This window comes from Stutzerimonas chloritidismutans, assembly GCF_020783375.1.
GTDB classification, from domain to species: domain Bacteria; phylum Pseudomonadota; class Gammaproteobacteria; order Pseudomonadales; family Pseudomonadaceae; genus Stutzerimonas; species Stutzerimonas kunmingensis.
This window is the reverse complement of sequence record NZ_CP086067.1, coordinates 452,107-509,777: the sequence shown is the minus strand read 5'-3', so window position 1 is coordinate 509,777 and position 57,671 is coordinate 452,107. Positions and strand designations below refer to the sequence as shown.

The 57,671-nt window shown below is 62.0% G+C and carries 49 protein-coding genes and 1 riboswitch (2 of these 50 only partly in view); of the genes, 14 read left to right on the top strand and 35 right to left on the bottom strand.

The annotated features are described in order from the left end of the window. Positions 1 to 64, bottom strand: partial view of a phosphomethylpyrimidine synthase ThiC gene (thiC, locus tag LLJ08_RS02295; RefSeq protein ID WP_023444878.1) — the beginning only. The gene continues 1,817 nt to the left of window position 1, outside the view; only the first 64 of its 1,881 coding nucleotides appear in the window; it begins with the start codon at positions 62 to 64; its stop codon lies off the left edge, out of view. Between the two features lie 100 nt (positions 65 to 164). Beyond that, positions 165 to 271: riboswitch (TPP riboswitch) on the bottom strand. A gap of 175 nt (positions 272 to 446) precedes the next feature. Here thiC and LLJ08_RS02290 point away from each other — a divergent pair. Continuing rightward, positions 447 to 1,901, top strand: coding sequence for a TolC family outer membrane protein (locus LLJ08_RS02290; protein ID WP_228208114.1), 1,455 nt, complete (start codon positions 447 to 449; stop codon positions 1,899 to 1,901). Between the two features lie 172 nt (positions 1,902 to 2,073). Here the strand turns inward: LLJ08_RS02290 and waaA are convergent, their stop codons facing one another. Next, positions 2,074 to 3,342, bottom strand: a complete 1,269-nt coding sequence (gene waaA / locus LLJ08_RS02285; RefSeq protein WP_228208113.1) for a lipid IV(A) 3-deoxy-D-manno-octulosonic acid transferase — start codon at positions 3,340 to 3,342, stop codon at positions 2,074 to 2,076. Between the two features lie 119 nt (positions 3,343 to 3,461). On the opposite strand from waaA, the gene LLJ08_RS02280 reads away from it, so the two are divergent. The 4 genes from LLJ08_RS02280 to LLJ08_RS02265 all read left to right on the top strand — a co-directional run bounded on the left by LLJ08_RS02280 (position 3,462) and on the right by LLJ08_RS02265 (position 6,814). Beyond that, positions 3,462 to 3,794, top strand: coding sequence for a DMT family transporter (locus LLJ08_RS02280; protein WP_046617622.1), 333 nt, complete (start codon positions 3,462 to 3,464; stop codon positions 3,792 to 3,794). A gap of 60 nt (positions 3,795 to 3,854) precedes the next feature. Continuing rightward, the gene (locus LLJ08_RS02275) at positions 3,855 to 5,030 is read left to right on the top strand and encodes an NAD(P)/FAD-dependent oxidoreductase (RefSeq protein ID WP_228208112.1); all 1,176 of its coding nucleotides are present in this window, start codon (positions 3,855 to 3,857) and stop codon (positions 5,028 to 5,030) included. Further along, complete coding sequence (locus LLJ08_RS02270; RefSeq protein WP_228208111.1) at positions 5,027 to 5,836, top strand: aldo/keto reductase; 810 nt, start codon at positions 5,027 to 5,029, stop codon at positions 5,834 to 5,836. The genes LLJ08_RS02275 and LLJ08_RS02270 overlap by 4 nt, the downstream gene beginning before the upstream one ends. A 90-nt stretch (positions 5,837 to 5,926) precedes the next feature. Next, positions 5,927 to 6,814 carry a metal ABC transporter ATPase gene (locus LLJ08_RS02265; protein ID WP_228208110.1) on the top strand — a complete coding sequence of 296 codons (888 nt, stop codon included), beginning with the start codon at positions 5,927 to 5,929 and terminating at the stop codon, positions 6,812 to 6,814. Positions 6,815 to 6,884: 70 nt separating this feature from the next. Here LLJ08_RS02265 and hldE read toward each other — a convergent pair whose 3' ends face one another. The 4 genes from hldE to msbA all read right to left on the bottom strand — a co-directional run bounded on the left by hldE (position 6,885) and on the right by msbA (position 12,496). Continuing rightward, entirely contained in the window at positions 6,885 to 8,306 is a 1,422-nt protein-coding gene (hldE, locus tag LLJ08_RS02260) for a bifunctional D-glycero-beta-D-manno-heptose-7-phosphate kinase/D-glycero-beta-D-manno-heptose 1-phosphate adenylyltransferase HldE (RefSeq protein WP_221103410.1), read from the bottom strand. 79 nt (positions 8,307 to 8,385) lie between these two features. Beyond that, complete coding sequence (locus LLJ08_RS02255) at positions 8,386 to 9,780, bottom strand: PIG-L deacetylase family protein (protein WP_228208109.1); 1,395 nt, start codon at positions 9,778 to 9,780, stop codon at positions 8,386 to 8,388. A gap of 2 nt (positions 9,781 to 9,782) precedes the next feature. After that, positions 9,783 to 10,679 (bottom strand): GNAT family N-acetyltransferase, encoded by an 897-nt coding sequence (locus tag LLJ08_RS02250; RefSeq protein ID WP_042922518.1) that lies wholly within the window; start codon positions 10,677 to 10,679, stop codon positions 9,783 to 9,785. Next, positions 10,679 to 12,496 carry a lipid A export permease/ATP-binding protein MsbA gene (msbA, locus tag LLJ08_RS02245; RefSeq protein ID WP_228208108.1) on the bottom strand — a complete coding sequence of 606 codons (1,818 nt, stop codon included), beginning with the start codon at positions 12,494 to 12,496 and terminating at the stop codon, positions 10,679 to 10,681. The genes LLJ08_RS02250 and msbA overlap by 1 nt, the downstream gene beginning before the upstream one ends. 33 nt (positions 12,497 to 12,529) lie before the next feature. On the opposite strand from msbA, the gene LLJ08_RS02240 reads away from it, so the two are divergent. Beyond that, the gene (locus LLJ08_RS02240; protein WP_228208891.1) at positions 12,530 to 13,132 is read left to right on the top strand and encodes a serine/threonine-protein kinase; all 603 of its coding nucleotides are present in this window, start codon (positions 12,530 to 12,532) and stop codon (positions 13,130 to 13,132) included. On the opposite strand, the gene LLJ08_RS02235 is transcribed toward LLJ08_RS02240, so the two are convergent. The 16 genes from LLJ08_RS02235 to glnE all read right to left on the bottom strand — a co-directional run bounded on the left by LLJ08_RS02235 (position 13,114) and on the right by glnE (position 31,434). Further along, positions 13,114 to 14,274: a cation-translocating P-type ATPase gene (locus tag LLJ08_RS02235; RefSeq protein ID WP_228208107.1), complete on the bottom strand. Its 1,161-nt coding sequence runs from the start codon at positions 14,272 to 14,274 to the stop codon at positions 13,114 to 13,116. The two genes, LLJ08_RS02240 and LLJ08_RS02235, sit on opposite strands and share 19 nt — an antisense overlap. Positions 14,275 to 14,472: 198 nt before the next feature. Further along, entirely contained in the window at positions 14,473 to 14,796 is a 324-nt protein-coding gene (locus LLJ08_RS21060; RefSeq protein WP_419585755.1) for an SGNH hydrolase domain-containing protein, read from the bottom strand. A gap of 231 nt (positions 14,797 to 15,027) precedes the next feature. Then, positions 15,028 to 15,957: a polysaccharide pyruvyl transferase family protein gene (locus LLJ08_RS02230; protein WP_228208106.1), complete on the bottom strand. Its 930-nt coding sequence runs from the start codon at positions 15,955 to 15,957 to the stop codon at positions 15,028 to 15,030. Between the two features lie 11 nt (positions 15,958 to 15,968). Next, positions 15,969 to 16,760, bottom strand: a complete 792-nt coding sequence (locus LLJ08_RS02225) for a polysaccharide pyruvyl transferase family protein (protein ID WP_228208105.1) — start codon at positions 16,758 to 16,760, stop codon at positions 15,969 to 15,971. Then, entirely contained in the window at positions 16,750 to 17,721 is a 972-nt protein-coding gene (locus LLJ08_RS02220) for a glycosyltransferase family protein (protein WP_228208104.1), read from the bottom strand. Before LLJ08_RS02220 ends, LLJ08_RS02225 begins: the two co-directional genes overlap by 11 nt. A 1-nt stretch (position 17,722) precedes the next feature. After that, positions 17,723 to 18,631, bottom strand: a complete 909-nt coding sequence (locus tag LLJ08_RS02215; protein ID WP_228208103.1) for a glycosyltransferase family 2 protein — start codon at positions 18,629 to 18,631, stop codon at positions 17,723 to 17,725. Continuing rightward, the gene (locus LLJ08_RS02210) at positions 18,618 to 20,372 is read right to left on the bottom strand and encodes a carbamoyltransferase family protein (RefSeq protein WP_228208102.1); all 1,755 of its coding nucleotides are present in this window, start codon (positions 20,370 to 20,372) and stop codon (positions 18,618 to 18,620) included. The genes LLJ08_RS02215 and LLJ08_RS02210 overlap by 14 nt, the downstream gene beginning before the upstream one ends. A 163-nt stretch (positions 20,373 to 20,535) precedes the next feature. Beyond that, positions 20,536 to 21,960 (bottom strand): lipopolysaccharide kinase InaA family protein, encoded by a 1,425-nt coding sequence (locus LLJ08_RS02205; protein WP_228208101.1) that lies wholly within the window; start codon positions 21,958 to 21,960, stop codon positions 20,536 to 20,538. Continuing rightward, positions 21,957 to 22,703: a lipopolysaccharide kinase InaA family protein gene (locus LLJ08_RS02200; RefSeq protein WP_228208100.1), complete on the bottom strand. Its 747-nt coding sequence runs from the start codon at positions 22,701 to 22,703 to the stop codon at positions 21,957 to 21,959. The genes LLJ08_RS02205 and LLJ08_RS02200 overlap by 4 nt, the downstream gene beginning before the upstream one ends. After that, positions 22,700 to 23,434, bottom strand: a complete 735-nt coding sequence (locus LLJ08_RS02195) for a lipopolysaccharide kinase InaA family protein (RefSeq protein WP_228208099.1) — start codon at positions 23,432 to 23,434, stop codon at positions 22,700 to 22,702. Before LLJ08_RS02195 ends, LLJ08_RS02200 begins: the two co-directional genes overlap by 4 nt. Continuing rightward, the gene (gene rfaP / locus LLJ08_RS02190) at positions 23,434 to 24,240 is read right to left on the bottom strand and encodes a lipopolysaccharide core heptose(I) kinase RfaP (RefSeq protein ID WP_228208098.1); all 807 of its coding nucleotides are present in this window, start codon (positions 24,238 to 24,240) and stop codon (positions 23,434 to 23,436) included. The genes LLJ08_RS02195 and rfaP overlap by 1 nt, the downstream gene beginning before the upstream one ends. A 43-nt stretch (positions 24,241 to 24,283) precedes the next feature. Further along, a complete protein-coding gene (locus LLJ08_RS02185; protein ID WP_023445092.1) occupies positions 24,284 to 25,405 on the bottom strand; it encodes a glycosyltransferase family 4 protein in 1,122 nt (373 codons plus the stop codon). Beyond that, positions 25,405 to 26,406: a lipopolysaccharide heptosyltransferase I gene (gene waaC / locus LLJ08_RS02180; protein ID WP_125897671.1), complete on the bottom strand. Its 1,002-nt coding sequence runs from the start codon at positions 26,404 to 26,406 to the stop codon at positions 25,405 to 25,407. The genes LLJ08_RS02185 and waaC overlap by 1 nt, the downstream gene beginning before the upstream one ends. Beyond that, positions 26,407 to 27,441, bottom strand: coding sequence for a lipopolysaccharide heptosyltransferase II (gene waaF / locus LLJ08_RS02175; RefSeq protein ID WP_125875807.1), 1,035 nt, complete (start codon positions 27,439 to 27,441; stop codon positions 26,407 to 26,409). A 74-nt stretch (positions 27,442 to 27,515) separates the two neighbouring features. After that, the gene (gene ilvE / locus LLJ08_RS02170) at positions 27,516 to 28,439 is read right to left on the bottom strand and encodes a branched-chain-amino-acid transaminase (RefSeq protein WP_228208097.1); all 924 of its coding nucleotides are present in this window, start codon (positions 28,437 to 28,439) and stop codon (positions 27,516 to 27,518) included. Between the two features lie 49 nt (positions 28,440 to 28,488). Next, complete coding sequence (glnE, locus tag LLJ08_RS02165; protein WP_228208096.1) at positions 28,489 to 31,434, bottom strand: bifunctional [glutamate--ammonia ligase]-adenylyl-L-tyrosine phosphorylase/[glutamate--ammonia-ligase] adenylyltransferase; 2,946 nt, start codon at positions 31,432 to 31,434, stop codon at positions 28,489 to 28,491. 266 nt (positions 31,435 to 31,700) lie between these two features. Between glnE and aceE the strand changes: the two genes are divergently transcribed. Together aceE and aceF are read left to right on the top strand one after the other, a co-directional pair. Then, on the top strand, positions 31,701 to 34,346 hold the full coding sequence (gene aceE, locus LLJ08_RS02160) for a pyruvate dehydrogenase (acetyl-transferring), homodimeric type (protein WP_228208095.1): 2,646 nt from the start codon (positions 31,701 to 31,703) through the stop codon (positions 34,344 to 34,346). A 27-nt stretch (positions 34,347 to 34,373) separates the two neighbouring features. Further along, positions 34,374 to 36,380: a dihydrolipoyllysine-residue acetyltransferase gene (gene aceF, locus LLJ08_RS02155; protein WP_228208094.1), complete on the top strand. Its 2,007-nt coding sequence runs from the start codon at positions 34,374 to 34,376 to the stop codon at positions 36,378 to 36,380. An 87-nt stretch (positions 36,381 to 36,467) separates the two neighbouring features. Here the strand turns inward: aceF and LLJ08_RS02150 are convergent, their stop codons facing one another. Continuing rightward, on the bottom strand, positions 36,468 to 36,956 hold the full coding sequence (locus LLJ08_RS02150) for a hypothetical protein (protein WP_014818874.1): 489 nt from the start codon (positions 36,954 to 36,956) through the stop codon (positions 36,468 to 36,470). Positions 36,957 to 37,105: 149 nt separating this feature from the next. On the opposite strand from LLJ08_RS02150, the gene LLJ08_RS02145 reads away from it, so the two are divergent. Both LLJ08_RS02145 and msrA read left to right on the top strand, forming a co-directional pair. Next, positions 37,106 to 39,778 carry a bifunctional diguanylate cyclase/phosphodiesterase gene (locus tag LLJ08_RS02145; protein ID WP_228208093.1) on the top strand — a complete coding sequence of 891 codons (2,673 nt, stop codon included), beginning with the start codon at positions 37,106 to 37,108 and terminating at the stop codon, positions 39,776 to 39,778. A gap of 111 nt (positions 39,779 to 39,889) precedes the next feature. Continuing rightward, the gene (gene msrA, locus LLJ08_RS02140; RefSeq protein WP_101275254.1) at positions 39,890 to 40,537 is read left to right on the top strand and encodes a peptide-methionine (S)-S-oxide reductase MsrA; all 648 of its coding nucleotides are present in this window, start codon (positions 39,890 to 39,892) and stop codon (positions 40,535 to 40,537) included. 412 nt (positions 40,538 to 40,949) lie between these two features. On the opposite strand, the gene LLJ08_RS02135 is transcribed toward msrA, so the two are convergent. The 9 genes from LLJ08_RS02135 to bioB all read right to left on the bottom strand — a co-directional run bounded on the left by LLJ08_RS02135 (position 40,950) and on the right by bioB (position 51,400). Next, positions 40,950 to 42,728, bottom strand: coding sequence for an acyl-CoA dehydrogenase C-terminal domain-containing protein (locus LLJ08_RS02135; RefSeq protein WP_228208092.1), 1,779 nt, complete (start codon positions 42,726 to 42,728; stop codon positions 40,950 to 40,952). Between the two features lie 139 nt (positions 42,729 to 42,867). Next, positions 42,868 to 44,157, bottom strand: a complete 1,290-nt coding sequence (locus LLJ08_RS02130) for a GGDEF domain-containing protein (protein WP_045666831.1) — start codon at positions 44,155 to 44,157, stop codon at positions 42,868 to 42,870. Between the two features lie 161 nt (positions 44,158 to 44,318). Next, complete coding sequence (locus tag LLJ08_RS02125; protein ID WP_023445082.1) at positions 44,319 to 46,124, bottom strand: phenylacyl-CoA dehydrogenase; 1,806 nt, start codon at positions 46,122 to 46,124, stop codon at positions 44,319 to 44,321. Between the two features lie 376 nt (positions 46,125 to 46,500). Beyond that, positions 46,501 to 46,749 (bottom strand): hypothetical protein, encoded by a 249-nt coding sequence (locus tag LLJ08_RS02120; protein WP_045666830.1) that lies wholly within the window; start codon positions 46,747 to 46,749, stop codon positions 46,501 to 46,503. An 87-nt stretch (positions 46,750 to 46,836) separates the two neighbouring features. Continuing rightward, positions 46,837 to 47,523: a dethiobiotin synthase gene (gene bioD / locus LLJ08_RS02115; protein WP_228208091.1), complete on the bottom strand. Its 687-nt coding sequence runs from the start codon at positions 47,521 to 47,523 to the stop codon at positions 46,837 to 46,839. Next, complete coding sequence (gene bioC, locus LLJ08_RS02110) at positions 47,523 to 48,338, bottom strand: malonyl-ACP O-methyltransferase BioC (RefSeq protein WP_003282602.1); 816 nt, start codon at positions 48,336 to 48,338, stop codon at positions 47,523 to 47,525. The genes bioD and bioC overlap by 1 nt, the downstream gene beginning before the upstream one ends. Beyond that, positions 48,331 to 49,056 carry an alpha/beta fold hydrolase gene (locus LLJ08_RS02105; protein ID WP_228208090.1) on the bottom strand — a complete coding sequence of 242 codons (726 nt, stop codon included), beginning with the start codon at positions 49,054 to 49,056 and terminating at the stop codon, positions 48,331 to 48,333. Before LLJ08_RS02105 ends, bioC begins: the two co-directional genes overlap by 8 nt. Continuing rightward, complete coding sequence (bioF, locus tag LLJ08_RS02100; protein WP_228208089.1) at positions 49,049 to 50,227, bottom strand: 8-amino-7-oxononanoate synthase; 1,179 nt, start codon at positions 50,225 to 50,227, stop codon at positions 49,049 to 49,051. Before bioF ends, LLJ08_RS02105 begins: the two co-directional genes overlap by 8 nt. Positions 50,228 to 50,344: 117 nt before the next feature. After that, positions 50,345 to 51,400 (bottom strand): biotin synthase BioB, encoded by a 1,056-nt coding sequence (gene bioB / locus LLJ08_RS02095; protein WP_179485541.1) that lies wholly within the window; start codon positions 51,398 to 51,400, stop codon positions 50,345 to 50,347. A gap of 93 nt (positions 51,401 to 51,493) precedes the next feature. Between bioB and LLJ08_RS02090 the strand changes: the two genes are divergently transcribed. Beyond that, the gene (locus LLJ08_RS02090) at positions 51,494 to 52,195 is read left to right on the top strand and encodes a ComF family protein (protein ID WP_228208088.1); all 702 of its coding nucleotides are present in this window, start codon (positions 51,494 to 51,496) and stop codon (positions 52,193 to 52,195) included. A 71-nt stretch (positions 52,196 to 52,266) separates the two neighbouring features. Then, entirely contained in the window at positions 52,267 to 53,241 is a 975-nt protein-coding gene (locus tag LLJ08_RS02085) for a serine/threonine protein kinase (protein ID WP_228208087.1), read from the top strand. A gap of 91 nt (positions 53,242 to 53,332) precedes the next feature. Here the strand turns inward: LLJ08_RS02085 and LLJ08_RS02080 are convergent, their stop codons facing one another. After that, entirely contained in the window at positions 53,333 to 54,172 is an 840-nt protein-coding gene (locus LLJ08_RS02080) for a 23S rRNA (adenine(2030)-N(6))-methyltransferase RlmJ (protein ID WP_228208086.1), read from the bottom strand. A gap of 135 nt (positions 54,173 to 54,307) precedes the next feature. Here LLJ08_RS02080 and LLJ08_RS02075 point away from each other — a divergent pair, with 135 nt between their 5' ends. Both LLJ08_RS02075 and LLJ08_RS02070 read left to right on the top strand, forming a co-directional pair. Continuing rightward, positions 54,308 to 55,351 (top strand): NAD(P)H-dependent flavin oxidoreductase, encoded by a 1,044-nt coding sequence (locus LLJ08_RS02075; RefSeq protein WP_228208085.1) that lies wholly within the window; start codon positions 54,308 to 54,310, stop codon positions 55,349 to 55,351. A gap of 82 nt (positions 55,352 to 55,433) precedes the next feature. Beyond that, complete coding sequence (locus LLJ08_RS02070; protein ID WP_058064932.1) at positions 55,434 to 55,967, top strand: sterol desaturase family protein; 534 nt, start codon at positions 55,434 to 55,436, stop codon at positions 55,965 to 55,967. Here LLJ08_RS02070 and LLJ08_RS02065 read toward each other — a convergent pair. Next, positions 55,927 to 56,853, bottom strand: coding sequence for a phytoene/squalene synthase family protein (locus LLJ08_RS02065; protein WP_228208084.1), 927 nt, complete (start codon positions 56,851 to 56,853; stop codon positions 55,927 to 55,929). The genes LLJ08_RS02070 and LLJ08_RS02065 overlap by 41 nt on opposite strands. Then, a protein-coding gene (locus LLJ08_RS02060; RefSeq protein ID WP_228208083.1) for a phytoene desaturase crosses the window boundary here: on the bottom strand, positions 56,850 to 57,671 show its 3' portion. 684 nt of this gene lie beyond the right edge of the window; the window shows 822 of its 1,506 coding nt (coding positions 685-1,506); its start codon lies beyond the right edge, outside the window — the gene reads right to left on this strand; it ends in the stop codon at positions 56,850 to 56,852. The genes LLJ08_RS02065 and LLJ08_RS02060 overlap by 4 nt, the downstream gene beginning before the upstream one ends.

Here is a 57,671-nt window from a genome sequence, read left to right as displayed (position 1 = left end):
AGGGTTGGATCGACTGCTGGTCGACCTGGGCGGATTCACTCAGGTTCTGTTGTTCTACACGCATCAGGCTGGCTCCTAGAGAATTGTCGGAGCGAACCTGAAAACACGGATGGCAAGGGCATCGGGTGCGCCGGAACTGGCGCTGAGAGAGCTGGCCGAACGACTGGCGAGCACATCTTGTTCCCTACGCAGGCCTTAACCTGATCAGGTTCAACGGGATCCGGAACTTTCCGATCTCAGCCTTCGCTTCAAGGCACCCCGACAAGAACGCCATGGAGTCTAATCAAGACCCAGTACGAACGCCATGCCAAGGGCGAAACTAGTCGACCGTTCGGTCATTCCGGCCGGCCGCAATCGGCATCTGACCTTGCCTCGCACACGCGCCTTGACCCCCCGTCAGCCGCCGCTTAGCCTTGCCCCTCAGCTCTATTCAGGATGGACCCAACATGCTGCGCAGACTCCCCCTGGCTCTCGCCGTGGCTTCCCTCACCGCCGGAGCAGCCTGGGCACAGGAAACCGTCCCGCTCGCCAGCAAGACCGATCTGGTCAGCGTCTATCAGCAAGCCGTCAACAACAACGCCGACCTGGCTGCAGCGCGTGCGCAGTTTCGCGCACGCCAGGAAATCGTGCCGCAGGCGCGGGCCGGGCTGCTGCCCAACCTCAGCGCCGGCGCCGAGCTGAGCGATACCGAAACGGACGTCGATACCAGCAGGGGCTCCACCTCGCTGTCGCGCAGCGGTACCGTCTACCAGGCAACGCTGAGCCAGCCGATCTTCCGTGCCGATCGCTGGTTCCAGCTCAAGGCCGCGGAGGCTGTCAGCGAGCAGGCTGCGATCGAATACTCGATTGCCGAGCAGGACCTGATTCTGCAGAGCGCCCAGGCCTACTTCGCCGTGCTGCGCGCGCAGGACAACCTTGCGGCAGTGAAGGCCGAGGAGGCTGCATTCAAGCGCCAACTCGACCAGGCCAACGAGCGCTTCGAAGTCGGCCTGTCGGACAAGACCGACGTGCTCGAAGCCCAGGCCGGCTTCGATACCGCCCGGGCCAACCGCTCCATCGCACAACGCCAGGTCGAGGACGCCTTCCAGGCGTTGTACACACTGACCAACCGCGAATACATCGCCCTCGAAGGCATCCGCCACACCCTGCCGGTGCTGGCCCCGGTGCCGAACGAGGCCAAGGCGTGGGTCGATACCGCAACGCGGCAGAACCTCAACCTGCTGGCGGTCAATTACGCGGTGACCGCAGCGGAAGAAACCCTGCGCCAGCGCCGCTCCGGCCATGCACCGACGCTCGATGCGGTGGCGTCCTATCGCAAGGGCGACAACGATGCGCTGGGCTTCAGCAACAGCCAGAGCATCCCGGACTTCGACATGCCGCGCTACACCGGTGACGTCGAGCAGCGCAGCATCGGCCTGCAGCTGAACATTCCGCTCTACAGCGGCGGCCTGACCACTTCGCAGAGTCGCGAGGCCTATTACCAGCTCAGCCAGAGCGAGCAGCAGCGTGAGAGCCTGCGCCGCCAGGTGGTCGAATCCACACGCAATCTGCACCGAGCGGTGAACACCGATATCGAGCAGGTCGAGGCTCGCCGGCAATCGATCATCTCGAATCAGAGCGCGCTGGAGGCGACGGAGATCGGCTATCAGGTCGGCACGCGCAACATCGTCGACGTGCTCGACACCCAGCGCCGCCTGTATGGCGCCGTGCGGGACTACAACAACGCCCGCTACGACTACATCCTCGACAACCTGCGCCTGAAACAGGCCGCGGGCACGCTCAATCCGGACGATCTGCAGCAGCTGGCGGCATACCTGAAGCCCGACTACAACCCGGACACCGACTTCCTGCCGCCGGACCTGCCGCAGACCATCGGCCAGCCGGTGCGGATCGATTACTGAGCGACGGAGGACAGCAGGTGCATGATCGGCCGGGCAGCGTAGCGATACCTTCATGCACCTGTGCGAGAGCCCAACGGCTAAAACTCTAGCGTTGAGCTGCCCGGGACGGGAAAACCATCAAAAGCATCCCGCTGCGAACATGGCGGCCTGACGCCGAATCCGCCCGGCCAAGTTACCTAAGCAGCCGCCCCACCCCCGCCAGCAACCGCGCCAGAGCACCCTGATTGGCCTTGAGCACGCCGAGACCGGCATCGCGCATCGCCTGGGCCCCGGCTGGATCGCCCCAGAGTTCGCTGACCACCTGCGCCAGTTGCGCGGCATCCTGCACTTCACGCAGGGCGCCAGCAGCGCGCAACTGTGCCGATATCTCGAGAAAGTTGAACAGGTGCGGGCCGCTGAGCACCGGCTTGCCCAGCGCTGCGGGCTCGAGGAGGTTGTGCCCGCCGTTGGGCACCAGACTGCCGCCAACGAAGGCGATATCCGCCAGTGCGTAGAGAAACAGCAGCTCGCCCATGGTGTCGCCGACCAGTACCTGGGTGCCGGCGTCGACCACTTCCCCCGTCGAGCGCCGCACGGCGACAAACCCATCCCTGACCGCCGACTCGTACACCGAGGCGAAGCGCTCCGGGTGCCTGGGCACCAAGATCAGCAGCGCCTGCGGGTGTTCGCTGAGCAGCTGGCGATGCGCAGCCAGAATGATCTCGTCTTCACCGGCGTGTGTACTGGCGGCGATCCACAATGGCCGTTCCAGCGCCGCCCACTGCTGGCGCAATTTATTGGCACGCTCCAGCAGTGCCGGGTCGATGGTCAGGTCGAACTTGATCGAGCCAGTCACCTCGACGCACTCATCGCGCGCACCGAGCTGGCGAAAACGTTCGGCTTCAGCCTCTGTCTGCACAGCAATCAGGCTCAGCTTAGCCAGCATCGGCGCAGTCAGACGGGCGAAGCGCGCGTAACCGCGGGTCGAGCGCTCGGACAGGCGCGCATTGGCCAGCGCCACCGGGACGCCGCGACGGGCGCACTGATGGATATGGTTGGGCCAGAGTTCGGTCTCCATTACCACCGCCAGCTTCGGCCGCACGCGGTCAAGAAAGCGCGCCGCCGCCCAAGGCAGGTCATAGGGCAGGTAGCAGTGCTGCACGCTGTCGCCGAACAGTGCCTGGATGCGCTCCGAGCCGGTCGGGGTCATGCAGGTGACGGTGATCGGCAGCTGCGGATAGCGCGCCATCAGTTCGCGGATCATCGGCGCCGCGGCGATGCTCTCGCCGACCGATACCGCATGCACCCAGATGCCACCCGGACGAAGCGGCGGCAAACCAAAGGCGAAACGTTCGCTGACACGACGGGAGTAGGCCGGCGCGCGCCAGGCGCGCCAGAGCAGGCGCAGAAATACCAGCGGCAGGCCGAGGTGGAACAGCAGGGTATAGAGGGTGCGATTCATGGGCGCGGAGCTTAGCAAGCCGCCTGCCGGCGAGCCACAATCGCCACGGCTGGCGAACTAGTTGACGAGGACGCGACCGAACGAAGTTGACCTCCTCCAGCCCACGATCAGGATTTCCCATGTCCGGTTACGTTTACCTGGCCATAGCCATCTGCGCCGAAGTGATCGCCACCACTTCGATGAAAGCCCTGGCCGGCTTCAGCCGCCCGCTGCCCCTGTTGCTGGTGATTTGTGGCTATAGCTTGTCCTTCTGGATGCTGGCGCTGGTGGTGAAGACCATTCCCGTGGGGATCGCCTACGCCATCTGGGCGGGCCTGGGCATCGTGCTGGTCAGCATCGCTGCGGCGCTGATCTATCGCCAGCACCTGGACCTGCCGGCAGTGCTCGGTATGGCCCTGATCATCGCTGGCGTGGTGGTCATTCAGCTGTTCTCCGGCAGCACCGGCCACTAAGCGCCCCGCGAACTGCATACAGTTATACTGCGCGTCCGTTTCCCCGTATGAGGCCTGCACATGCCTGAATCCCTCAGCACCGATGTCCTGATCGTTGGCGGCGGCGTCGCCGGCCTCTGGCTCAACGCGCGCCTGCGCAGGCAAGGTTTTGCCACGTTGCTGGTGGACAAGGGAACGCTGGGTGGCGGGCAGACCGTGAAGTCCCAGGGCATCATTCATGGCGGTACCAAATACGCCTTGAGCGGCGCCCTCACCGGCGCATCCGAAGCCATCGCCGACATGCCACGGCGCTGGCGCGAGGCTCTTGAAGGCAAGGGCGAGCTGGATCTCAGCGGCGTGCGCCTGCTGTCCGATGCGCATTACCTCTGGTCGCCCGGCACGCTGGCCGGCAACCTCACCAGCTTCTTCGCCAGCAAGGCAGTGCGCTCGCGGGTTGGTCAGGTCAAGGGCGACGAACTGCCACCCGCTCTGCAACACCCGAAATTCAAAGGCAAGGTCTACCGCCTCAGCGAACTGGTGCTCGATGTGCCCAGTCTGATCGCCCGCCTGGCCGAGCTGGCCGGCGACAGCCTGCTCGCCGGCCAGCAGGTCGAACCGCTGCTCGATGGCGACGAGCTGGTCGGTCTGCGCGTCGACGGCCGCGAGATCCGCGCTCAGCGCATCGTCTTCAGTGCCGGTGGCGGGACGGCCGAGCTGCTCACGACGCTCGGCCTGCAGCAACCGGCCATGCAGCGCCGTCCGCTGCACATGGTCATCGTCAAGGCGCCGACGCTCAAGCCGCTCTATGCCCATTGTCTGGGCGGCGGCACCAAACCGCGAATCACCGTGACCAGCCATCCGGCGGCAGACGGCGAATGGGTCTGGTACCTGGGCGGCGATCTGGCCGAAGCCGATGGCGTGGCGCGCGACGAAACCAGCCAGATCGCCGCGGCGAAGAAGGAACTGGCCGAGCTGGTACCCTGGATCGACCTGTCCGCAGCGCACTGGGCCACGCTACGCATCGACCGCGCCGAGCCGGCGCAATCGGCCCTCGCCCGTCCGGACAACGCCTTTCTCGCCGAGCAGGGCCGCCTGCTGGTCGGCTGGCCGACCAAGCTGGCGCTGTCACCGGACTTTTCCGACCGCGTCGAAGCTGCTCTCGCCCGCGACGGCATTCGCCCCATCGAGCATCCTGCGCTACCGCAACTGCCGCGACCACCGTTGACCGGGCTGTTCTGGGAAGGGCTGCTGCCATGAACGCAACGCTGCATGAGTTGCAACGCCCGCTGGGCAGCACCGGCCTGAACATCTCGCCGCTGGGTCTGGGAACGGTGAAGCTAGGACGTGACCAGGGCGTGAAATATCCCAACGGTTTCGCCATCCCCGACGATGCCCAGGCTCGCCAGCTTCTGGCTCTGGCCCGCGACCTGGGCATCAACCTGATCGATACCGCCCCGGCCTACGGCGTCAGCGAAGAGCGGCTGGGCCCTCTGCTCGCCGGCAAGCGCGATGAGTGGGTGATCGTCAGCAAGGTTGGCGAGGAGTTCGAGAACGGCCAGTCGCGCTTCGACTTTTCCGCCGCGCACACGCGCTTTTCGGTCGAACGCAGCCTCAGGCGTCTGCGCACCGATCGCATCGAACTGGTGCTGGTGCATTCCGATGGCAACGATCTGGACATCCTGCAGCACGCCGAGGTCTACCAGACCCTCGCCGAGCTCAAGCGCGAGGGCAAGATTCTCGGCTACGGCCTCTCCGGCAAGACCGTGGACGGCGGACTGCTGGCGCTGCAACAGGGCGACTGCGCAATGGTCACCTACAACCTCAACGAGCAGGCCGAGCGGCCAGTGCTCGACTACGCTGCAGCCCACGGCAAGGGCATTCTGATCAAGAAGGCGCTTGCCAGCGGCCACGCCTGCCTCAAGCCAGGTGAAGACCCGGTGCGCCGAAGCTTCGAGTTGCTGTTCGGCCACCCCGGGGTCAGTGGCGCGATCATCGGCACTATCAATCCGCAGCATTTGACGGCTAACGTACGGACTGCTGCTGCCGTTCTGACCCGCAACTGAAACGGTCCTGGCGGCAACGTTCATCCGCTGCGCGGAAGCGCATTACGCTGATGCCGCGCGGTTACTTTCTTCGCCGCAAGGAGAAACCGAATGCCAAGAGTTCTGGTACGCAAGAGCCCTGCCGCATTCAAGACCCTGCCTCTCTACGTCGAGGCCAGCCAGGACAACCTGAGCTACCAGAGTCTGGGCCGGCCGTTGAACTTCAGCGAAGTGATCGAGCGCCGCCGCCCGGTGGAGGTGTCCGATCCGGGCCGTTTTGCCATCGAACTGGCCAATCTCGGCGTTTCAGTGCGTCTGACCATGAGCTGGCAGGGCCGCGAATACTGGGTGCTGGTCCGTCAGCAGCGGCCGGACCGTGGTGACGTTGTGCTCAAGCTGATTTCCGGCTACATCCCGGCGCATGAGCTGAACCTGCCGCTGCTTACCGCCATCCAGGAGATCGCCGAAGAATGCCTGCTGGAAACCCCTGAAGGCTGGCTTGCCGGGCGTTTCGGCGATACCTGGCTGCCCATTCCGTACCAGGCCAGCCTGCACTACCGAGAGGCGGTGCACTTCAAGCTCGCCTCGCAATCCGGCGCCACGCGTCCGGTGCAGTGCGGCAACATGGTGCTGATGGAGCGTCCTCGCGCCTATGTACACCTGCCGACCGCATCGTTGCAGCTGGTCTATGACATGCGCATGGAGCTACCGAAAGAGACGCGACAGCTGAGCCTGTTTCATGTCGATGAACGCTTGGAAGAGGGTCAACTGGTTGCGCGCCTGGAGCGCAGCCGGCCCGACATCTACCTGATACCGCTGCATCAAGGCCAGCCGCAGGATCAGCTACTGCAACTGCGCAATGGCCAGTTCAGCCCGGTGAACGCTCGCGGCCTGTGGCTATCGGAAAGCTTTGCGCCGCAGGAAGGCTGGGTGGTGCGCGACGAGCGCGTTCGCTGGCGGGATTGGTGGGCGGCACGGCCGCTGGCGGCCGCCCGTTAACGCGAAGTGGAAAGCCGCGAAAAGCGGCTATCCACCTACTGACGATACGCGGTAGGCGTATCCAAAGGGCTCAGCGGCTGCGGATCTTCTCGACGATGGCTGTGGTCGAGCTGTTTTCAACCAGCCCCAGCACCTTCACCACGCCACCGTATGCCTTGACCAACTCGGCACCGACCACCTGATCGACGCCGTAGTCGCCGCCCTTGACCAGCACATCGGGGCGGACCTGGGCCAGCAGGTTTTCCGGCGTGTCCTCCGAAAAGCACACCACCCAATCCACCGCTTCCAGACCGGCCAGCACCGCCATGCGGCGATCTACCGAGTTGATCGGCCGCCCCGGCCCCTTCAGGCGGCTGACCGAGCCGTCGTCGTTGACTGCCACGACCAGACGGTCACCTTGCGCCCGGGCCTGTTCCAGATAGGTCACATGGCCAGCGTGCAGGATGTCGAAACAGCCATTGGTGAAGACGATCTTCTCGCCCTCTGCCCGTGCATCCTCGACCGCAGTGAGCAGTTGTTCGACGGTCATTACACCGCGCTCGGAGCCCTCTTCGCGCTGTACGGCTCGGCGCAACTCGGGTGCGCTGATACAGGCGGTACCCAGCTTGCCGACCACGATGCCGGCGGCCAGGTTGGCCAGTGCCACGGCCTGCGGCAGCTGCTCACCGGCAGCGATGGCTGCCGCCAGAGTTGAAATGACGGTATCCCCGGCGCCGGTCACGTCGAATACTTCACGGGCACGAGCCGGCAGGTGCAGCGGCGCCTGATCGGGACGCAGCAGGGTCATGCCGTGCTCGCCGCGGGTGACCAGCAGAGCCTCAAGGTCGAGAGTGGCCATCAGCTCGGCGCCCTTGCTCACCAACTCGGCCTCATCGGCACAATGTCCGACGATCGCCTCGAACTCGCCCAGGTTCGGCGTAATCAACGAAGCGCCGCGGTAGATTTCAAAATCCTTGCCCTTGGGGTCGGCGAGGACCGGAATGCCGCGACGGCGCGCAGCCTGGATCAGTGCCTGATGGTTCTTCAACGCGCCCTTGCCGTAATCCGACAGCACCAGCACCTTGACCCCAGCCAGCAAGCCCTCCACGTCGGCCAGCAGTGCGGCAGGATCGGTATCGAACGGCTCTTCGAAATCCATGCGCAACAGCTGCTGATGGCGACTCATCACCCGCAGCTTGACGATCGTCGGCTGGTCCTCGATGCGCTGGAAGTGCGCCTGCACGCCCGCCGCCGCAAGGCTGTCGGCCAGACTCTGGCGCGCTTCATCTTCACCGGTCACACCCACCAGCGCAGCAGGCGCACCCAGTGCCGCGATGTTCAGCGCCACGTTGGCCGCGCCACCGGGCCGATCCTCGATCTGCTCGACCTTGACCACCGGCACCGGCGCCTCAGGCGAGATCCGCGAGGTACCGCCATGCCAGTAACGATCGAGCATGACGTCACCGACCACCAGAACGGCGGCTTGGTCAAAACGGGGCATGGACAGCTTCATGAGGGCTCCGGTGAGGAAGAGAAAACGGCGGCGATCATAACATGCAGGCCGCGGCCGCCTGCCCGCGACAGGCGCCTTGCTAGAGGTGGCGGACCCAGAACAGTTCGTGCCTGCGCACCGCCTTGCGGAAGAATTCGTCATCACCTGTTGTAGGCCAGCGACGTCCCGCCAGAACCCGTTGAATGCTCCGACGCAGGCGCTTTTTCATTGGCAGGGGCACTTGCAAGTCATGCTGCATGGCCAGCGCCATGGCCTTGTCCAGCTGTGCCTCGGCATTCAACGTAGGACTCCACAGGCGATCAGCCGGCAAAGGCTCGATAGCAGGCGGCAAGGCGACACCACAGCCAGCTGGCCCCATGGGCCAGCGGTCGTTATCGTGCAGGTGATTGGCGTAGAGCAGAAGGGCTTCAGGTCTCCACTCCCCGGCCTCTATTGCCTGACGAAGAGCACGGGTCGCGGCAACGTGGTCGGCATGCGGATCCAATTCTGGATGAGGCGTGATTACCACCTCGGGACGAAAGTGCGCAAGCAAAGCACGCAGATCAGCTTGCAGGTTGTGCCACGTAGGCTGTCCATCGCAGTCCCCTGGCAGCTGCAACGAGTTGTGCGCTCTCGCAGTGCGTATGTCGGTTTCACTCGACTCACGAGAGCCGAAGACCCGCTCGGGCATGGCCTCCATCGCTGACAGTTGCAAACAGTAGTAGCCAAGTTGCACGCAGTCCCGCTGGGCCACCCCCCCCCACAGCGGCACAGCAAGACTGCCCCAGGTACGCAACCGCCCCTTAAGCCGCGCCGCCGCAGCGCTGTCCAGCCCGAGGCGGCGGTAGTTATCAGCTTCAATCTCGCCCTGGGTCAGCGTGACAATAGCCACCTCCGGGGTATGACTGTAGAGGCCGAAGGCTGCCAACTCGGCATCATCGGCGTGGGGCGCGATAATCAGCACCCGCCGCTGCGTATAGTCGGGGTTACGCATGGCGTATAGCCTGACCTCGGCACCCAGACGGCAGTACCGGCTATCGAAGCGCAGCGAGCCCGCACGCAAAGCCTCCTCCTGCCCAGACAAATTCAGATAACGCCGCCCACCTACGCCACGCTCAAAATCCTGACGATCCCCACCGACATACACACGAGGGTCACGCAGATGTCCGACCCAAGTTGTCTCCAGCCGCACCTCAAGAATCAGCGTGTCGGCATCAGGCAAGTCACCGGCCAGGTGCAGGCAACCACGCTCGATGCATCCGCCCAGTTGCACAGCATCCGGCGGAAACTGGTAACGGTAGTCTTCCTGCGGCCGATAGAACAGATGATCAGCGAACCAGGCCTCATGGACAATCCAGCCCAGAACCAGCAGTAACGGCAACAGCCAGAAGCTGAGTGCCACGCCTATCACCAGCAGCGCGACGAACGCCGTCACCATCGCTATACGTTTATGGCGGCGATGCTGTCGCAACAGCTTTTGTTTGCGCGCTTCCATGCTCACACCTGATAGACCGGAACGCGGTTGCACCAGCGGTCCTTGTACTCTCGGTCCGCACGACCGAAGGAATAACGCAGCGGCTTGCCCAACGCCCGTGCCTCGGCCCAGGCCGTCTGGGTGTTGACGAAGCTGAGGACGCTGCCAGGGCTGAAATCCCGCTGCTGCGGATCGACACCGCCATTGATGTAATCGATCGACACCCACTTCGGTGCCTCAACCCGGTAAAGCACCTGGACGGCGATGGGCTGCTCATCGAGCAGGACCACAGAGCCGGTCATGAACTCGCGCAGTAGTGCAAAAACCTCTTGCAGATGGCCCTTACCGGGCGCCTCGAAACCCCAGCGGCGCTGGAATAGATCGGCATACATCGCAGCCTGCTCGGTCGGCGAGAAATCCAGCATCGGTCGCAGCACACCGCCGGCCTCTTCCAGCAAGCGCTGCTCGCGGCGCTGGTTGTAGCGGAACTTCTTCGAATACTGTTCCGGCTCACGGGCCAGGGCCAAGCCCTCCGGCTGCTCGCGCAAGGTGCTGATCGCGCCTGCATTGAGCTCTGACACGTAGCGCATGCGCTGGCGGACCGGAATCGCCGCCTGCTCGGCGACGGGCAGGATGATTTCGGCATTACCCAGATCGAACAGCCCGCGCTTGCCGGCCTTTTTCAATACGTCCTTGGACAGCGCCAGATGGCGCCCCCAGCAGGGCACCGCGGCGATCACTTCGCCTTGCCGCTCCCAGGCCAGATAGCGCACCGGAATACCGACAAGGCTGGCCAGGCGCTCGACGACAGCTGGGTGAGTGGCGACGCTGCCGCCGTAGCGCTGCCAGATCTGCGCATAGGCGCCGGCATCGATCTCGCACCAGCCGCGCTCACGCCAGCTCCTCAGAAACTGCAGCATCAGGCGCCCTGCTCGTCTGGCGTGTCGTCCTGAAACTGCGTCGCGTGGAGCCTGGCGTAGGCACCGTTCGCCGCCAGCAGCTCGGCATGGGTTCCACGCTCGACGATGCGGCCCTGCTCCATCACCAGGATCAGGTCGGCCTTCTCGATTGTGCTCAGCCGGTGAGCGATGACCAACGTGGTGCGGCCCTGCATCACATGGTCCAGAGCCCCCTGGATATGCCGCTCGGACTCGGTATCCAGCGCCGAAGTCGCTTCATCAAGAATCAGCACCGGGGCATTCTTGAGCAGTGCACGCGCAATCGCCAGGCGCTGCCGCTGCCCGCCGGACAGCAGCACACCGTTTTCGCCGACCATGGTCTGATAACCCTCCGGCATCTGCTCGATGAACTCATCGGCGTACGCATCGCAGGCCGCGCGGCGTATGTCGTCCAGCGGCGCGCCAGCCAGATCGCCGTAAGCGATGTTATTGGCCACCGTATCGTTGAACAGCGTCACTTGCTGAGTCACAAGCGCGATGTGACGACGCAGGTTGCGCAACGTGTAGGATTCGACATCCGCACCGTCGAGCAGTATCTGACCTGCCTCATGGTGATAGAAGCGTGGGATCAGATTCGCCAGCGTGGATTTGCCGCTGCCGGATCGACCTACCAGCGCGACCATCTGCCCGGGCTCGATGGTGAAGCTGATGTCATGCAGCACGCGTTTGTCGGTACCTGGATAGACGAAATCGAGGTTACGCACTTCGAGATGGCCGCTGACGGCTTCGCGCTCAAGCGTGCCACGATCGACTTCTGGCTCCTCGTCGAGCTGCTCGAAGATACTTTCCGCCCCGGCCACGCCCTTCTGGATGGTCGAGCTGACTTCCGAGAGCTGACGTATCGGCTTGGGCAGCAACCCCGCCAGCGTGATGTAGGCGACCAGATCGCCAGCAGACGCGTCACCTCGGAGCAACAACACAAGGAACATCAGCACTGCCATGGCGCTGTAAATGACCAGCTGCAGACTCGGTGTGTAAACGGCATTCGTCTTGACCATACGCAGCTGCTTGGCGGTGTTCTCCGAGCTCGCAGCCAGGAAACGATTCCGCTCGTAAGGCTCGCCTCCGAAGCTACGAACCACGCGATAGCCCTGTATGGTTTCCGAAGCGACATGGGTCACGTCGCCCATCGCAAGCTGAATCTTCTTGCTCTGCTTGCGGAATTTCTTGCTGGCGCTCGACACCATGAAACCGATCACTGGCAGTATCGCCAGCATCACCAGAGTGAGCTTCCAGTTCATCCACAGCAGCGTGGCGAACAGGAAAATCACTGTCATGCCCTCGCGCACCACAACCTTGATCGCATCGGTCGCCGCGCCGGTGACCATGGTCACGTTGTATGTGATCCGCGAGATCAGATGCCCGGAGTTGTGGCTGTCAAAATAGCGATTGGGGAGTGTCAGCATGTTGTTGAACAGTGCCAGCCGCAGGTCATGCACCAGCCCTAGCGAAACCTTTGCAAGAAAAAAATTGCCGAGGAACGAACCGATGCCCTGCACCAGCGCGATCAGGATGATGAGCAGCGGCACGGCCTGCAGCAACTTCAGCTCGGCCAGCCACTGCAACTCGTTGAGATGCGGCACCTGAGCGAAGAAACTCGCGTCAGGATTGTTCAACCCGTCGACGAAGAACTTCAGGATGTAGCCCAGCGCGGGCTGCGTGGAGGCAAAGAGCAGGAAGCCGAGGAGGCTCATTGCGAACAGCCCCCAATAGGGGATCACATAGCGCAGCAATCGCAAATAGACCTTCACACTCGATTGCTGGGTAGAATTGGCCATTTGGCAAGCCCCATGAGACAGCTAGAGGAAATGATGCGGATTGTAACAGCGCAGGAATTGGAAAGCTGGCTGGCCAGCGGTAGCGTGCTGGAAAAGGATGGCCGTGGCCCCAAGGTAGTCGCGCTTGAAAACGGCATGTTTTTAAAGATCTTCCACACACGTCGCCATCCCATACTGGCTCGTCTGCAGCCCGCCGCACGAACATTCGATAAAAATGCACAGTACCTCCAGCGGCTGGGCATAGCTGCACCTCATGTGGTAGACGCGTTCTGGATTAATCGCGCTCGAGGCCTAAGCGGCTGCCTTTATCGGCCTCTTCCAGGGCAATCGATAGAACAGCTTTTCATCAGTGATCCACGGCAGGTTATGCAAATACTGGATTCCCTCGCCTACTTCATACGGCGTCTGCACCAGCAGGGGATCTACTTCCGCTCTTTACACTTAGGTAACATTTTGCGTTTGCCTACTGGCGACTTTGGATTAATCGATATACTTGATTTGCGAATCAAGCGCCGACCGCTCAACAAGTGGCTAATTAAGCGAAACTTCCAGCACATGCGCCACTATCTAAAGCGCAAGCGACTGGAAAGTTTTCCACTGGACGACTTGCTTCGCTGCTACGAACGCGCTGACTGAGAGCGACCCAGCAGATACTGATGCACCACCACTCGCTGCCCAGCAATGATCGCCATAAATGTCGGCAACCAGACATAGATCCAGAGAGGCTGAGGTGTCGTGAAGACGCCACTGGTGGTGGTAAACAAACTCCCCCATCCAAAGAGCGACAAGAGCAACCACGGCCGCCCCTCTCTGCGAGCATTGCGCAGATATAGCACGGCAAACACTACCAAGAGCACTGCTCCAATTAGTCCGTTGCGATAGAGCATGGCTACATAGCCGCTATGGGGATGATAGAAACGACCTAGCAGCAACCCTTGATCCCTGCCGCAGCCCCACCACAGGCTGCACTCAGCATATAAACGCTGCAATGCAGCTTGCCAGATATCCAGGCGATAACTTAAGCCTCGCTGCAAAAGCAGGTCATCTATACCGACCAAGACACCCAAGGCAAACAACGCCATAGTCACGCCAATCCCTAGCCAAAACATTCTTTTGAAGAAAAGGAAACAAACGAAAAACAAGGCATATCCGAGCAGTGTTGAACGAGATTGAAAGACGCTTGCATTGATCACCTGCAACAGACTGAGCACAAAAATCCCCGCCAGTAATAACAGCCGCGAGCGGGTTTCAAGACGCTCAACCATATAAAACATCCACAAGTAAAGCAAAGCAAATCCGACTAATAACGAAAAGTAGACTGGATTTATCGCCTCACCCAAAAAATACCCATACCGCGCCCATCGCCCGCTCTCAACCCCTAACAACAACCAATCGAACGAAGTGAAAAGCAAAATTCCAACACTACCAGCAGAAAACAGCAACAATGGACCATGCAAGAACCAATAACGAGAAGACAAATATAATAAACAAAAGAAAAACATCGACAGGTAGAGTACTTTCTTTAGATCAGCCCAATCCCCTGCATCCAAAACCACCATCAAGGCCAGCAAGGCGAAAAACCAAGACAGCGGATACATTTTTTCCCAAAGTGCTTTCGGGCGAACCATGACCCATACCAACATAGGCAGCGCCAGCCCAACATAGAAAATATTATTGACCGCCTTGGACGAAAGCGGAGAATAAAAAGCTAGACAGAACATCCCAAAGACAAATGCAAGCACAACCCTTCCATTTACCCAAGATTTAATCGCCAACATCAAAAATGCTTCCGGAAAATTAAGATATATAAATACTACCCAAAGAGCCAATCAATTCCTGCATTCTGCAGCTTATAAAACCACACAAGACAACCTTCTTAAAGCACGCACACCAATCAAACAATAAGCCAAGCGATCAGCCCAACAAAAGAAATTACTTAAAGATTTAACTTCCTGCCATCATCCAGCTAAAAACCTTCAACCATACCTCCCGACACATCGATCAACTCCCAACCACTCTCGATCTAGAAAATATTGGGGTAGACAAAGGCGTAAGAATTGCTTACCTCGCTCACTCAGGCGGTCTGCATCCACATAACGTGACACACCCTCGACACAGCCATAACAACATCGCCCATCGCATATGTATGGCAAGGGTTCTAGCAGGTGTACACCACATTGTTTGGCAGACTCATCCTGCATGGCCCAGATAAACGCATGAAGCTCGTGGTACTGCTCCAGCCGAGTGAAACATCCGTCGCTAGGCCACGCAGCCCACCGCCTTAGGTAGTGTACTGGCATTTCCTGCACGGGGCGCATAGATAAACCGGACACTGACGAACCAACTTGCGGGCTGAGTCTAGGTTATTTTCTGTCAGCAATCAGTGATTGGGCCGCGGCTGGCCGATTTACTTATCCCACCACCCCTCATCCGCATCGGGTGCATTGAGGTATCGGCTATTTATAAATTTCTGCGAACGGCCAACCCCTACACATACCCGGCAGAGCATAGGATATAAAGAAAATAAAACTTTAAGACAGCGCAGCCGCGTCAGGCCGGCAAGGCATTCCGTGCATACTTTCAAAGCTTTTTCTTGCCCGTTCAAGAGCGTCAAGATAGCCCAGCCTGATATTCTTTTTCTCCTCCTCAAACTCGAGCGCCGCCGGAGACCAATTAATTCTCAACGAACGCAAACGGTTAGACACAGCCCGACCCAACCCAGACTCTTCCACATAGTTGATACCAATCAAGTCCTTGACTACACTCACCCGATAATCATCTTTTTTATTTTTATCATAAATAAATACTACGGGAATCCCCATAGCAATGCAGGGCATCGCACAATGGATTTTTGACGTAATGACGAGCGAAGCCGTTCGACTGTATGTATCAAGCAAATGTTGGGATAACTCCTCCTTCAATGCAGGAGTCAGAGCCGGCAATCGCAGCTTGGCCTGATCGACCACAACTGCACGGCGACGAATACTGCGCGGCACGGTAGATTCCGCACCCTTGCTCAAGCCAACCATATAGACTCGCCCGTTCTCCGGCTCCCGCTCTCTGCGAGGCAGCGTCAAAGTCACACACTTGCTATAGAAAGCGTCCACACCATGGCGTTTTAGTAACTCCATAGTTCCTCGATCCCTGCAACCAATCGGCTCGTGCTTTTTGAGATAAGCGATACCATCTGGAGAGCAGACCTGGGCAACAGAGCCCGGTGTTACATGGAAAGCAAAAAACAAAGGAACCAGCTCTGGCGCAGGCGGCCATTCGACACCGCCCAAAAAATATCCATTCATGGAAAGCACCCCGGGAGTTACTGGGTGCTTAAGTTTTTCACGAGAAATACTACCATCCACCCGCGGCAAAAGCCTTTTTGCCGCCAGCGACTGAATATCGTCCCCAAGATTTGACCAGCCCTCAAAAGACTTACCAGAGTATTCGATAGTGTAAATATTCATTTTGCCAAGCTCTAGAGTTCAGGAAATTTTTTTATTAAATCTTTTTGGATATCTGATAGGCCCGGCCGACAATAGCCTTCGCTCAAACGTTCGAACTCGGTAGCCAAGGGCTTAAGCTCGTCGGCGCTCAAGCACTCTGGCGCCCGGAGACCGAACGCAGAATAATAGTCGTCAAACTTAAGTTCATCTATCAACCCCGCCGAAAGGCGAACTCTAACGTTCGGAACACCATAAGCATCTGCAACAACCAAGCCATGTAGACTGGAAGAGACTATGAACTCGCAAGCTGCAATCTGACGCAGAACTTCCCGTGGCTCATCGAACACACTAATAAGATGAACACCGCCCATCGCAGTAAAGGCGACTGATGAAGGATTGGCGCGATCAACGTAGTGGGGCACAAAACCTATCTTGTATTGTTTTTGCGCTGGACGCTTAACAAGCATCTCGGCAAGTAGACCAGGATCTCCCAATGCCGGCGTCAATCCTGAACCGGCAATGCGCTGGAGCGTCTCACTTCCACGAACAGCGTGATAGTAATGCCGCTCGCTGAAGCGCTCACCCGACTGTCCGCACCCAGAGCCCCATATATGTATTCGCCGTTTGAATCCAAAGCGCTTGGCCTTGTGCTCGTTGGCGAGAATCGTTCCGATTGCCATCAACTCCGCTTCTTTGAGCGAGGCATACTTCACGGAGCGCCCCGAAACCGCCTCCACTATCAGTGGTGACAGATAGTCGCCAAAGTTCTGCTTACTGCTATCTGTTCGGCCCGCACCTCTGTGCCAATACAGCTTAATTGCCACGCCCACCTCCTAGCCCAAGCCTACGCAACCACTGCCGGGTACGAAAAACCCTAGGCACAGGTTCGAACGCAGCCAATATCGCGAAAAACTCCGCGCTTTGTGCAGCATAATCAAAACGCTGAATCGCCATCGCTTTACCTTTACTTGAAAGCGCGCTTACAAGGTTCTGATCTGAAGACAGCTGCGCAACAAGCAGTTCGAATTGTTGCTGATTCTCGTACAGCATCACCTGTTCGCCCGACTTAATACCCAGGGCTTCTTCTTCGCCATGCCCTTGCCGAAAGGCTAGCAGAGCACAACCACAGGCCATCGCTTCAAAATTCTTGGCCATATACTCACCGAGTCCAATATCGGCGCTAACGAAGACTCTTATTCGATTCAATAAATTACGATAATCGTCACCGGGTGCTGCACGTAAAATTCTAAGCCCATGACGTCGCTCAGCCCACAACAGGAATTCTTTTCGCGCCTGATACGTCTCGCTATCTAAACGCCCGACGAAACCCAACGGAATGTCACGCTCCAACCCCATGTCATATAGCTTAGAGCTATCAAACCCCTTAGGCAAAAAATGAGCATCAATGCCCGATTCTCTATACCGCTGACACACCCTGAAGCCAGTAATTACGATGCGCGCATGCGGCACCTTGCGATAAAACTTGGTGAAAGAACCCTTCCATTTGGAGCTTTCTATAAACTCCTGACAGGCATCCTCTTCATATATTAACAGCCCCCTAATTCGTGAGAGAAGACGCCACTCACGGACTAGATACCGAAACAAAAGATCGCAGACCACACGATCGTAAGCAGAAAAATCAAACTTCCTTAGCAAGGCACCAATCCTTTTTTGCTCCTGCTTACTAAAGTAGTGAATTTCTACGTCTGCAAATTTTGACAAGCCTTCCCATAGAAGATGATTATCGGGCTGACGCGGCGAAGTGCTGAGTACCAAGATCCGCATCTCAGCCTCCGAAAAGCATGCGTAGTGCCTTGCTCAGATAACTCCAGCGCAGTGACTGGCTAGGATTCAAGCGTATCGCTTTACTGTAGAAGCGGCGTGCCTGTGCGCGATCTCCCGCGTTGAGGGCAGCCCGGAATAGTGAGAGATAACGCTGCGCGGCATAGCGTTTGCGTAAGGACTGACACTCTACGGGCAGGTGCTCGAATACTTCATGCACAATGCTAAGCGCATACGCTTCCTCCTTATCTCTACTGTGCCGCAAGCTGTCGGCGTGCTTGTAAATCTTCGCCAATGGCACGTCAGTTGTTGCCACTGGAGCACTTACAAGCAAATACGCGAACACCGGAATGTCCTCCCCATTGCGAAGCTGTTCGGGATAAGGACGCTGAAGGAGCAAGTCTCGACGAAACAGCGAACAGCAATGGGAAATAGAAATTCGCTTCTGTAGAAGATATAACCGCGTTAGCTCCCGAGGACTGGCCACTGGCACAGGACTAGCCAAACGTAGCCGCTCACGCCCATCAGGGAAAACAGAAAGTTGGGCGCCGAGAACCATTCCAGCCTCTGGCTTAATCTTCACTACGCTACGCAAAGTGTCCAACGCATTCGGGAGCAGTTCATCGTCGGCGTCCAGTAGCAGAGCGTAACGCCCATGCGCTTCGCGGATGCCACGGTTGCGCGCAGCCGCAGCGCCAGCGTTAGCTTGATGGATCGCATGCAGGCGTGGGCACCGCGTTGCGTACGTGGCAAGCACCTCGTTCGTGTTGTCACATGAGCCATCGTCAACCACGATCAGCTCGACATCATTGGCCATCTGGCCGAGCACTGAATCAAGTGCGCGCGGCAGCAGGTGGCCGTAGTTGTATGTAGGGATGACTATACTGATCAGGATGAGTTCAGACGCCGTCATACCAATCCTTCTCGTCCTTGACCACGAGAATGTCCTCCATGATCAGGTACTGCAGATCCGAGCCATAAAACATGTTCAGCGCATCGGTTGGCGAACAGATCATCGGCTCGCCGCGGCGGTTCAGCGAGGTGTTCAGCGACACGCCATTGCCGGTCAGCTTTTCGAGTTCCAGCATCAGGTCGTACCAGCGCGGATTGTGCCGGCGCTCCAGTACTTGGGCGCGCGACGTGCCATCCTCGTGAACCACTTCACCAACGCGCTCCTTCCAGCCCTCGTTGACCTCGAAGGTGAAGGTCATGAACGGGCTGGGGTGATCGACCTTGAGCATTTGTGATGCAACGGTATCGAGCATGGATGGGCAGAAGGGTCTCCAGCGCTCGCGGAACTTGATCTGCTCGTTGATGCGATCGGCCACGCCCGGCACGCTCGGACAGCCGATGATCGAACGGCCGCCAAGGGCGCGCGGGCCGAACTCCATGCGCCCCTGGAACCAGGCCACGGGGTTTCCGTCCGCCATGATCCTGGCAATGCGCTCAGGGGTGTTGGTGATCTGCTTGAACACCGGCTGGTTGGGGTGCCGGGCACAGGCCGCGATGACATCTTCGTTGGAATAAGACGGGCCGAGATAGACGTGCTCCATCTTTTCCACCGGTACACCGCGCTGGTGGGAGACGTAGGCAGCCGCACCAACCGCGGTCCCGGCATCGCCGGAGGCAGGCTGGACGAACAGCTCTTTGACGTCGTCGCGGGCGATGATCTTCTGGTTGAGCTTGACGTTGAGCGCGCAACCGCCGGCGAAAGCAATCTTGCCGGTCTCGCGAATGATGTCGCCCAGGTAATAGTCCATCATCTGCAGCGCGAGCTTTTCGAACAGCGCCTGCATGCTGGCGGCGTAATGGATGTAGGGATCGTCAGCGATGTCGCCTTCGCGCTTCGGACCGAGCCAGTCGATCAGCTTGGGCGAGAAGTAGTAACCCTTGCCCTTTTCCTTGTAGCGACGGAAGCCGATGACGTTGGCGTAGTCGGTGTTGATGGTCAGCTCGCCGCTCTCAAAGGACGCCAAACGGGAGAAGTCGTACTTGGCCGCATCGCCATAGGGCGCCATGCCCATGACTTTGAATTCGCCATCAAGCATCTCGAAACCGAGGTATTCAGTGATCGCGCCGTAGAGACCGCCGAGGGAATCCGGGTCGTAGAATTCCTTGATCTTGTGGATCTTGCCATTCTCGCCCCACCCGAAGAAGGTGGTGGCGTATTCACCCTTGCCGTCGATGCCGAGGATCGCGGTCTTCTCGGTAAAGCCCGAGCAGTGATAGGCGCTGGAGGCGTGAGCCAGGTGGTGCTCGACCGGCTGCAGCTTGACCTTTTTCAGGTCGAAGCCGAGCTGCTGCAGGCACCACTCGATGCGCTTCTTGTAGCGGTAGTAGCGCCGGTTGCCCATGAGGATGGCGTCCAGCGCACGATCCGGGGCGTACCAGTAGCGCTTGGCGTAGTGCCAGCGAGCCTTCTCGAGAATGCTGATGGGCGCAAAGGGAATCGCCACCACGTCAACGTCCGACGGCTTGATGCCGGCCTGCTCCAGGCAGAATTTTGCCGACTCGTAGGGCATGCGATTCTTGGCATGCTTGTCGCGCACGAAACGCTCTTCTTCCACGGCGGCGATGAGTTTGCCGTCGATATAAAGCGCTGCGGAAGGATCATGACTGAGAGCGCCGGACAAGCCGAGAATCGTCAGGGCCACGGAGAAGCCTCTTGAACAGGTGATAGCCGAATGCTATCACGAACCAAATAAAGACGGCCCCAATGGGTGGCCGCATGCAAAGCGCGAATTATACCGGCTCGACCCGCCTCGAAGCATCAGGACGAACGGCGCATCGCCGAACGGCACGCACTGAATCGAGCCTTCACAGCCGGGGCAAACGCTCGTCGAGCAGACGATACAGTGCTGAATCAGACGGCCAATTGCGCAGTAGGCGCGCCCGATCCCGTGCATAGCCACGCGCAAAGGCAGCAGCACTGCTGTGCTGCTGTACCGCATCAAGATCGATCAGCGTCCAGCGACCGTTCTCCCAGAACAGGTTATGCCCCTTGAGATCACCGTGGCTGATGCGCTCGCCAATCAGCCTGGCAAAAAGCCTATCCAGCGCCTGGAGCTCCTCTTCGGGAGGCATGCTGTTCAGATACGGCTGCCAGCGGGCAATCAGGTCTTCTCCGGCAAGCAGCTCGGTAATCAGCCAGGCCTTGCCACGCAACCAAAACCAGCGCCGCTCCTTCACCGCGAGCAGCCGGGGCGTGGCGATACCCAGGAAGTCCAAACGATTGCCTTCGACCCAGCTGTGCCAGGCCCGGCTCGGACGCCAGAAACGCTTGAGCCAGTGCAGGAAGCTTTTAATGTTGTAGCGCTTGACCAACAGCGCCCGCCCATCCAGCTCGACCCGCGCCACCGTGGCCGTGCCGCCGCCCTTGTACAGCGTGCCTTGTGCCATGAAAGCATCAGGATCGGCGAGCAGCGACTGCAGATTTGCTTCTTCTTCGCGCCGCACCGCCTGGGCGCAGAAAGGCCCTATGCGCGCACTGAACAGGCTACAGTCGCGCGCGACCTTTTTCAGATAGTCGTTCAGCCGCCAGTTGCGCGTCTTGTGCATCTCTTTGAGCAAGGCTTCCAGCGGCAGTGCATGCTCGCTGTTGGCGAGCAGATAATGCACCAGCAGCTCTTCGATGAAAGGCTCCAGCTCAGCAGGTAACTGGGCGAAGAACACCCCGAGATTCTCCACCACCCGGTCGCGCGACAGTGGGCGGCCCGGCGTCTCACTCCTGACTCCGCCGCCATCGACGACGAACAGCTGTTCGCTTGTGCGTAACAGATTATCGAGGTGCAGATCGTCCTGCCAAAGCCCGCACGCATGCATCTGCGCTATCAGTTCAAGTGCTTCCCCGAGCACGCTTCGCTGGGCGTCCGAAAGCACCTGCTGACCGGCAACGGAGCGCCAGGCATCCCAGAGGCTTTCAGCTTCGTCGAGCCAGTCGAACAGCAACCACCCACCTTCGCCGTCCTCCCAGCCCTCAGCCACCAGCGCCGGAGTCGGCAACCCCTGGGCAGCCAGCAGGCCGGCACCGTCGCGCTCACGCTGATAATGCCGGCCTGCCTTGGAGCCAACCAGCAACTTGGCCAGCACCTTGCGCCCGTTCCATACGGCCCGACCGACATAACGCTGCCCCGGCAACACGCGCAGCCAGCAGGTGATATCAAGCACGCCGGAATCGGGTAGTGCCAGTCGTATCGGCAAGGCCGGCATTCGCCCGGCGGAGGCCAGAGCAGACAGATTCATCCGCGTGCTTCCTTGTTCTTGCGGCGCTGAACAAGTCGCTGGAACCAGGATTCGACAGCTCGCTGATCATCCAGATAGGCGGCCAGCAAGCCCCGCACACCCTCCTCCCCCATACAGCGCGCACGACGGACCAGCGGCTCCAGATCCTTGATCCGATCCCGCCGCCCCAACAGAAGGGGACGGGTCTTTTCCAGGTCGATCAGGCAAGCCTGCCAGCGACCGTCCAGCTCACGCAGGAAAACATGCTTGGGATAGAAGCAACCGTGTACCTGCCCGGCCTGATGAAGGTCGCGAGCCAGTTCGCCGACAGCGCGAGTGATTGCCTGCCGGTGGGCCTCGCCCAGTTGCGGCCAGCGCTTCAACCAGTCATCCAGATCCTCCCAGCCATCCAGCGCCCGCGTCAGCAGAATCGCCCGCTGCTCGCCAGCGAGCCTGCGACAACCAAAAAAGCTTGCCCGCAGGGTCGGAATGCCCAGCTGTTGATAGCGTCGGATGTTGCGAAACTCGCGGGCGAATGTGGGCTCGCCAAGGGGATGCCGCAGACTGCGGGTCAGATGGTTGCTCTGGCGCTTAAGGTAATAAGCCGTCTCGCCCAGTTCCAGCCGGTAGACACTGCTCCAGCCTCCGCGCTCGGTATTGGGTTCGTCCACCGCTTCCAGCCGGAGCGCCCAGAGCGCATCAAAGCTGGCAAGGCCATTGCTTTCGAGCACTGCCCGATCATTCTCGGCAATGAAATCGTTCATTCTCGTCCCTGAAAGTAATGCACGATCTGGCGGATGCGCGGCTTGTCGTTCGCCGTCAGCCGTTCGCGCTGGGCGTACCGCAGATAGAAACGCAGACGCTGGGTCTGACTCAGATGATATTTCGCAACCTTGTCCAGACAGGCCAGGTCCTTGACGATGCGATGCTGCAGGAACGGCCCGCGCCAGAACGAGCCGGTCGGACAATCGATCAGGTACAGGCGACGCTGCGGATCGACCAACAGATTGCGCCATTTGAGATCGTTATGGGCAAAGCGGTGTTCGTGCATGGTGCGTGTCGAGTGCGCCGCCTGTTGACTGACTTCCCGTACCCAGCGCGGATCCTTGAGGCGAGCGTCATGGTTTTTTGCGAGCAAGGCCAGGTCTTCGGTCTGCTCCAGCTCGCGCGTAATAAGCGCCCCACGCAGGAACAGACCAGCGCGACGCTCCAGACCGTACGCCACGATTGGCGCTGTCGGTATGCCCCAGCGGTGAAACAGCTTGAGGTTCTGCCATTCAGCCTTGACCCGTGGCCGACCGATAAAACGTCGCAGGCCCTTGCCGGCACCCCAGTAGCGTTTGACGTAATAGCGCACGCCGTTGCGCTCGATGCGAATCACTTCCGACAGCGGGTCAGAGGTCAGCCGCTCCCCCTGCAGGGCAAAGACGGCATCCAGACTGGCAAAGTCATCGGCAAGCACGGTGTAGGCCGGCAGCAGAGTCCAGCACGCCATCAGAGTACATCCCCATAACGCTGCTTGCGTCTGTATAGCCGTTCCGCCTTGCCTTCCAGCCAGCTCAGCAAGGTCGCTTCGTCACGCAGAATCTCGCGCAGTGGTCGCTGGAAGTATTCGCGAAGAAAGCGCAGCTTGTCGCCGCGGGTCAGGCCGATCTCGATTGCCGAGAAGTACAGCCCCGCCAAGTCCTTGTTGCGCCAGCGGGGGGGCGTGGTGGCGCGGACCTGTGCACGGTGCAGATCGATCAGCGACAGGCGGAAATCGCTTGCCGTCACCGGTTTGTTGGTATGCAGCAGAAAGTGGCAGATGTAGAAGTCGCGATGATTGACGCCGGCGCGATGCATGGTGCCAGCCATGCGGGCGACTTCGGCGATAAGGGCGCGCTTGAGCGACGGTGCGGGTGGCTGTTCCAGCCAGTCGGCCGTGAAGTCCTCGAGGCTGACGGTCGGGGCCAGTTCTTCGGTGATGATGAACGAATGCTGGCTGGCCGGATTGGCTCCGCGTTCGCCGTAAGCCACCGCGGTCATGGTCGGCACACCCACTTCGTGCAACCGCTGGATCGCTCGCCATTCCTGGCCCGCACCAAGGACGGGCGCCTTTGCCGTAAGCAGGTTCTTGGCGATTTCCGCCCAACCGATACCACGGTGGATCTTGACGAAGTAACCCTGCCCGTCGACTTCGGTACGCAGCGTGCGTCGCCCCTCCAGCTCGCGGTACACCTGCCCGTCGAGACGCTCGACTTCGACGAACGGGTCCTCGCCGTGCCAGAGGCTTTTGAACGGCTCCAATAGCATCAGGCGCATGGAGCCTCCGCCAATCGGCAGGGCGCTGACCGAGCTGTAGCGCTCATGCGCTTGCCCCGAGAATCACGTCTGCCGCCTTCTGCGGCATCGAATAAAGGTCCGCCGTGCCGGCGAACGTCAGCGCATTGCGACTCCAGACCGCGCGTTGCTGATCATCGGCCAGCATCTGCGCCAGCATCTGGTCGAGCACCTGCTGCTCGAAGGGGCTGGGTACCACGCGACCGCAGTCGGCGTCGGTAATGTAGTGCGCATAGCCACATACATCGGTGACCAGCACCGGCAGCCCGGCGACCAGCGCTTCCAGCAGTACGGTACCGGTGTTCTCGTTGTAGGCTGGATGGATCAGCAGATCGGCGCCCAGCAGGAACCGCGGTATATCGCTGCGCCCCTTGAGGAATTCGACCATGCCGGAAACGCCCAGCGTCTTGGCCTGCAGCTTGAACGGCTTGGGATCGTCCTGGCCGATCACCAGCAGCCGGGTGCGCTGACTCAGTTCGCGCGGCAATGCGGCAAGCGCCTTGAGGCTGCGGTCCAGACCCTTGGTCTTGAAACCGGAACCGATCTGTACCAGCAGCAACTCCTCGGGCCGCACCTCGAATTCCTCGCGAAACTCGGCACGGATCTGCGCGGCATTGGCCGGCGCGCGGCGATCCTGGGCGATGCCCGGCGGCAACAGGTGAAAGCGTTCGGCGGGCGTGCCGTAGTGTTTGACGAACAGCGGCTGCTGCACCTCGGAGATCATCAGGATTTCGGTCTTCGCCTCGGGCGCAAACACCGCGCGCTCGTACTCGGCGAAGTGCTTGTAGCGACCCCAGCGGCGGTAGATAGGATTGCGCAGGGTCTGCGCCTTGTCCTCGAAGCAGGGGTCGGCGGCGTAATACACGTCGAGTCCCGGCATCTTGTTAAAGCCGATCACCCGGTCCACCGGCCGCCGCGCCAGATCGGCCTCGACCCAGGCAGTGAAACGCTCGTTGCGGGTGTGATTGAACAGCGCCTTGACCGGCGCGATCAGCACCTCGAAGCCCTCGGGCACATCACCTTCCCAGATCATCGCGTAGACGCGGATCGCGTGGCCGCGACGCTGGCATTCGAGGGCAATGCGCATGAAGTCGCGCTGCAGCCCGCCGAAGGGAAAATACTTGTAGAGAATGAAGGCCAGTTGCATCAGACGGACTCCGGGGCCCGCAGCAGGGCTTTCAGTTCGGTGACGACGCGCTCAGGGCGCAGATCGTCGAAACAGGGCTTGTGCCGATCACCGCGACCGGCGTTCGGCCCGCCGGCGCACAGGTGCACCTGCGAGCGCCCATAGGCCCCGACCCGCCCGGGCAGGGTCGGACCATAAAGCGAAATGCTCGGCACATCCAGCGCCGCGGCCAGATGGCCGAGGCCGGTATCCACTGCGACGCAAGCCCGCGCACCAGCGATGACCCGTGCAACGCCGGCCAGATTCAGCTTGGGCAGCACCGCTGCGTTGGCCACGCCGCTGACGATACGCTCGGCGCGCGCCTTCTCTTCGGCATTGCCCCACGGCAGGCGGATCGCCCAGCCGAAATCGCTCATGCGTTCGGCCAGTTCGCGCCAGTAGGTTTCCGGCCAGTGCTTGCTAGGCCAAGTGGTGCCGTGCAGAAACAGCAGATACGGCTGATCGCTGGGCGCGGCCATCTGCTCGCGATTCAGGCCGTAGTCGGCAACATCCTGCGGCAGCGGGTAACCGAGCGCCTGAGCGAACAGCTGACGCACCCGCTCCAGCGCATGCTGCTCACGCGGCACGGCATAGCACCGATCATAGAAGCGTGTCGCCAGCGGCTCGCGGGCCGAATCGTGGTCCAACCCGGCGACCGGCGCCTTGACGTAGCGGGTCAGCCAGGCGCTCTTGAGCAAGCCCTGGGCATCAATCACCAGGTCATAACGACTTTCGCGCAGGCGCGCCTTGAAGCGTCGCCACTCGCCGCTGCGTAGGGTATTGATCGGATGTTTGCGCCAGCGACGAATCGCCACCGGAATCACCTGCGCCACCGCTGGATGCCAGGCCGGGATCTCGGCGAAGCTCTCCTCCACGACCCAGTCGAACTGGATGCCAGGCAGCGCCCGCTGCGCATCGGTCAGCGCCGGCAGGGTATGCACGACATCGCCCAACGACGAGGTCTTGACCAGCAGGACCTTCAATCAGCGCACCTCAACTGACTGCGGGGCCAGGCGATCCAGCGCCTCGATCACCGCGCGCGGCTTCAGCTCGCGCATGCAGTTGTTGTGGCCGAAGCGGCAGGTGCGTTCAAAACAGGGGCTGCAGTCGAGACCCAGCCGCACAACCTCGACCTGCTCGGAAAGCGGCGGGGTGAAGGCCGGTGACGTCGAGCCATAGACTGCAGCCAGAGGCCGGCCCAGCGCGGCTGACACGTGCATCAGCCCGGAGTCGTTGGACACCACTGCGTCAGCGCAGGAGAGCAGATCGATAGCCTCGGCCAGGCTGGTCTCGCCGGCCAGGTTCACCGCCTCTTCGCGCAACCCAGGAATCAATCGAGCGAGGATTTCCTCGCCCACCGGGTGGTCGTTTTTCGAGCCGAACAGCCAGACTTGCCAGCCCTCGCGAATCTTCAGCTCGGCGACTTTGGCGAAGTGCTCGGCCGGCCAGCGCTTGGACTCGCCAAATTCGGCACCTGGACAGAGCGCCAGTACCGGACGATCCAGGCTCAGGCCGAAACGTGCCAGTGCCACATCGCGAGTCACGGGATCGATACGCAGCGAAGGGTTCGGATACGGTCTGGGCAACTCGGCGCCCGGCTCGAACGCCAGCGCCATGAAGCGTTCGATCATCAGCGGATAGCGTTGTTTGTCGAGCTTGCGCATGTCGTTGAGCAGGCCGAAGCGCATTTCGCCGCGCCAGCCGGTGCGCTTGGGAATACCGGCGAAGAACGGCACCAGCGCCGACTTCAACGAATTGGGCAAGAGGATCGCCTGCTCATACTGACCACGCAGACTCTGCGCCACCTTGCGCCGGGTCGCCATGTCGAGCACACCATGCCCTACCGGAAAGCTCAGCGCCTGACGCACCTCGGGCATGCGCTCGAGAATCGGCCGGCTCCACTCGGGCGCCAGCACGTCGATCTGGCAGTCGGGATGGCGCTGTTTCAGGCAGACGAACAACGTCTGCGCCATCACCATGTCGCCAACCCAGCTGGGTCCCACAATCAGAATATTCATAAGGGCAGCTTCAAGCCACGAGCCTCAAGCTGCAAGCGGCAAACCATCGGCCGCGTGCAGCTTGGCGCCTGCGCTTACTTGACCAGTGTCCGCCATTCGGCATGAGCAGCGGTCTTGCCGGAGACCAGATCGAAGTAGGCCTTCTGCAACTTTTCGGTCACTGGGCCACGACGACCGATGCCGATGGCGCGGCCATCGACTTCGCGAATCGGCGTCACCTCTGCGGCAGTTCCGGTGAAGAAGGCTTCGTCGGCGATATAGACCTCGTCGCGGGTGATGCGCTTCTCGACCACCTTCAGGCCGTGCTCGCCGGCCAGGGTCAGCACGGTGCCACGAGTGATGCCATTCAGGCAGGCGGTCACTTCCGGGGTGTAGATCACGCCATCCTTGATGATGAAGATGTTCTCGCCCGAACCTTCGGCCACGTAGCCTTCAGGATCCAGCATCAACGCTTCGTCAGCGCCACCGGAAATGGCTTCCTGCAGGGCCAGCATCGAGTTGATGTAGGCACCGTTGGACTTGGCGCGGGTCATGGTGATGTTGACGTGGTGACGGGTGAAGGAGCTGGTGCGCACCTTGATGCCCAGTTCCAGCGCTTCGTCGCCCATGTAGGCGCCCCAGTGCCAGGCGGCGACGATCACGTGCACTTTCAGGCCGCTGGCGCGCAGGCCCATGCCTTCGCTTCCGTAGAACACCATCGGGCGGATGTAGGCGCTTTCCAGGTTGTTCTCGCGCACGGCGGCGCGGGTCGCTTCGTTGATCTCTTCCTTCGAGTACGGCATCGGCATGTTCATGATGTGTGCCGAATCGAACAGGCGGTCAGTGTGCGCCTGCAGGCGGAAGATCGCCGTGCCGTCCGGGGTGTTGTAGGCGCGTACGCCTTCGAATACGCCCATGCCGTAGTGCAGGGTATGGGTCAGCACATGGGTGGTCGCATCACGCCACTGCACCAGTTCGCCGTCATACCAGATGACGCCATCACGATCGGCCATCGACATCGTTGCCAGCTCCTCAGAATTCGAATTTGCCAGTAGCCCGACGAGGGGCTCAGCTTAGGCCCAACTCACGCCAGATACGCATGACAGCGCGGCGCTCGTCGTGGAATTGATCCCCACTCACCACTCCGGGCTGCTTCTGCAGTGATTGCCGGTGCGCTGCGGCGCGGTAGGCCTTGTAGGCATCCTGCAGCAGCCGAACCTCATCGCCGGTCATCAACCCGGCCTGCTCCAACCCATCGAGAATGCGGATGTTATCGGTATAGCGCAGCAGTTCGGGATGCTGGTGCGACCACGCCAAAGCCGCGTATTGCACCATAAATTCGATATCCACGATACCACCGGCGTCCTGCTTGAGATTGAACTCGGCCGCGCCGCCGAAGGCTTGCTCGGCAGTCCCCGCATGTGTCGCGCGAGTCCCGAGGTTGTCGCGCATCTTCGCGCGCATGTCGCTGACTTCGCGACGCAGCGCATCCAGATCACGCTCACGACCGAGCACACCGGCGCGCACCCGCTCGAAGTCGGCGGTCAACTGCGGACAGCCAACCAGCACCCGCGCACGCACCAGCGCCTGGTGCTCCCAGGTCCAGGCTTCCTGGCCCTGGTAGCGCTCGAAGGCGCCGAGGGAGCTGACCAGCAGCCCGGAAGCGCCGGACGGACGCAGGCGCATGTCCACCTCGTACAGCTGGCCGGAGGTGGTCTGGGTGGTCAGCAGATGAATGATGCGCTGACCGAGACGGGTAAAGAACTGCGCGGTGTCGATGGGCTTGGCGCCATTGGTCTCGGCGGCAGGGTCGCCGTCATGGATGAACACCAGGTCCAGGTCGGAACCGTGACCGAGCTCGATCCCGCCGACCTTGCCGTAACCGACGATGACGAAGGCCGGATCGCACAGCTTGCCGTCGCTGCGCTGCGGCTGACCATGACGTGCGACAGTGTGGCGCCAGGCCAGGGTCAGCACTTCCTGCAGAATGGCCTCCGCCAGCCAGGTCAGGTAGTCGCTGACCTTCATCAACGGCAGCGTCCCGGCGATCTCCGAGGCTGCGACGCGCAGGCGATGCGCCAGCTTGAAATGACGCAGCGCCTCCATCTGCTGCTCGAGGTCATCCTCGGGAATACGCATCAGCCGCTCACGCAACTCGGCAGCCAGCTCCGGCGCCAGCGGTGGGCTGTACAGCCGCCCGGCATTGAGCAATTCGTCGAGCAGCAACGGGAACCGCGCGATCTGCTCGGCGACCCACGGGCTGGCCGCGCAGAGTTCGAGCAAGCGCTGCAGCGCGCCGGGATTTTCGGTCAGCAATACGAGATAGGCCGAACGCCGGGCCACCGCCTCGACCAATGGCAGCACGCGCTCGAGCACCAGATCCGGGTCGTCCTGCTCGACAGCCTGCGCCAGCAAACGAGGAATGAAGGCATCCAGACGCTCGCGGCCGAGACGCTGCATGGTCCTGACCTGACTGGCATTGCGCAGCGCGGCAAGGCGCTGACAGGCAACCTGGCCATCACGGAACCCGGCTTCGGACAGCTGTCGACAGGCGAACTCTTCGTCCCAGTCCTGCTCCCACAGCGGCAACCACTCGCCGCCGACCAGCGCCTCGCCTTCGGCATTCTCGTCCTCGTCCGGGTCGGCGATAACCTGGTGAAAATGCCAGTCGATACGCCCACGCCAGTGCAACAGCTGCTCGTGGAAGGCCTGCCAGCTGTCGAAACCGAGCATGAAGGCGACCCGCGCGCAGTCGACCTCAGTCTCCGGCAGCATCTGCGTCTGGCGATCAGCGATGGCCTGCAGCGCATGCTCGGTATAGCGCAGAAACTCATAGCCTTCGCGCAGCTCCTTCACCGCCGCACCCGGCAGATAGCCCTGACCTTCCAGGGTAGCCAGCACCTTGAGCAACGGCCGCTGCTGCAGGCTGAGATCGCGCCCGCCGTGAATCAGCTGAAACGCCTGGGCGATGAACTCCACCTCGCGGATGCCACCGGCACCCAGCTTGATATTCGAAGCCATGCCCTTGCGCCGCACTTCCTGCTGGATCAGCTGCTTCATGGTGCGCAGCGCTTCGATGGCGGAGAAATCAAGGTAGCGCCGATAGACGAACGGCCGCAGCATTTCCAGCAGCTCCTTGCCGGCCTGCTGGTCGCCACCGATGACACGCGCCTTGATCATCGCGTAGCGCTCCCAGTCACGCCCCTGGTCCTGGTAGTACTGTTCCAGCGCGTTGAAGCTGTAGACCAGCGGACCGGACGAACCGTACGGGCGTAGGCGCATATCGACGCGGAAGACGAAGCCATCGACGGTGATGGCGTCCAGCGACTTGATCAGCCGCTGACCGAGCCGGACGAAGAACTCCTGATTGTCCAGCGAGCGCTTGGCACCCACGGTTTCGCCCCCCTCGGGGTACCCGAAGATCAGGTCGATGTCCGAGGACAGATTCAGCTCATGGGCGCCCAGCTTGCCCATGCCAAGGATGACCATGTGTTGCGGGTTGCCGCTGCGACGCCCGGTGGGTACGCCGAACTGCTCGCAATGGCGTGTGTACAGCCAGTGATACGCCAGATCGACCGACGCATCGGCGAGATCGGAAAGGTCGCGACAGGTTTCGGCAAGGTCGGCCTGACGGGTCAGGTCGCGCCAGATGATCCGCACCTGCTGGCGGGTCCGGAAGCGGCGCAAGGTCAGCGCCAGGGCATCCTCGCTGTCGCACGCGGCGACCTGCTCGCTCAGTGCGTCACGCATCTCGGCCGGCGCGAGCGATCTGTCCAGCCAGCCCAGCTCGGCCAGCTGCAGCAGCATCTGCGGATCTCGACTAACCTGTTCGCTGACGAAGTCGCTCGCCGCACAGACCCGGCCGAACGCCTCGCGCTGCTCCACCAGCCAGGCGCGGCAACGTGCCGCAATGGCATCCGACAGGCTGCCGGCAGCAGCGAGGAACGACTCTTCGGCACGACTGACAAAAGGCAGAAGCGAGGGCGGCAATGCAACCAGCGATGGCAGACTCATTGAGGTTTCCTTCACAGCAACACAGTGAAACCGCGCGATTCAGAGCCTCGCAGATGCCTTTCTCAGGAAAATGCCAGCGCCGCTGATCTGTAGTTTTACTACTAAAGAGTATTTCAGGGGGCTGATCCCGACGTCATTTTGTAGTAAAACTACAGACGCCCGGTCCTACCCCCGGCACTCGTCCAAGAACATTACACGCACCGGCCCACAAAGCCGGTCGCGAACAGGCAACCGATTCTGGAAGCCTTTCCGCCATGGAGCAAGCCATGCAAGATCTCGATCCCGTCGAAACCCAGGAATGGCTGGACGCCCTCGAGTCCGTCCTCGACCGCGAGGGTGAAGACCGCGCTCACTACCTGATGACCCGGATGGGTGAACTGGCCACACGTAGCGGCACCCCCCTGCCCTACGGCATCACCACGCCGTACCGCAATACCATCCCCGTCACCCGCGAAGCCAAGATGCCTGGCGACCTGTTCATGGAGCGCCGTATTCGCTCCCTGGTCCGCTGGAACGCACTGGCGATGGTGATGCGCGCCAACCTCAAGGATCCGGATCTGGGTGGGCACATCTCCACCTTCGCCTCCAGCGCGACCCTCTACGACATCGGTTTCAACTATTTCTTCCAGGCCCCAACGGAAGAGCACGGCGGCGACCTGATCTACTATCAGGGGCATGCCTCCCCTGGCATTTACGCCCGCGCCTTCCTCGAAGGCCGCCTGAGCGAAGACCAGATGCTCAACTTCCGCCAGGAAGTGGACGGACAGGGCCTGTCGAGCTACCCGCATCCGCACCTGATGCCGGACTTCTGGCAGTTCCCGACCGTGTCCATGGGTCTCGGCCCGATCACTGCGATCTACCAGGCACGCTTCATGAAGTACCTGGAAAACCGCGGCTTCATCCCGAAAGGCAAGCAGCGCGTCTGGTGCTTCATCGGTGACGGCGAGTGCGACGAGCCGGAAACCCTCGGCGCCATTTCCCTGGCCGGCCGTGAAAATCTCGACAACCTGGTGTTCGTCATCAACTGCAACCTGCAGCGTCTGGACGGTCCGGTACGCGGCAACAGCAAGATCATCCAGGAGCTGGAAGGCGTATTCAAAGGCGCCAACTGGAACGTCAACAAGGTCGTCTGGGGCCGCCTGTGGGACCCACTGTTCGCCGCCGACGAAGACGGCCGCATGCAGCGCCGCATGGACGAAGCCATCGACGGCGAATACCAGAACTACAAGGCCAAAGACGGCGCCTATGTGCGCAAGCATTTCTTCGGTGCCGACCCTGAGCTGCTCAAGCGTGTCGAGAGCATGTCCGACGAGGAAGTCTGGAAGCTCAACCGCGGCGGCCACGATCCGTACAAGGTCTATGCCGCTTACCACCAGGCGGTCAACCACAAGGGCCAGCCGACAGTCATCCTGGCCAAGACCATCAAGGGCTACGGCACCGGTGCCGGAGAGGCGAAGAACATCGCCCACAACACCAAGAAAGTCGATATCGACAGCCTGAAGAAATTCCGCGACCGCTTCGACATCCCGGTCAACGATTCGCAGCTCGAAGAACTGCCGTTCTACCGCCCGGCCGAAGACAGCGCCGAGATGCGCTACCTGCGCAAGTGCCGCGAGAAACTCGGTGGCTCGCTGCCGCAGCGCCGGCCGAAGAGCTTCAGCATCCCGACGCCGCCATTGGACACCCTCAAAGCCGTGCTCGACGGTTCCGGTGATCGCGAGATTTCCACCACCATGGCCTTCGGCCGGATTCTCTCGCAGCTGGTGAAGGACAAGGATCTCGGCAAGCGCATCGTGCCGATCCTCGCCGACGAGGCCCGCACCTTCGGCATGGAAGGCATGTTCCGTCAGCTGGGTATCTATTCCCCGGTGGGGCAGCTTTATGAGCCGGTCGACCGCGACCAGGTGATGTATTACCGCGAAGAAAAGGATGGTCAAATCCTGCAGGAAGGCCTGAACGAAGCGGGTGCCTTCTCCTCATTCATCGCGGCGGGTACCGCCTACAGCAACTACAACCAGCCGATGCTGCCGGTCTACATCTTCTATTCGATGTTCGGCTTCCAGCGGATCGGCGACCTGGCCTGGGCGGCCGGCGATGCCCAGACCCGCGGTTTCCTGCTCGGTGGCACCTCCGGACGCACCACCCTGAACGGCGAAGGCCTGCAGCACGAGGACGGCCATAGCCACATCCTCGCCAGCACCATCCCCAACTGCCGCAGCTATGACCCCACCTACGGTTACGAGCTGGCGGTGATCATGCATCACGGCATGCACGAGATGATGGAACTGCAGAAGAGCGTCTACTACTACATCACCGTGATGAACGAGAACTACCAGCAGCCGGCCATGCCGCAGGGTGTCGAGGACGGCATCATCAAGGGCATGTACCTGCTCGAGGAAGCCAGGGGCGACTTCAAGCACCGCGTACAGCTGCTGGGTTCCGGCACCATCCTGCGTGAAGTGCGTGCTGCGGTGGACATCCTCGCCAAGATGGGCGTCGGCGCCGACGTCTGGAGCGTAACCAGCTTCAACGAGCTGCGCCGCGATGGCCTGGCGGTCGACCGCTGGAACCGTCTGCACCCGACCGAGGAGCCGCGCAAGAGCTATGTCGAGCAGTGCCTGGAAGGCCGCGAAGGCCCGGTAGTGGCCTCGACCGACTACATGAAGCTGTTCGCCGATCAGATTCGTCAGTGGGTTCCGTCGCGCGAATACCAGGTGCTCGGCACTGACGGCTTCGGCCGCAGCGACTCGCGCGCCAAGCTGCGTGACTTCTTCGAAGTCGACCGCCGCTGGGTTGCCGTCGCGGCACTGCAGGCACTCGCCGATCGCGGCGCCATCGAACGCACCGTGGTGGCCAATGCCATCACCGAGTTCGGTATCGACCCCGAGAAGCGCAATCCGCTGGATTGCTGATGCTGCGTGCGCACAGGAGAACCTATTGTGAGTGAAACCATACGCGTACCCGACATCGGCAGCGGTGAGGGTGAAGTAATCGAGTTGTTCGTCAAGGTCGGCGACCGTATCGAAGCGGACCAGAGCATCCTGACGCTGGAGTCCGACAAGGCCAGCATGGAAATCCCGGCACCCAAGGCTGGCGTCGTGAAGGCCTTGAAGGTCAAGCTCGGCGACCGCCTGAAAGAAGGTGACGAGCTACTTGAGCTGGAAAGCGAAGAAGGAACTGACAGCGAAGCGCCGGCGCAAGCCGCGGCCGAGCCTGCCGCTGCCAGCACTGGCGGCCCGACTGATGAAGCCGAAGCACCTACGCCTCCGGGAGATGACAATCCTTCAGCCTCCGCCGAGGAAGGCGAGTCGCAGGAAATCAAGGTTCCGGACATCGGCTCCTCCGGCAAGGCCAGCGTGATCGAGATTTCGGTGAAGGCCGGCGATACCATCGCCGCCGAGCAACCGCTGATCACTCTCGAGTCCGACAAGGCCAGCATGGAGATCCCCTCTCCAGCCGCTGGCGTAGTCGAGAGCATTTCGGTCAAGGTGGGCGACGAAGTCGGTACCGGCGACCTGATCCTGATCCTCAAGGGTACCGCCTCGAGCAAGCCGGCAGCGGCCAGTGCTCCGGCCAGCCAGGCACAAGGCCCGGCCAAGGAGAAGCTGACCGAGCAGGCCGCAGAAGCACCGGCCGAAACTGCAGGCGAGTCCGTGGAGGAGGTTCGTATTCCGGACATCGGTTCCAGCGGCAGCGCCAAGGTCATCGAAGTCATGATCAAGGCCGGCGACAGCGTCGAGGCGGACCAGTCGCTGATCACCTTGGAATCCGACAAGGCCAGCATGGAAATTCCGGCGCCCAAGGCGGGCGTGGTGGAGTCGCTGTCGATCAAGGTGGGTGACGATGCCAAGACTGGCGACCTGATCCTGACCCTCAAGGTCCAGGGCTCGGCGCCAGCAAAAAAGAACGAGAGCAGGCCGCAGGAGGCCGTTTCCCAGCAGCAGGCCGTCGCACCGAACAAGCAGGGCGTACCGGAGGCGAAGGCCGCGGCGACGCCGGCTCCGGCCGTCAGCGGTCCGAGCAAGGCCGGCACCAAGGTTCACGCCGGGCCGGCGGTTCGCATGACCGCGCGCGAGTACGGCGTCGACCTGGCCGATGTTCCGGCCACCGGCCCCAAGGGCCGGATTCTCAAGGAAGATGTCCAGGCCTACGTCAAGAACATGCTGCACAAGGCCAAGCAGGCTCCGGCCGAAGGTGCCTCGGGCGGTGCCGGCATTCCGCCGATCCCGGCTGTGGACTTCAGCAAGTTCGGCGAAGTCGAAGAAGTCGCGATGTCGCGCCTGATGCAGATCGGCGCAGCCAACCTGCACCGCAGCTGGCTGAACGTACCGCACGTGACCCAGTTCGAATCGGCCGACATCACCGAACTGGAGGCTTTCCGCGTCTCCCAGAAGGCTGCCGCCGAGAAGGCCGGCGTCAAGCTCACCGTGCTGCCGTTGTTGCTCAAGGCGTGTGCGCACCTGCTCAAGGAGCTGCCGGACTTCAACAGCTCGCTGGCGCCAAGCGGCAAGGCACTGATCCGCAAGAAGTACGTGCACATCGGCTTCGCCGTGGATACGCCGGATGGCCTGATGGTCCCGGTGATCAAGAACGTGGATCAGAAGAGTTTGCTGCAGTTGGCTGGCGAAGCGGCCGAGCTGGCAGAGAAAGCGCGCAGCAAGAAGCTTTCGCCTGACGCCATGCAGGGTGCCTGCTTCACCATTTCCAGCCTTGGCCACATTGGCGGCACCGGCTTCACGCCGATCGTCAACGCGCCGGAAGTGGCGATTCTCGGGGTATCCAAGGCGACGATGCAGCCAGTCTGGGACGGCAAGGCATTCGAGCCGCGCCTGATGTTGCCGCTCTCGCTGTCCTACGATCACCGTGTGATCAACGGGGCTGCTGCCGCACGCTTCACCAAACGGCTTTCGGAGCTGCTGGCGGATATCCGCACCCTGCTGCTGTAACGGCTGAGCCAAACGAAAAACGCCGCATCCTCTGAAGAAGATGCGGCGTTTTCTATTGTGCAGGGATCACGCGCACCAACTGCTGCGTCAACCCTTCTGCAGATTACGAATCAGAAAAGACAGTGCCTTGGCCAGCTCTTCGGCACCCTGGGGGTCGCGCAGAATGACCAGCAAGGGCAGGCCGTCGATGGGGCTGCTGATCGAACAACTGAACCCTTGCGCAGGACACTGATATTGCAGATAGGGATCAAGCCCGAATACCGACAGACTGCGGTTGCGCACGGCAACACCGCCGCTGCTGCTGCGGACTTCCTCGCGTATGCGCAACTCTCCAGGAGTGGCCACGCTCAGCTCGTAGAGAAAGTCCTGCGGATTGGCCTGGCCAACCTGATAACCCGCTCGCAATGCGTAGGTATCGAGCAATCCGTTACTATGCGCGAGCAGCGCTTCGCGATCGCTGCTGGTGAGATAAAGCTTTTTCAATTCAGTGAGATAGCGAGCCGACTCATCCGAGCCGAACTCCACCACTTCACTCGCGATCAGAGGTGTTCCGATCACGCAGAGAACCGAGACCATCACTAACTTTGCAAGCCGACTTGTCAGTCCCTGTCGCATGATGCACCCTTGCCGAAATTAATATTATTTAGCCATCGTCCTTCGTTGGAACGGCGCCTGGAGCACAGGCCAGCCCGACTCCGTGGAGCATACTGGAAGCCAACCGCTCGATGAAAATACATACCGATGCCGCCAGCCGTCTGGCGACCGAGGTTGTGACGCAGTTGCCAGTGCCTTCACGGCTCGGCATGCTGCGTTTCGAGCGCTTGAACGAGTCCAGCTGGACACTGCTGTTTCTCGACCCCGCTTGCGAGCGTTATCTCGGTGTTTCCGCCGGCGACCTTTGCTCCCTGGTCGACGCCCCCTACGCCAGCCTGATGGAGCCCAGCGTCCGTCACCAGCTACACGAAGAGATTCAGCAACAGCTGACAGGCCGCAGCCACTATTCAGTCAGCTATCGACTGCACACGCCTGACGGCGTGCAAGACATCACCGAACTCGGCGAAGTTTGCCAGCAGTATGGTCGCGAGCTGCTCAGGGGCTATCTGATGCCCGGACGCCAGCCTGAATCGGATCAGGATCTCAGGGCGCAGAACGCCCGACTGCGCACGGCGCTGCAGCAACAGCAGCAAGCCCAGGACGAACACATCGAGCACATGCTGCGCTCGCGCACCCAGCAGAGCCTGATCGTCAGACTGGCTCGGCATCGCTACGGCTCCGCCAATCCGGAACTGGAAGCGGCACAGCTGATCACCCAGGCCGCCTGCGAAGTCTACGAGCTGAACCGCGCGACAATCTGGCATCTGGACGGCACGCGCCTGGAGCCAGTGTCGTGCTACCGACTCGACAGCGACCATTACGAAACGCCCTCAGCCCTGGAACTCGCACCCTTTCCCCGCTACTTGCAGGCGCTGCAGAGCGGTCGCGCCGTCGATGCGCAGGACGTGTCCCAGGATCACCGCACCTGCGAACTTGACCAGCTTATCTATCGCCCGCAGGGCGTTCGCTCGATCCTGGACGCCAGCATTCGAGTCGGTGGGGAGGTAATCGGCGTTCTCAGCCTGCAACACACAGGCAAACCGCGCGCATGGCAGGCCGACGAGATCGCCTTCGCCGGCGAGCTGGCCGATCAGTATGCGCAGGTGCTGGCCAATCAGCAGCGGCTCAGCGCAACCCATATGCTCGGCCTGTTCCAGCGCGCCGTGGAACAGAGCGCCAGCGCCTTCATCCTGGTCGACCGAGAAGGCCGGGTGGAATATGTGAATCCGGCATTCACCGTCATCAGCCAGTTTTCCTCAGCCGAGGTACGCGGTCAGCGTCTGGCCGATCTGAAGGCTCTGGAAAACCTCGGCGAGCTACTGTTCGACACCTCTTCGGTACTTGCCCACAGCAACAGCTGGCAGGGCGAGTTCCGCTCCCGGCGCAAGAACCTCGAGCCGTACTGGGGTCAGCTTTCCATCTCCAAGGTCTTCAATGAAGACGGCGCGCTGACCCACTACATCGGCATCTACGAGGACATCACCCGCAGCAAACTGGCACATCAGCATATCGAGCGTCTGGCCTATACCGACAATCTGACCAACCTGGGCAATCGCCCGTACTTCATTCGCAGCATCGAGGAGCGCTTTGCCGCCGGGGCCGAGCCCAGGCTCTGCCTGTTGCTGGTGGACATCGACAACTTCAAGCGCATCAACGACAGCCTCGGCCACCAGACCGGCGACAAGCTGCTCACCAGCCTTGCCCGGCGACTGCGCAACGGACTCAGCCAGCAGGCCGTACTGGCACGCTTTGCCAGCAACGAGTTCGCCCTGCTGTTCGATGACAAGGGACTGGACGAAGGCGTCCGCCTGGCAGACCAGGTGCTGCGCATCCTCGACAAGCCGCTATTCGTCGACAAGCAGCTGATCAGCGTCAGCGGGTCCCTGGGGCTGGCGTGCTCGCCCCAGCACGGGCGTGACCCGGAAACGCTGATGAAGCATGCCGGGCAAGCGCTGCACAAGGCCAAGGCGAACGGCAAGAACCAGGTGCAGATATTCACCGAAGCCCTGCATGCCGAAGCCAACTACAAGCTGTTCGTCGAGAACAACCTGCGCCGTGCGCTGCTGCAGAACGAGTTGGAGGTGTTCTACCAGCCCAAGCTATGCCTGCATACCGGCCGGCTGCAGGGGCTGGAAGCGCTGCTGCGCTGGAACCATCCGGAAAAGGGCATGATCCGCCCGGATCAGTTCATCAGCGTCGCGGAAGAAACCGGGCTGATCATCCCGATCGGCAAGTGGGTCGCGCGGGAAGCGTGCCGGATGGGCGTCACCCTTTCCGCGCTAGGCCTTGGCACGCCCCAGATCGCAATCAACCTTTCACCCAAGCAGTTCTCGGATCCGGATCTGCTTGGCACGATCGCCGCAATTCTGCTCGAAGAGCAACTTCCCGCCGCGCAGCTGGAGCTGGAGCTGACAGAAAGCCTCCTGCTCGAAGCCACCGAGGAAACCCGACAGCAGCTGATCGGCCTCAAGGCGCTCGGCCTGACGCTGGCCATGGACGACTTCGGCACGGGGTATTCCTCGCTGAGCTACCTTAAGAAATTCCCCATCGACGTGATCAAGATCGATCGCAGCTTTATCAAGGACATCCCAGGCAACCAGGACGACGTGGAGATCACCTCGGCAGTGATCGCCATGGCCCGCAAGCTGCACCTGAAGGTCGTCGCTGAAGGAATCGAAACACCGGAGCAGCTGAAATTCCTGCGTCGTCATCGCTGTGATATCGGTCAGGGCTACCTGTTCGACAAGCCGATCCCCGGCAACATCCTGACCGAGGCTCTGCGCCGCTACCCCCAATGGTGCTGAGCGCCAGCCGTTTGCGCAGAACTCTGCGACGCGTGGTAGCCGTGGCGCTTTCACTGGCTCCCGGGCTTTTGTAGCCTAGCTCGTCAGCCACCTTCCCCGCCCGAGGCTCGCATGTCGCTACGCTCGCAGATTCTGATCAACAAACAGGCACTGCCCACCGCCGAGCAGGCCTTGCCCGGCCGCTCGACACCCATACCGGTCCCCCCCGCCCACTACGTCAACGGCAACCCGCTGCAGCCACCCTTTCCAGCAGGGCTTTGCCAGGCGGTGTTTGGCATGGGCTGCTTCTGGGGAGCGGAACGCCGGTTCTGGGAGCAGCCGGGAGTGTGGACAACGGCTGTCGGCTATGCCGGAGGCCTGACCCCGAACCCGACGTACGATGAAGTCTGTTCTGGGCTTACCGGGCATACGGAGGCGGTACTGGTGGTCTTCGATCCTCAGCAGATCGACTACGGCACGCTGCTACGCGTTTTTTGGGAGGCACACAACCCGACCCAGGGGATGCGGCAGGGTAACGATGTCGGCAGCCAGTACCGTTCGGCGATCTACTGCATGGATGCACAGCAGCGCCGCGAGGCAGAGGCAAGCCGTGAACGTTTCCAGCGGCAACTAAGCGCAGCGGGCTTTCCGGCCATCACCACCGAGGTAGACGATGCACCGCCGTTCTACTACGCAGAGGCCTATCACCAGCAGTATCTGGCAAAGAATCCTGGGGGATACTGCGGGCTTGGTGGGACCGGTGTGTGCCTGCCGAATTGATGCCGGGCAGTCGGGCTAAGCCTAAGCGGTCGCAAGGCCGCCTGAATGGCTGACTGCTGGCATAAGAACTAAGCAGAAAAGAAAAACCCCGCCGAAGCGGGGCTCTGCAGACTGAATCCTGACATCCATGATCGCGCGCCATCCTGGCGCCGCTCCCTGTGTGGTCCGTTTTATTGAATTGCGCTTTCCATGCGCCACGTCCTTAAGCAGTAGATTACCGTCAGACCTTGTGAGCCTGTAGTAGCCATTGTGCATCACGCCTTGTAAGCCTTTTCCTACATTGCGTCATCCTTGATGCAGTGTTGTAAGTCCAGGCTTACATGGTGCGGTTTTTATGACCTGAAGGCCGGCTTAATCGTTCCGCGTCATGGCCAAATAATTTCATATTGCCTTTAGATTAAGCCGCGGCTTCTCAGAATTGAGCAGCGTCGAGCAGGTACAGCGACTCGCTTCCGGCCTTGACCGAAGCGCTCAGCGAATGAATTCGCGGCAACAGGCGAGCAAAGTAGAAACGCGCGGTTCCCAGCTTGCTCTGGTAGAAGTCGCCTTCATCCTGTTTGGCGAATGCCGCCGCCGCCATGCGTGCCCACATGTACGCATAAGCGGTGTAGCCGAACACGTGCAGGTACTCCACCGAGGCGGCGCCGATTTCGTTCGGATTCAACTTGGCCTGGTCGATGACCCAGGCAGTCAGCTCATCCAGATTGTCCATGGCAGCGTTGAGGGGCTCGGCGAACTCCGCCAGCTCCGGACCGGCATCAGCGATGAATGCGCGAATTTCATCGACGAAGGCCTGATACATGGTGCCACCACTGCCGACGATCTTGCGCCCAACCAGGTCCAGCGCTTGAATGCCGTTGGTGCCCTCGTAGATCTGAGTAATGCGGCAGTCACGCACCAGCTGCTCCTGGCCCCACTCGCGGATGAAGCCATGGCCGCCGAAAATCTGCTGGCCATGTACCGTGGTTTCCAGCCCCATGTCAGTGAGGAAAGCCTTGGCCACCGGTGTCAGCAGCGCCACCTGCGCCTCGGCTCGCAGTCGCGCCTCGTCGTCGTCACTGAACTTGGCGATATCGAGCTGCAGCGCGACATAACTGGAGAACGCGCGACCACCCTCGTTCAACGCCTTCATGGTCAGCAGCATGCGGCGCACATCCGGATGCACGATGATCGGATCGGCTGCCTTGTCCTGCGCAATCGGTCCGGTCGGTGCGCGGCTCTGGATACGCTCGCGGGCATACTCGATGGCGCTCTGATAGGAGCGCTCGCCAGTCGACAGGCCCTGAATACCGACGCCCAGACGCTCGTAGTTCATCATGGTGAACATCGCTGCGAGGCCCTTGTTCGGCTCGCCGACCATCCAGCCGATGGCACCGTCGAAGTTCATCACGCAGGTGGCCGACGCCTGGATACCCATCTTGTGCTCGATCGAACCACAGGACAGCGAGTTGCGCTCACCCAGGGTGCCGTCGTCGTTGACCATGACCTTCGGCACCAGGAACAACGAGATGCCGCGGGAGCCAGCTGGCGCATCCGGCAGCTTGGCCAGCACCAGGTGGATGATATTCTCGGTCAGGTCGTGCTCACCGCCAGTGATGAAGATTTTGGTACCGCTGACCTTGTAGGAACCATCGGCCTGAGGCTCGGCCTTGGTGCGGATGATGCCCAGGTCGGTACCGGCATGAGGTTCGGTCAGACACATGGAGCCGGACCAGACACCGGCATACATGTTCGGCAGGTACTTCTGCTTGAGCTCCTCGCTGGCGTGGGCGTAGATCGACAGGCAGGCGCCGGACGTCAGCATCGGATAGAGGCCGAAGGCCAGGCTGGCGGAGTTCATCATCTCCTCAACCTGAGCCGAGATGACCTTGGGCATACCCATCCCGCCGAACGCCGGATCGCCACCGACACCGACCCAGCCGCCTTCGGCGTATAGCTGATAAGCCTCCCGGTAGCCGGCGGGCGTAGAAACCGCCCCGGCGTCCCAGCGGCAGCCTTCTTCGTCACCGCTGCGGTTGAGCGGCGCGATGCTATTGGCGGTGATCTTGCCAGCTTCCTCGAGAATTGCATCGGCCGTCTCGGCATCGACCACTTCGGCCAGCGCTGGCAGCGACTGCCACAGTTTCGGCGCGTCGAAGACTTCATTCAGGACAAAACGCATGTCGCGCAGCGGCGCTTGGTAGTCAGCCATGGCAAGGTTCCTCGCAAGACACTGGGTTGCGACCACTATGGGCCGTTTCCAGCGAGTCTAACCGAATAACCAGGACAGGATTAAGCGTCTTTTTATGACCAGATAGTTTCCATCGGTCACTCTCAATACCAATGCAACCCTAACGCGAATGCTCGGCCATGCGCACCGCGCCGCGGCCACTGCCATGCACTCGCAAACAGTTCCTTCCTGCTTTTTTTGCACTGTACAGCGCTTGGTCGGCGGCCTTGATCACTTCTTCCGGACTGCGCTGCTCGCCTTGTCGCTCCGCCACTCCGATGCTGATGGTCACCGAGACCTGGTTCGCCGACGCCGCTCCCCGGGCCATACGGCCGCGACGATCATCCTTCGGCCGATTGTCTGCGTCACGCAGCTGCAGGGCATAAGCCTCCACCGACTGGCGTACCGCCTCGAGGTGCGGCAGGCACTCCTCGATACTGTGCCCAGGAAATACCAGAGTGAATTCCTCACCGCCATAACGATAGGCGCGCCCACCGCCGCCGATCTTGCGCAGCCGGCTGGCAACCATCTTCAGCACCTGATCACCGACGTCGTGACCATAGGTATCGTTGAAGCGCTTGAAGTGGTCCACATCAGCCATCGCCAGCACGTACTGCCGCCCCAGGCGCTGCAGTCGCTCATTCAGAGCGCGACGCCCAGGCAAGCCGGTCAGCTCGTCACGAAAGGCCATGAGATAAGCCTCATGAGCGATTGCCGTCACCAGCATCAGCAGCACATGGCTGCTCAGAATATTGAGGGCGGCATAGCGGCTGAAGGTCTGCGGCAGCATCAGCAGAATGCCGAGCAGCGCGATGATCTGCGCCGCATGGGAAGGTCGCGGCTGGCGAAGGTACTGGACGGTCAGCAACACCAACGCCACGAGGAACACCGGATACGCCAGCTGGATGAGCGGTAGCCAGTCGGCCTTGAGCGCGGGCCAGCGAATCACCACCAGCCAGGCATGTAACGCTTCCGGAAACCGCTTTGCCAGCGCCACGGCGACGACGCCGACGGCAAACAGCACGGCGGCACGGGCCAGGCCGTCCTGCGCCAGGTGACTGCGCTCTCGCCACACGCCATACAGGCCGTAAAGCAGCGGCAGCAGCAAGCTGCAGAGATGAAAGGTCAGTGCAGCATCGTCCAGCAGAGTGCCATGCGCCCGGTAGTGATCGGCGTGGATATCGAGGAGGAAATAGGCAAGATAGACGCAGAGCAGCAGAAACAGCTCGCGGATGCGGCCGTACATCATGCAAAGCGCACCGCCGAGCAACAGCAGTACGGTCGGCAGGACGTTATAGAGCGACGTGAAGAACTCGTTCAGCGAAACCTGACGCGCGATGACCTCTCCGCCGAGCAACAGGGCCAATGGCGCGAAAAAATGGCTGAAGCGAGGCGGGACGGTACGCGACACGGCAACTCCGGCATGCTGCCGAGAAAAGCTAGCATTTTGCCTTCTTGCTCCCAGTTGTGCAGCCGAAATACCGGCGAAGATGCGGCAAAAGCAGTACAACGTCTGGATCGGGCACAAAAAAGCCGCTGCAAAGCAGCGGCTTATCTTTACAACCTCAACCATCAGTAACCGAGAGCGAAGTCTTCCTCAGCCATCTGCATCAGGTTGTCGGCACCGGACAGCATGGCGTCGACATGCATGCGGGTACGCGGCAGGATGCGCTGGAAGTAGAACCGCGCGGTCTGCAGCTTGGCCTTGTAGAACGCCTCCTCGGAGGTGCCCTCAGCCAGTTTCTCGGCAGCAACCCGAGCCATGTCAGCCCAGAAATAGGCGAGACAGGCGTAGCCGGAATACATGCAGTAGTCGACCGACGCCGCACCGACCATTTCACGATCCTTCATGGCCGCCATGCCGATCTTCATGGTCAGCTCGCCCCACTCCTTGTTCAGCTGATTCAGGGGGGTAACGAACTCCTTGATGGCTTCGTTGCCTTCCTGGTTCTGGCAGAACTTGTGCACGATCTTGGTGAAGGACTTCAGCGCCTCGCCCTGGGTCATCAGCACCTTGCGGCCCAACAGATCCAGCGCCTGGATACCGGTGGTGCCCTCGTACAGCATGGAGATACGCGCGTCACGCACGTTCTGCTCCATGCCCCACTCGGCGATGAAGCCGTGACCACCGTAGATCTGCACGCCGTGGTTGGCCGCTTCGAAGCCTACTTCGGTCATGAACGCCTTGGCGATCGGCGTGAGGAAGGCCAGCAGCGTGTCGGCCTGCTTCTTCTGCTCTTCATCCTGGCTGTTCTTGACGATGTCGACCTGCTTGGCGGTGAAGTAGACCATCGCGCGGTTGCCCTCGGCGAACGCCTTCATGGTCAACAGCATGCGACGCACGTCCGGATGCACGATGATCGGGTCGGCTGGCTTTTCCGGTGCCTTGGGGCCGCTCAGCGCACGCATCTGCAGGCGCTCACGAGCGTACTTGATGCCGCCCTGGAAACCGATCTCAGCATGTGCCAGACCCTGCAGCGCGGTACCCAGACGTGCGGTGTTCATAAAGGTGAACATCGCGTTCAGGCCCTTGTTCGGCGGACCGATCAGAAAACCGGTGGCGCCGTCGAAGTTCATGACGCAGGTCGCGTTGCCGTGGATGCCCATCTTGTGTTCAAGCGATCCGCAGTTCACACCGTTGCGCTCGCCCTTCTCGCCTTCGGCGTTGGGCAGGAACTTGGGCACGATGAACAGGGAGATGCCCTTGGTGCCAGCCGGAGCATCGGGCAGGCGAGCCAGAACGATATGGACGATGTTCTCGGCCATGTCGTGTTCACCGGAGGAGATGAAGATCTTGGTGCCGTTCAGCTTGTAGCTGCCGTCGGCCTGGGGCTCCGCCTTGGTGCGCAACATGCCCAAATCGGTACCGCAGTGCGGCTCGGTCAGGCACATGGTGCCGGTCCACTGGCCGGACACAAGCTTGCTCAGATAGGTGTGCTTCTGATCGTCGGTACCGTGGGTAGCGATGGTGTTCATGCAGCCATGAGACAGGCCGGGGTACATGCCCCAGGACCAGTTGGCCTGACCGATCATTTCGCTGATCGCCAGACCGAGGGACTCGGGCAGACCCTGACCGCCGTGGTCGACGTCATGGGCCAGGCTCGGCCAGCCGCCTGCCACGTACTGCTCGTAAGCTTCCTTGAAACCGGTCGGCGTCTTCACGCCCGACTCGCTCCAGGTGCAGCCTTCGATGTCGCCGACGCGATTCAGCGGAGCGAGGACCTGCTCACAGAACTTCGCGCCCTCATCGAGAATCGCGTTGACCATGTCCGGGGTGGCGTCTTCACATCCCGGAAGGCTCTGATAGTGCGCTTCGTAGCCGAGCAGCTCGTCACGTACGAAACGGATATCGCGCAAGGGGGCCTTGTAGTCGGGCATAGCGTAAACCTCAGCGGTGAGTTCTTGTAACAAGCTGACCGGGCGACCCAGCCATCTGAATTCGATTTCGACCGTCGGACTACCAGCCCGAAGGGTCAAACAGGCGTTTGAAACATACGTTTCGACCTGAGCGATGTCAAGCGCGGAACAGGGCACCACTTTATCGGCTGAATCAGCCAACTTCAGGTCGAGCGAAGGCCACGCCTGGCGAAATTCGGGAACAGGAAATCTGATGTTGCAAAGACGCAGCAAGCCCGGCGCCTGCCGAGCTGACTGGCGGGAACGAAGATGCAGGAAGGAGAAAAGCGAAGCTGGCCGAGCGCATGAATGACGACTCGAGTCAGCAAGGAGAATCGATGAGCGCCGGAGTACGCGATCAGGCCTGGGTATCGATCAGCGTGCCGAGGACTTCGTCAGCGCTCTGGATCATACGGGCACCTGCCTTGGCACTGTGCTCACCGACCTTCAACTGGATTAGCTGCTCGGTGATTTCGGTGACCGCCTGGGAGTTGCCCAGCACTGGCGCGTTGGCGGAGGCGATGGACGAAGCGGCCTGCTCGACGCGCAGCTGACCGCCCTGGTAGGCACTGAGGCCCGCGCCCAGAAGGTTATTGGTGATTTGCATGGTGACTCCACGCGCTATCAGGTTGCCAGCATTCAAGCAGATGCCGACACGTACCGCAAGGCGCGAGTCGCCGCAATGCGCGTCCGCTCACACCGGCTGCAACGCGGGCAACGTCAGGTAGCGCGCGACCTGACGCGCCGTTGGCGCAGCGAGGCGAGGCACCTGGCCAAGGCAGGGTGCCGGTAGCAGCTCAGCGAGCGTGGCGAGGTTGTCATCCAGCCGCGACGTGGCAGGGTCGATGATATTCGCCACCCAGCCAGCCAGCGCCAGCCCGTCGCGGGCGATCGTTTCAGCACTGAGCAGCGCATGGTTGATACAACCCAAGCGCACCCCTACTACGAGAATGACCGGTAAACCCAGCGCCGCGGGCAATGCCGACAGATGCTCACGCGCATTCAGCGGGACTCGCCAGCCTCCCGCGCCCTCGACCAGAGTGACGCCGGCCTGCCGGGCCATTACCGGTTGCACGGCCTCGATCAGACGAGCGGCGGTCAGTTCGACACCCGCTTCGCGGGCGGCTATATGCGGGGCAATGGCCGGCTCGAACGCGAACGGGTTGACCGTCGCATAGTCCAGCGCAAGGCTGCATTCGGCCAGCAGGGCCAGCGCATCGCTGTTACGTAAACCCTGCTCGGTCCTTTCGCAGCCTGAGGCGACCGGCTTCACCGCCGCGGTGGACAACCCCGCCAGGCGCGCTGCATGCAGCAGGCCCGCGGCGATAGTGGTCTTGCCAACATCGGTATCGGTGCCGGCAATGAAGAAAGCGCGATGCATCATGGCTCCTTGTGCAGAATGCCGTAGATCACCTGGTAGGTCGCCGGGAGCCCTTCGGGCTGGCGGAAATCTTCGTAGGCCTCGACCAGCGCGCGGATGCGTGAGCGCCCGGTCAACCCGTCCGGGCGACCCGGGTTCAGGTTGTGCGCACCCAGCGCCTTGAGCTCATGGGTCAGCTGGCGCAAATCGGGGAAATGCAGCACTTCCGGGCGCACTTCGAGACTCACCAATCCCAGACCGCAGTCCCTACACAGCGCCTGGTAGGCCTCCAGCGAGCGGAAGCGATTGACGTGAGCGAAGCCGTCCACCACCAGCCAGCTGTCCCGCAGCTCCTGCAGGGTACCGCTGCACAGACTGGTGAAGGCGAGGATGCCGCCCGGACGTAACACCCGCCGCGCTTCGCTCAGCACGACTGCGAAATCCTCGCACCACTGCAGCGCCAGGCTCGAATAGATCAGATCGACGCTGCCATCACGCAGCGGCAGCCGCTCGGCATCACCGGTGACGAAATGCCGTGCGCCTCCCTGCGGCCGCGCGTGGCGCAGCATGCCCTCGGCAATATCCAGTGCCAGGCCATCGGCCTCCGGAAAGGCCGCGGCCAGGGCGCGGGAAAAGTAGCCGGTGCCACTGCCAAGATCGAGCCAGCAGCTGGGTTGCCGAGTTGAAGGCAGTCGGGCCAGCAATTGATTACCGACTTTCCGCTGCAGCGCGGCGACGCTGTCGTAGCTGGCAGCAGCACGGGAAAACGATGCTGCGACCTGGCGCTTGTCAGGTAACTGCGCCGGTGGACGCTCGCTGAGCGATGCTTCAGTCATCTTCGCCCTCACCCATGAACGCCAGCATGGCCGTCGCCACGTCGTCGGCGCGCTCCAGCGGCAAGCCGTGGCTGGCATTGGCCAGCACATCGACCTCTACATCCGGTAGGCTGGCCAGCAGCGCCTCCGCGGCAGCCCCAGGGACCAGCGCATCGCTGCCCGCGAACAGGTGTAGCTGCGGTCCAACGTAACGCTGCAGCGACTCGCGTCCATCCAGATCGGCAAGCAGGCGCAAACCGGCGGCCGCGACGGCCACAGGCTGGTCGAGCAGACTGACCTGCAACTGCCGGGCAAGCGTGCGCGGATCGTACGCGCCGCGGCTGCAGAGCAAACTGAAGCGCTTGAGCGTGTCCTCCGGTCCCATCTGGAATGCCGCATCGAAGGCATCGAAGACTTCGGCAGGCATGGCCGTCGGCCAATCGTCGCGGCTGCGGAAGCAGGGGTTGCTACAGATGGTGATCAGGCCAGGGCAGTTGTCGCCACGGCGTGCTGCCAGCTGCGTGGCCAGCATTCCGCCCAGGGACCAGCCCGCTATCCAGCTGTCGACGGGCAACCGCGCATCCAGCTCGTCGAGCCAGGCATCTGGTCGCTCCAGCGCCGGCAGCGGGACAATTTCGACCTGCAGCCGCGGCTCACGATCACGCAACAGCTCGGCCAGGGGCTCCAGGGCAGCCGGGCCGAACGCCCAACCCGGCAGAAGAATCAGTCGATCACGCATCCTCGTTCTCCTTGGGCAATAGGGCCCAGCACTCGGCCAGCGCCTCCAACAGGCGCTCGAGCTGCGCATCGCTGTGGCTCGCGGTGAAGGTGATCCGCAGTCGCGCGCTGCCGGCCGGAACGGTCGGTGGGCGAATGGCGCCGACCAGGATGCCGCGTTCGCGTAGCAATGCCGACAGCCTTAACGCCCGTTCGCTGCTGCCCACCAGCACCGGCTGGATCGGCGTCGGGCTGTCCATCAGCGTCAGTCCGATCTGCTGCGCGCACTCGCGGAAACGCGCGACCAATCGGTTCAGATGCTCTCGGCGCCAGCCTTCGCTGCTCAGCAGCTCCAGGCTTTTGAGTGTGGCACAGGCCACCGCCGGCGGCTGGCTGGTGGTGTAGATGTAGGGCCGGGCGAACTGGATCAGCGTTTCGATCAGCTCCTCGCTGCCGGCGACAAAGGCACCCGCGGTGCCGAACGCCTTGCCGAGGGTGCCGACCAGCACCGGGACGTCGTCCATGCCCAGACCGAAGTGCTCGACGATGCCGCCGCCCGTCGCGCCCAGCGGACCGAAGCCATGGGCATCGTCGACCATCACCCAGGCGCCACGCTGCTTGGCCGTGGCGCAGATCGCCGGCAGGTCGGCGAGATCGCCGTCCATGCTGAATACGCCATCGGTCACCACCAGGGTATTGCCGCTGGCCTTCTCCAGGCGCTTGCCGAGGCTCTCGGCGTCGTTGTGCAGGTAGCGCGAGAAACGCGCGCCCGAGAGCAGACCGGCATCGAGCAGGGAAGCGTGATTGAGGCGATCCTCCAGCACCGTATCGCCCTGCCCGACCAGCGCCGTCACCGCAGCCAGATTCGCCATATAACCGGTGGAAAACAGCAGCGCCCGCGGTCGGCCGGTGAATTCGGCAAGGGCTTCCTCGAGCTGGTGATGCGGCGTGCTGTGGCCGATCACCAGATGCGAGGCGCCGCCGCCCACGCCCCACTTCGCAGCGCCCTGCTGCATGGCGTCAATCACCTCGGGATGATTGGCGAGGCCCAGATAGTCGTTGGAACAGAACGCCAGCAGGCGGTCGCCATCGACCATCACCTCCGGCTGCTGCGGCGCTTCCAGCAGCGGACGTTGACGATAGAGATGGGCCGCGCGGCGCTCGGCGAGACGGGCGGAGAGATCGAAGCTCATGGGTGCACCGAGAGGAGGTGGATGACCACGCGCGGGTCATCCAGCCTGCAAATGGGTTGGCCAGGCCAGCGGCGGATGCGTGCAACCGATGCCGCACTCATCCACCGGACCCGATCATCAGACCGCGGCGTTGTAGAACAGCTTGCTGTCGCGCTGCTCGATCAGCGCCTGCTCGATGGCCGCCTGGTGTACTTCGTCGGCATGCTCGTGGCGCTCTTCCGGCTTGATGCCCAGACGCGCGAACAGCTGCATGTCCTTGTCCGCCTGCGGGTTGGCGGTGGTCAGCAGCTTCTCGCCGTAGAAGATCGAGTTGGCGCCAGCGAAGAAGGCCAGGGCCTGCATCTGCTCGTTCATCGCCTCACGACCGGCGGACAGGCGCACATGGGATTTCGGCATCATGATCCGCGCCACGGCGAGCATGCGGATGAAGTCGAACGGATCGACGTCCTGTTCCTCGGCCAGCGGCGTGCCCTTGACCTTGACCAGCATGTTGATCGGCACAGATTCCGGGTGCTCAGGCAGGTTGGCCAGCTGGATCAGCAGGCCGGCGCGATCGTCCAGCGACTCGCCCATGCCGAGAATGCCGCCGGAGCAGATCTTCATCCCCGCCTCGCGCACGTAGCTCAGCGTCTCCAGACGCTCGCCGTAGGTGCGGGTAGTAATGATGTTGCCGTAGTACTCCGGCGAGGTGTCGAGGTTGTGGTTGTAGTAGTCCAGCCCCGCCGCCGCCAGCGCCTTGGTCTGCTCCTGATCGAGTTTGCCGAGGGTCATGCAGGTTTCCAGGCCCATGGCCTTGACCCCTTCGACCATCTTCAGCACGTAGGGCATGTCCTTGGCCGACGGGTGCTTCCAGGCGGCGCCCATGCAGAAACGTGTCGAGCCGATGGCCTTGGCTTCGGCCGCAGCCTCCAGCACCTTCTGCACCTCCATCAGCTTCTCTTTATCGAGGCCGGTGTTGTAGTGCCCGGATTGCGGGCAGTACTTGCAGTCTTCCGGGCAGGCGCCGGTCTTGATCGACAGCAGCGTGGACACCTGCACGCGGTTGGCGTCGAAGTGCTGGCGGTGCACGGTCTGCGCCTGAAACAGCAGATCGTTGAAGGGTTGCTCGAAGAGCGCCTTGACCTCGGCGAGGGTCCAATCGTGACGCGTAATGGAGGCGGAGGTGGCGCTCATGGGCATTCCTTGTAATTAATAGCGGCGCGGCGGCCTGGCACGGATGCGGAATGTTTAGCCAAGCTCGATACGCTGTCAACCAGGAAAGGAATCATGGTTTACAACTGGTCAATTAATATACAGCACTGCCTGCTGTGCGATGAACCTTGCGGCGGTCACCCACTGTGCGGCCCTTGCGAAGCTGAACTGCCCTGGCTCGAGGGCCGGTGTGCAACCTGTGCCGTGCCACTGCCGACACGCGGGCTGATCTGCGGCGAGTGCCAGAAAAGGCCGCCAAGCTATGACCACGTCGAGGTGCCCTGGCGCTTCGCCTTTCCCGTGGATGCACTGATCACCCGCTTCAAGCACCAGGCGCGCTGGCCATTCGGCCGCCTGCTTGGCGAGCGCCTGGCGCTGCATCTGCAGCACGCCTTTACCGAGGGACTGCCGCAGCCTGATCTTCTGGTCCCGGTACCGCTGGCACGTCGACGCCTGCGCCAGCGCGGCTTCAATCAGGCGCAGATGCTCGCGCGGTGGCTGGGCGGAGCGCTGAAACTGCCGGTCGCACATCTGCTGGAACGCGTCGTCGATACGCCACCGCAGCAGCAACTGGACGCCGCCACGCGACGACGCAATCTGCGCCAGGCGTTTTGCCTGGCGCCGGGTACCGACATCAAGGGCCGCCATCTGGCGCTGATCGACGACGTGCTGACCACCGGCGCGACCGCCGAGGCGCTGGCGCGACTGCTCAAGCGTGCGGGTGCGGTGCGAGTGGACGTCTACTGCCTGGCACGCACGCCCAAGCCAGGCGACTGATAGCAGCGGACGCGCGGTTGTTTAAAAGCCCCGGTGCAATACACTGATCGGTCTATTCTGCGGAGCCGGTCATGTCTCATCCCTTCGATACACTCACGCCGGACCTGGTCCTCGACGCCGTGGAAAGCATCGGTTATCTCAGTGATGCCCGCGTGCTGGCGCTCAACAGCTACGAGAACCGCGTCTATCAGGTGGGCATCGAAGACGAAACACCACTGATCGCCAAGTTCTATCGCCCCGGCCGCTGGAGTAACGAGGCGATTCTCGAGGAGCACCAGTTCAGCCTGGAGCTGGCTGAGCACGAGGTGCCGGTGGTGGCGCCGCTGCAGCGTAACGGCACGACGCTCTTCGAGCATGCCGGTTTCCGCTTCGCGCTCTTTCCACGCCGCGGTGGTCGCGCGCCGGAGCCGGGCAATCTCGACCAGCTCTATCGCCTCGGCCAGCTGCTGGGACGCATGCATGCGATAGGTGCAAACCGGCCGTTCGAGCATCGCGAAACCCTGGGCGTACAGAATTTCGGCCACGACTCGCTGAACAGCTTGCTGGACGGTGACTTCGTGCCCAAAAGCCTGCTGCCTGCCTACGAGTCGGTGGCGCGCGACCTGCTCAAGCGGGTCGAAGACGTCTTCGCCAGCACCAACTTCACCCCGATCCGCCTGCATGGCGATTGTCACCCGGGCAACATCCTCGCCCGCGACGACGCCTTTCATCTGGTCGATCTCGACGATTGCCGCATGGGCCCTTCTGTCCAGGACCTGTGGATGATGCTCGCCGGCGAACGCCACGAGCGGCTCGGCCAGCTGGCCGAACTGGTGGACGGCTACAACGAATTCCACGATTTCGCCCCCCGCGAGCTGCCGCTGATCGAGGCACTGCGCGCGTTGCGGCTGATGCACTACAGCGCCTGGCTTGCCCGCCGCTGGAACGATCCGGCCTTTCCGATGAGCTTTCCCTGGTTTGGTAGCGAGCGTTACTGGGGCGACCAGGTGCTGATCCTGCGCGAGCAGATATCGGCGCTGCAGGAAGAGCCGCTCAGGTTGTTCTGAGGCAGGGTGCGGCTGCGGCCCCGTGACGGTGGATGTGAAACGCGACATCCACCCTACGGTTGATCACGCAGCGTAGGGTGGATCGCGCTTCTCAAGCCTCCTCGATCAGCCAGTCCAGCCGCCAGCTGCCCTGGCTCTGCGCCAGCTGTTCGGCCAGCCACGGCAACAGCGCACGCAGTTCGTCCTCTAGCCCCCACGGCGGGTTGACGATGGCCAGGCCCGAACCGCTCAGGCGGCTGGCGTCATCGGCCGGGTGGACGAACAGTTCGGCACGCAGCAGTTTCGGTGCGCCGCTGCGCGCGAGGTCCTGATAGAAGCGCTTGAGCTGGCGCTCGTCCTTGATCGGATACCAGATCACGCCGATGGTCTGGCGCATGCGCCCCAGCGCTTCCTTCATTGCCGTGACGCAGCGGCTCAATTCGTCGGCCTGTTCGAACGGCGGATCGATCAGCAGTACCACGCGCTTTTCCTGCGTCGGCATCAACGCCCGCGGCACATGCCAGCCCTCGCCGCGATGCACCGCCACGCGGCGGTCGCCGGCCATGTTGTCCTTGAGCAGCGCGCCATCCTCGGGGTGCTTCTCGTTGAGCTGCAGCCGATCCTGCTCGCGGGTCAGCTGCCGCGCCAGTTCCGGCGAACCCGGGTAATAACGAAGCGCGCCGTCCGGGTTGAGCTGGCGGATCACGCCGAGGTAGTCATCGAGCAACGCCGGGTGCGCCTCCGCCTGCCAGATGCGGGCGATGCCCTGCAGCCACTCGCCAGTACGGCTGGCCTGGTCGCCGGCCAGGTCGTAGAGGCCGACGCCGGCATGGCTGTCGAGGTAGGCGAAGGGCGCCTCCTTGCGCCACAGCAGGGCGAAGATCCGGCTCAGCACCAGGTGTTTGAGCACATCGGCGTGGTTGCCGGCATGGAAGGCGTGGCGGTAGTTCATCTGATCCTCCTCGAGAGCCGCGCAGTTTACCCGTCCGCCTTGCGCCGCGCAGGTCCGGCATGACCAGCGTCGTTTTCCCCGGCCACCGACACGGGCTACAGTGGCGCCCCACGACGACTGAACGGAGCTGACCTCATGGACCTGCGCGATCTCTTCGGTATCGAGCACCCGATCATCCAGGCGCCCATGGCCGGCGCGCAGAATCACCTGCTGGCCGCGGCGGTGTGCGAAGCCGGTGGGCTGGGTTCGATCCCGGCCGGCATGCTCAATGCCGAGGCGCTGGACGCCGAACTGACCGCCATCGAGGCGCTGACCGACCGGCCCTACAACGTCAACTTCTTCTGCCACCAGACGCCGGCTGCCGACCCGACGGCCTTCGACGCCTGGCACCGGATGCTCGCACCCATGTTCGCCGAGTTCGCCATCGACCCGGCGAGCATTCCCACCGGCGCCACCCGCCAACCGTTCGATGCCGCAATGGCCGAGGTGCTGGAGCGGCACAAGCCGGCGCTGGTCAGCTTCCACTTCGGCCTGCCGGCGCCCGATCTGCTGCAACGCGCCCGCGCCACCGGGGCGAAGATCGCCTCCAGCGCGACTACGGTCGCCGAAGGCCTCTGGCTGCAGCAGCACGACGTCGACCTGGTGATTGCCCAGGGCCTGGAAGCCGGCGGCCACCGCGGCATCTTTCTCAGCGAGGACCTGACCACCCAACTCGGCACCTTTGCCCTGCTGCCGCAACTGGTCGCCGCGCTGAACGTGCCGGTGGTCGCCGCCGGCGGCATCGCCGATGCCGGGGGCGTGGCTGCAGCGCAGACCCTCGGCGCGGCTGGTGTGCAACTGGGCACCGCCTACCTGCTGTGCCCGGAGAGCCGCACCAATGCGCTGCATCGCGCCGCGCTGAAGAGCCCGCACGCAGCGCATACCGCGCTGACCACCCTGTTCAGCGGGCGCCCGGCGCGCGGCATCGTCAACCGCATCATGCGTGAGCTGGGTCCGCTGCCCGAAGGCGTGCCACCCTTCCCGCTGGCCGGCAACGCCATCGGCGCGCTGCGTGCCCAGACCGAGAAGCAGGGCCTGGATCACTGCACGCCGCTGTGGGCCGGGCAGAACGTCAGCGGCTGCCGGGAGATCCCGGCCGGCCAGCTGACCCGTGAACTTGCGGCCGGCTGGCGGGCCTGAGTCATTACGCAGTCCGTCGCGGCGAGCCCTGGGCCGCCGTGACGGGGCGTAGAATCGACCGCACGTCACACGGAACGCCGCCATGAGCCCACTGACCAATACGCTCGTCTTCCTGGCCACCCTGGCCGGCATGGAAGTCTTCGCCTGGTGGGCACACAAGTACGTGATGCACGGCTGGGGTTGGGGCTGGCACAAGTCGCACCACGAGCCACGCAGCGGCTGGTTCGAGAAGAACGACCTGTATGCGGTGGTGTTCGCCGGCGTGGCGATTCTGCTGATCGCCATGGGTACCGCCGGTTATCACCCGCTGGAATGGATCGGTGCTGGCATGACGGCCTACGGCTTTCTCTATTTCGTCGCCCACGACGGCCTGGTGCACCACCGCTGGCCGCTGCGCTACGTGCCGCGCAACGGCTACCTCAAACGGCTGTATCAGGCGCATCGCATGCACCATGCGGTCGAGGGCAAGGAGCGCTGCGTGTCCTTCGGCTTTCTCTATGCGCCGCCGCTGCCGGTACTCAAGCGCCAGCTGCGCGAGCTGCATGACGGACCGCTGCGCAAGGCGAGCGTTAGCGCTAGCGAGGACGCCTCCAAAGACCGTCAGGACGCGGCCTGACCTGCATCCGCCGCGAGGCCAGCGCCAGCACACCGCCGCCCAGCAGGAACTGCAGCTTCTGCGCCTTGCTCGTCGACACCCGCGTATCCCAGGCCCCCGCGCCACGCGCTTTCACCTCGACGCCGATCTGCCGGTAGACGCCATGGGCCGTGGCAATCGACCAGGCCGAGCGCAGCGGCAGATCGCGCAGGCCCTGCGACGCCGAGCGATAGTAGGGTTCGGCCAGATCCACCAGTCGCGCTGCCAGCGTGGCCAATGCCGCACGATGCTCAGGTAGCGCGATCTCATCTTCAGGGATGCCCACTTCGGCCAGCCACTCGGCCGGCAGGTAGACACGGCCGATCTGCGCATCCTCGACGATATCGCGGGCAATGTTGGTGAGCTGAAAGGCCAAGCCCAGATCACAGGCGCGATCCAGCGTCGGCTCCGCTGCGGCGCCCATCACCCGCGCCATCATCAGGCCCACCACGCCGGCAACGCGATAGCAATACAGCAGGGTGTCGTCGAGGGTCTGGTAGCGGTAGCCCTGCACATCCATGCGAAAGCCCGCCAGATGCTCCAGCGGATGGGCCTTGGGAATCCGATGACGCTGGATCACCTGCTGGAAGGCGGCGAACGCCGGATCGACCATCGGCTCGCCGGCATAGGCGCGCTCAGTGAGATCGACCAGCTCGGCCAGTCGCGCTTCGCTGGTGGAACGATCGCCCTCGACCTGGCCATGCCCCAGCGTCTGCCCGTCGATCACATCGTCGCAATGACGGCACCAGGCGTAGAGCATCACCGCACTCTGGCGGGTGCGCTCGTCGAACAGCTTCGCCGCCGCGGCGAAGCTCTTGGAGCCGACATTGATCGCCTGGGTCGACTGATCGATTACCCGGTCGTTCATCCGGCCTGCTCCTTCAATAGGAAGTCCTCCAGCATCAACCCGGCTGTAGCTTTGGCCGAACCGACGACGCCCGGCACACCCGCGCCAGGATGGGTTCCGGCCCCGACGATATAGAGGTTAGGGATCACGTCATCGCGGTTGTGCGGGCGGAACCAGGCGCTTTGGGTAAGGATCGGCTCCAGCGAAAAAGCCGAGCCGAGATGAGCATTGAGCTCGTCACGGAAATCGTGCGGTGTGAAGATCCGATGGGTGACCAGATCGCCGCGCAGCCCGGGTATGTAATAGCGTTCGAGGTATTCGAAAATGCGATCGCGGTATTTCGGCCCCTCCACCGCCCAGTCGATATCCGCCGTGCCCAGGTGCGGTACCGGGGCGAGCACGTAATGACTGGCGCAGCCTTCCGGCGCCAGCGAGGGATCGGTTACGCAGGGCGCATGCAAGTAGAGGGAGAAATCATCGGCCAGGGTCTCACGCTTGAAAATCTCGTCGATCAGCTCGCGGTAGCGCGGCCCGAAGCACACCGTGTGATGCTGCAGGTGCTCGTGGCGGCGCTTGAGGCCGAAATGGATGACGAACAGCGACATCGAGAAACGCTTGCCGGATAGCCGTTTGGCCTCGTCGCGACCGCGCGCCTCATGCCCGAGCAGCTGCTTGTAGGTGTTGACCACATCGCCGTTGGAAGCCACTGCATCGGTATCGAAGCGCCGACCGTCACCCGTGATCACTGCCTTCGCCCGCCCTTCGGCCAACTCGATACGCGCCACCTCGGCGTTCAGCTCCAGCTTGCCGCCGAGGTCTTCGAACAGCTTGACCATGCC

Coding starts and splice junctions, on each gene's coding strand:
- LLJ08_RS02290 (WP_228208114.1), top strand. CDS start 447: ATGCTGCGCAGACTCCCCCTGGCTCTCGCCGTGGCTTCCCTCACCGCC.
- waaA (WP_228208113.1), bottom strand. CDS start 3,342: ATGAATCGCACCCTCTATACCCTGCTGTTCCACCTCGGCCTGCCGCTG.
- LLJ08_RS02280 (WP_046617622.1), top strand. CDS start 3,462: ATGTCCGGTTACGTTTACCTGGCCATAGCCATCTGCGCCGAAGTGATC.
- LLJ08_RS02275 (WP_228208112.1), top strand. CDS start 3,855: ATGCCTGAATCCCTCAGCACCGATGTCCTGATCGTTGGCGGCGGCGTC.
- LLJ08_RS02270 (WP_228208111.1), top strand. CDS start 5,027: ATGAACGCAACGCTGCATGAGTTGCAACGCCCGCTGGGCAGCACCGGC.
- LLJ08_RS02265 (WP_228208110.1), top strand. CDS start 5,927: ATGCCAAGAGTTCTGGTACGCAAGAGCCCTGCCGCATTCAAGACCCTG.
- hldE (WP_221103410.1), bottom strand. CDS start 8,306: ATGAAGCTGTCCATGCCCCGTTTTGACCAAGCCGCCGTTCTGGTGGTC.
- LLJ08_RS02255 (WP_228208109.1), bottom strand. CDS start 9,780: ATGGAAGCGCGCAAACAAAAGCTGTTGCGACAGCATCGCCGCCATAAA.
- LLJ08_RS02250 (WP_042922518.1), bottom strand. CDS start 10,679: ATGCTGCAGTTTCTGAGGAGCTGGCGTGAGCGCGGCTGGTGCGAGATC.
- msbA (WP_228208108.1), bottom strand. CDS start 12,496: ATGGCCAATTCTACCCAGCAATCGAGTGTGAAGGTCTATTTGCGATTG.
- LLJ08_RS02240 (WP_228208891.1), top strand. CDS start 12,530: ATGCGGATTGTAACAGCGCAGGAATTGGAAAGCTGGCTGGCCAGCGGT.
- LLJ08_RS02235 (WP_228208107.1), bottom strand. CDS start 14,274: ATGTTGGCGATTAAATCTTGGGTAAATGGAAGGGTTGTGCTTGCATTT.
- LLJ08_RS21060 (WP_419585755.1), bottom strand. CDS start 14,796: ATGCCAGTACACTACCTAAGGCGGTGGGCTGCGTGGCCTAGCGACGGA.
- LLJ08_RS02230 (WP_228208106.1), bottom strand. CDS start 15,957: ATGAATATTTACACTATCGAATACTCTGGTAAGTCTTTTGAGGGCTGG.
- LLJ08_RS02220 (WP_228208104.1), bottom strand. CDS start 17,721: ATGCGGATCTTGGTACTCAGCACTTCGCCGCGTCAGCCCGATAATCAT.
- LLJ08_RS02215 (WP_228208103.1), bottom strand. CDS start 18,631: ATGACGGCGTCTGAACTCATCCTGATCAGTATAGTCATCCCTACATAC.
- LLJ08_RS02205 (WP_228208101.1), bottom strand. CDS start 21,960: ATGAATCTGTCTGCTCTGGCCTCCGCCGGGCGAATGCCGGCCTTGCCG.
- LLJ08_RS02200 (WP_228208100.1), bottom strand. CDS start 22,703: ATGAACGATTTCATTGCCGAGAATGATCGGGCAGTGCTCGAAAGCAAT.
- LLJ08_RS02195 (WP_228208099.1), bottom strand. CDS start 23,434: ATGGCGTGCTGGACTCTGCTGCCGGCCTACACCGTGCTTGCCGATGAC.
- rfaP (WP_228208098.1), bottom strand. CDS start 24,240: ATGCGCCTGATGCTATTGGAGCCGTTCAAAAGCCTCTGGCACGGCGAG.
- LLJ08_RS02185 (WP_023445092.1), bottom strand. CDS start 25,405: ATGCAACTGGCCTTCATTCTCTACAAGTATTTTCCCTTCGGCGGGCTG.
- waaF (WP_125875807.1), bottom strand. CDS start 27,441: ATGAATATTCTGATTGTGGGACCCAGCTGGGTTGGCGACATGGTGATG.
- ilvE (WP_228208097.1), bottom strand. CDS start 28,439: ATGTCGATGGCCGATCGTGATGGCGTCATCTGGTATGACGGCGAACTG.
- glnE (WP_228208096.1), bottom strand. CDS start 31,434: ATGAGTCTGCCATCGCTGGTTGCATTGCCGCCCTCGCTTCTGCCTTTT.
- aceE (WP_228208095.1), top strand. CDS start 31,701: ATGCAAGATCTCGATCCCGTCGAAACCCAGGAATGGCTGGACGCCCTC.
- LLJ08_RS02150 (WP_014818874.1), bottom strand. CDS start 36,956: ATGGTCTCGGTTCTCTGCGTGATCGGAACACCTCTGATCGCGAGTGAA.
- LLJ08_RS02145 (WP_228208093.1), top strand. CDS start 37,106: ATGAAAATACATACCGATGCCGCCAGCCGTCTGGCGACCGAGGTTGTG.
- msrA (WP_101275254.1), top strand. CDS start 39,890: ATGTCGCTACGCTCGCAGATTCTGATCAACAAACAGGCACTGCCCACC.
- LLJ08_RS02135 (WP_228208092.1), bottom strand. CDS start 42,728: ATGGCTGACTACCAAGCGCCGCTGCGCGACATGCGTTTTGTCCTGAAT.
- LLJ08_RS02125 (WP_023445082.1), bottom strand. CDS start 46,124: ATGCCCGACTACAAGGCCCCCTTGCGCGATATCCGTTTCGTACGTGAC.
- LLJ08_RS02120 (WP_045666830.1), bottom strand. CDS start 46,749: ATGCAAATCACCAATAACCTTCTGGGCGCGGGCCTCAGTGCCTACCAG.
- bioD (WP_228208091.1), bottom strand. CDS start 47,523: ATGCATCGCGCTTTCTTCATTGCCGGCACCGATACCGATGTTGGCAAG.
- bioC (WP_003282602.1), bottom strand. CDS start 48,338: ATGACTGAAGCATCGCTCAGCGAGCGTCCACCGGCGCAGTTACCTGAC.
- LLJ08_RS02105 (WP_228208090.1), bottom strand. CDS start 49,056: ATGCGTGATCGACTGATTCTTCTGCCGGGTTGGGCGTTCGGCCCGGCT.
- bioF (WP_228208089.1), bottom strand. CDS start 50,227: ATGAGCTTCGATCTCTCCGCCCGTCTCGCCGAGCGCCGCGCGGCCCAT.
- bioB (WP_179485541.1), bottom strand. CDS start 51,400: ATGAGCGCCACCTCCGCCTCCATTACGCGTCACGATTGGACCCTCGCC.
- LLJ08_RS02090 (WP_228208088.1), top strand. CDS start 51,494: ATGGTTTACAACTGGTCAATTAATATACAGCACTGCCTGCTGTGCGAT.
- LLJ08_RS02085 (WP_228208087.1), top strand. CDS start 52,267: ATGTCTCATCCCTTCGATACACTCACGCCGGACCTGGTCCTCGACGCC.
- LLJ08_RS02080 (WP_228208086.1), bottom strand. CDS start 54,172: ATGAACTACCGCCACGCCTTCCATGCCGGCAACCACGCCGATGTGCTC.
- LLJ08_RS02075 (WP_228208085.1), top strand. CDS start 54,308: ATGGACCTGCGCGATCTCTTCGGTATCGAGCACCCGATCATCCAGGCG.
- LLJ08_RS02070 (WP_058064932.1), top strand. CDS start 55,434: ATGAGCCCACTGACCAATACGCTCGTCTTCCTGGCCACCCTGGCCGGC.
- LLJ08_RS02065 (WP_228208084.1), bottom strand. CDS start 56,853: ATGAACGACCGGGTAATCGATCAGTCGACCCAGGCGATCAATGTCGGC.